A 57671-nucleotide genomic window follows, 5' to 3' on the forward strand; every position below is an offset into this window, starting at 1 on the left:
TCAACTTAATCACAAGTAACTGTTTTTCAACAAGTTTCTATCTGCATCACCGCCGATGGATGTGCATTATAGACCATCTCATTCCCTTTGCAAGAGAAAATTAAAAATTAATGACTCGAGCGTTTACTTTTAAACCACCATACGAATTAAGCTATTGTTTTATATTGATAATTATTTTAATTTTTTATTTTTGGCTTAAATAGGCCAGTATCATGCTCGATAATTCGCGTTTAAGTTGTTGTTCTGAGATAAGAAAATTGTTCTGACTCACATATCGCATCATCGTAAAAAGCGTACTATTAATAATTACAAAGGATTTATGCTTTACCTGTTCGAAGTCCCACTGATGAGGATTTCTACTGAATGTATATAGCCCTACTTCAAAAAAATGCTTTTCTAAAATCTGAGCAGCTTGCGAATGACTATAGTCATGCCAATGTTTTAATACTTCTATAAAAAATCCATGATCGGCTTTTAATGCATTAAATCCTAGCTCTATCGCCAAGGGCATAAGCAGATCTAAAGGAATATTCCCCTGCTGCACAACCAACTCTTTAAGTTGTTGCCCCAACAATTCGCTTTTACGGCGCAATAGTTCTTCTATGATTTGATCTTTATTCTCAAAGTATTGGTAGACCGATCCTACGCTTACTCCAGATTTCTCTGCAATTTTAGGCGTCGTCGTATGTAGTAATCCATACTGAGCGATACACTGCTGCGTCGCCTCTAAAATATGGTCAACAATAATTTTTGAACGCTGTTGCTGTGGGGCTTTTCTCATCGTTTTTTTATTCGTTAAATGCGAATTGAATGCGAATAATTATTCATATTAGCCTATTTATTATTCAGTTCAATAAATAAGTAACGATATGCAAATGATTAGCCCGACTCGACTTGCGTCTTTTAATGATATGCAAGACAGTAATTTCTTTACTCAGTTTTTAAATATCTGTTGTGAAAAACCTGTACAACCAAACTATACGGAATATGTGTCTTTACAACATGCCCTTTATGAAGGGGATATTGAAATGGATAAGGTGATTGATTGGGTTATGCAAAATCCCAAAGATCACCGCATGATTTTTGAGAAGATATTATTTCAAGGCCGCGATAATCTATCTGAGCCTATACCTACCGAGTTAGAAAATTTCTTTAATTACATTGAAAAAAAGCCTGGATGGTTAGATGAGCGTCAAATTGATGAGGCTGTTAAATTTACTCATCGTTTAGGAATAAATAATGGTTTTATTCTTAGAGATCTATCCTTAATGGCGGGATATTTATATCCGGGATTTAATCAGCCGCTAATTTTAACGGGTGCATTAAAGAAACAGGCGGGTACTCGTTTAGCTGAAACCACAAAATGGTGGGTCGATATTACTGAACCTCAAGGACTTGTCCGTTTAAGCGCAGGTTTTACTTCAACGATTTATGTTCGCTTTATTCATGCACTCGTTCGCCGACAATTAAAAAAGTCTGATCGTTGGAATAGTGAGGTTTGGGGAATTCCTCTTAATCAATTTGATTTAGCAATGACTAATTTGGCTTTTAGCAGTGTAGTTTTACTCGGTATTAGAGCTTTGGGTGTATGGCCAACCAAACAAGAAGCCAAGAGTTTTCTACATTTTTGGCGTTATGTTGGCTGGTTGATGGGTATTGATGAAAAATGGCTTATTCAATCTGAATCCGAGGGTTGGAGGTTACTTTACTGGATGCAGTTTGCTCATCCTCGCTCCGATCACAGCAGTGTTGAGTTAGGATCAAGCTTATCCAAAGAGCCTTTTGAGAGAAAATATCTACATTTACGTTCTTTGCAGCAGAAGCTTGCTTATCGACAACATTTAGAACTTACCCAATTTTTTATTGGCAAGAAGAGAATGAAACTACTCGGATTGCCTCAGCAGTCTGCCTCATGGTTTGCTTATTATCTAATTGTGCGTAATTCACTACTTTATAATGGTGCAAAGCTTTCACCAAAAGTTGAAAAGTTTTTATCTAAATCAGGCCGTAATATACAAAAACTTGGCTTAACGCTTTATCAGAATCAAGGTAAGGCAAAAACCTTAGCGAGTATGCATCAATAACTTTTAAAACTTAAAAACAAAAATGGAAGCCCGTTAATTAGACTTCCATTTTCAAATATTAAGGAACTTATTGAGCTGATGAACTGTGCATTTCAGCGTGATTCATTTGCTCGTGTGACTCCATCATCTGCTTCTTTTTCTGACTTGGCATGTAGTCAGGTTCATTGTTGATTGCCAAGTAAAAAATAATCATAAACAATAAACTCAAGATAGAAGCCACAATAAGTAACTTCCATCCCCACCAAGATTGTTCAGGTGATAATTTATCAGTCATTTCATTTCTCTCTTTAAATTAATATTTTCAGTTCATTCACTACGGCTTATTAAAACTTCATGCTCATACGAACCCAGTAATTTCTTCCGATATTGTTAAACTGCTCTTCGCTCGCAAATCCAAAGCCTGCACTACCCGCTTTGTTTAAGTGTTCGGTATAGGTCTTATCTAATACGTTATCGATACCAACAGAGACATCGATATCTTTACGAAGGTTGTAACTTCCGTTTAGAGAAAGAGTCGAGAAACCTTTACTTGGTTTTAAGTCATATCCTACGATATTACCTTGATGTAGACTCACACGATTTTGCTCAGCCACAGCTCGCCACAACAGACCTAAATTATATTTGTCAGCCACATAGCGAATATTTAAACGACCTTCTAAAGGGGAAATTTGAGGTAGCGGTTTGTCATCTGTGGTGTTTTTACCCCATGCATACATGGCACTCAAATCTGCCTGAATATGGTCGGTAAATTGATATCCAATACCAGCTTCCGCGCCTGCGATGGTTGCATCGACATTTTTCGCCCCAGCACTGAAACTTGAGCCATGATCATGCTCGCCTGAAGTCGGATGATTATGATAACTCATTAAAATATAGTCATTAATCAAACCAACATAAGCAGAAGCCCATGTATTTAAAGCACCATGTTGTTGCTGATAACCCATATCTAACTGCAAGGTTTTTTCAGTATCCAAATCATTAAAAGTAGGCTTTAACATGCCTGAATTACCATGTGCAGTACTGAACAACTCCCAATAATCAGGGACACGTTCAACATAACCTAAACCAATATAGCTTTTGGCATCATGTTCCGGATGTTGATTTTCCAGACGAATAAAAGCACTAGGTAAAGTTTCTGAACGGTCAACATTGAGCTTAAGCGCATCAATTTTCACTTGGTCAAGTCGTGCACCTGTCACCAGCTTTGAGTTTTCACTCCATTGATAACCAAGCTCACCAAAAGCACCATATGATTGAAAACGCATATCTTGACTAAACGGCATATTCATTTTTGGTGAAGACATGCTTCCACCATGTTTATTAAATTGAGAATCTATACCTGTAATCAAACTCCATTTATTCCATTCAGTAGTCATGGCTAAACGTGAATTTAGTGTTCTACGCGTTACTTGCATAGCTGATTTATCTAGATACATTTCATGAGTTTCATGATCATGCTTTAGTTCTGGCTGCCGCAAACTAAAGTTATCCATAATATGGTCGTTATAGCTATAGTTCACCTGCCCTTCAATTTTCTTAATGACATCGGTGATATTTTTCTTTTCGAAACGTAGCCCTAAGCTTTCACGCGCAAATTGAGATCCGTCCATTGAACGTCCAGCATAAAGCGATTCACCATCAGATTTTCCACCTGCGAGTTCAATCCACGTGTTTTCATCTGGAGTAAAGCCCAGCGCTACATCAGCATTCCACTTTTTCCATGCTGATGGCACAGTATTTCCATCACCATCTTGATAACTATTCGATTCTGAACGGTTGGCATTTAAACGGATATATTTTTTCTCATCGCCCACTGCCGCTTCAACATTATGGTCAATACGTCCATATGAACCTAGTAAAACACTTGCTTGCCCACGATAAGGTTTTTCAGAGGTAAGTTTCTCAGGCTGACGTTCAAAAAGGACTGTTGCAGCAGAACCTGTATTGGCATATTGAACTGTTTGCGGGCCTTTAATCACAGAAATACGATCATAGCTTTCTGGTGAAATATAAGAGGTTGGAGCATCCATACGGTTCGGGCAGGCACCTAAGTTCTCAGTTCCATCAGTTAGAATTTTGATGCGTGAACCAAACATACCCCGGAATGTCACATCACCATTTGTTCCACCGCTTTGTATGGAGTTAAACCCCATAATACTTTGCAGATAGTCTGCACCATCTGTAGCAGGCACTGGCTGAATTGGCTGTTTCGGGTCTGCATGTACAATCAAGCCATTTGCATCGTTGCCTTGTTGTGCTGTAACAACAATAGGTGCTAATGAGTGAAGCGCTTTAGTATCGGCATCATTTTTTTCTGAATTAGCAAAAACTAGCCCCGAATGAGAGACAGCAAACATCGCAACCCATAAAGGTTGTAGTAAAAATTTAGAATGTGGCATTTTTATACGCTCTAAAACATAAATAAAGTGATATCGAAGCCACTTAAGACCCCAACAAAAAATTGCTTTTATTTATGCAAATAGAGGTGGTGCACGCCCTTGTGGGAGTAGAAAAAGTCGCTGTAGTGCAAAGTAGACATGTCTAAATGCTTGTTGATAAGCGACTAAGCGGACTTGTATGCGGACTAAAACTTCTTTTACGCCAAATTCAGGTGGCAAAACCAGATTGGCATAGACGGTACAATATTGACACTGGTGATTTGCATCATGATGATCATGTTGCCCAGAGGCTTGTGCCTGTTCAATATGATGTTCATGATGTGAATGCATGGCATGTGACATGGTTTCCATCTGTGCTTTAGGTTTAAGCAAAGCGAGGGTAATAGTTTCACAGACCGGAGCAATTTGATATTGCTTCGGTAATAGCGGCTGTAGAAATACCGCGACCTGTAAAAATACTGCTGCACATGCAAGCAGTAAACCACTACGAAAAACCAAAAATCACATCCACACTACATTAATGTTTCAAGAATAGAAATTTTTAACGTTTTACTGCAACTTTTTCACGCTCACGTTGACGAACAACTTTTTCGACTTTTTCTCGAGCACGCTGACGTTTAAGTGGCGACAAATAATCCACAAACAATTTGCCATTTAAGTGATCCATTTCATGTTGGATACAAACAGCGAGAAGTCCATCAGCTTCTAACTCAAATGCTTGACCTTCAAGGTTAATTGCCTCAATTTTCACACGTGACGGGCGCTCAACTTTGTCGTATATTTGTGGCACCGATAGGCAGCCTTCTTCGTACTGCTGCTTATCTTCTGTCAGTGGAGTTATTTTGGGGTTAATGAAAACCATAGGGTCATCTTTAGATTCAGACAAATCTATGACGATAAGCTGAATATGACGATCGACCTGAGAAGCTGCTAAACCAATACCTGGTGCCGCATACATGGTTTCAAGCATATCTGCTGCAAGTTGACGAATTTCATCAGTAACTTCTTCAACAGGCTTAGCAATGGTACGAAGACGGGGATCAGGAAAACTTAAAATAGGTAATAAGGCCATACTGACGTCCTCACTTATGCCATTGATTGAAAAACCAAATGAAGGAAATACTTCATCGAAAAATTGTGTGTTAGCCGCCTATTATAACGCATCTGCACGCATAATTTTTAGGAATTATCATAATGAAAAAGGTTTTTGACGGCATGGTTCAATTTCATGCTTTGGGGATAAAAAAGCATTTACTTGCTTTGGCACTTTTTACAGGGGTTGCATTCAGTACGGTAGCAGAGACTTATGCTGCTAGTCCGAACCATAATCCACCCTCTCTTAGAAGTAATGCACCACATGTCTACGTTGTAAAACGAGGAGATACGCTATGGGATATTTCTGGTCACTTTCTGAGTAAACCTTGGCGCTGGCCTGAAATTTGGGCAAATAATCAGCATGTCAAAAATCCACACTGGATTTATCCTGGTGATCGATTACTGCTGTGTAGTTTAGATGGCCGTCCATTGGTTGGAAAAGATGAAGGAGATGGCTGTGTCGGCATTATTCGCCGTTACACAGGCCAAATGACAAATTTACAACCTCAAGTTCGTGTGGAGTCACTTAACAATAACGTACCTGTTATTCCTCTTGAACATATCAAACAGTGGTTAGAACACAGCACTATTCTACCTATCGATGCAATTCAACATACTCCTTATGTAGTCGGTACTGCCGATCAACGTGTACTGGCGGCAAAAGGTCAGACTATTTATGCGCGCGGACAAGGTTTAATTGATGGTCAACGTTATGCAGTTTATCGTGAAGGTGAACCTTATTATTTCACCGACAGTAAAGGTAAAAAGCACAGTCTAGGTATTGAGCTACAACAAGTTGCCTCAGGGATTGCGATCTCTTCTGAAAAAGACATTACCACGCTTGAGTTAACTGATAGCTACGATTCTGAAGTACGTCGTGGTGATCGGGTGATGCCAGAAGAAGAAGCAACATTACCTACTTTGTTTTATCCAGTGGATGCCACTCAGGTGACAGATGGCGGCAAAATTATTCGTGTAATGGGATCAATTGGTACTGCTGCCAAAAATAGTGTGGTCACTTTAGATCGCGGTACGGCACAAGGTATTCAAGTAGGACAAGTTTTTGATATTAGGCAACAAGGTGAAACCATTCGAGATCCTAAAACCAAAGAACCAATACAGTTACCAGGACAACAAATTGGTAGTCTGATGGTCTTTAGAACTTTTGATCAGTTGAGTTATGCCTACGTATTAGAAAGCGATTTACCAGTTAAAGTTGGTTCAAGCATTCAGCCACCCCGCTTTAATGATTAATGCTGGATGTACCTTTTACAATGCTTACTCAACTTTCTTCACACCATTACCACACGCTTAAAGTGTGGTATTTGGTGCAACACTCTTTAGTTAGCTTTAAAAAAATTGTCGATTATTTTGGTAGCTGTGAAAAGGCGGTCCAACCTGCTGGATTATCTCAATGGCGCAATCTCGGGTTACATGCTAATCATTTAAAACGCGTAGATGAATTTCAAACTGCTCAGGGTCAAGCTCAGTTTGAAAAAATAACTGAGCAAATCCAGCAATATACCGACTTTATTTTAACGGCAGATGACTCAGGCTATCCCACTCAGTTATTACCTTATACAGATCACCCACCTATCATTTTTGGAAAAGGTCAGGCACAAGCCTTATTACAACCACAAATTGCGATTGTAGGTAGCCGAAAACCAAGCCCACATGGTCGTCAGGTTGCTTATGATTTTGCCTATTACTTAAGTGAAAAAGGTTTTTATGTGAGTAGTGGCTTGGCATATGGGATTGATGAAGCTGCTCACCAAGGAGCATCAGCACATCAACGTACAATTGCAGTAACAGGAACTGGTTTAGACAGTACCTACCCTGCTCAAAATAAAAAACTTGCAGAACATATTTTGGCTCAAAATGGCGCGATTATTACTGAATTTTTGCCTGGAACACCTCCACTACAACAGCATTTCCCACGTAGAAACCGAATTGTCAGCGGTTTGAGTTTAGGCGTGTTAGTGGTAGAAGCTACCTTAAAAAGTGGTTCTCTCATCACTGCGAACAAAGCTGCCGAACAAGGTAAGACTGTATTTGCCATTCCTGGTCATATTTACAGTGAGTTTCATCAAGGTTGCCATCAACTTATTCGTGAGGGAGCAATTTTAGTCGATCATCCTGAACAAATTATTGAAGACCTTGCTTTACCTACTCAATGGCAAAGTCAGCAACAAAACTCCACCGAGGAGGCTATAGTTTCTACTACCCCAGAAATTCCTGAGCATTTAATTAACCTTTATCAATCTTTAGACTGGGTCGGACAAAATATTGATCAGCTTGTCTTACATCACTCTCAGCCTGTTGCAGAACTCACCTCTTCACTGATGGAACTAGAACTACTTGGTTTATGTATGCAACAATCAGGATTGTATTTACGTTGTCGTTCTTAGTATTGGAGCGCACAATAGCAATTCTGTCTGATTGAAAGGAAGAGTATTACCATGATTACCACCTCAGTTACCGAAGCAGCCGAATGTTTACAACAAGGTCAAGTTTTGGCATATCCAACTGAGGCAGTTTGGGGGCTAGGTTGCGACCCTTTTAATGAGCAAGCTTTTCAAAAAATTCTTGAACTAAAGCAAAGACCTATTGAAAAGGGTGTAATTTTATTAGCAGGTCATATTAGCCAAGTCGAGCACCTTCTAACTTCTCTACCTCAAACAACCCAACAAGAAATTATTGATTGTTGGACTAATCATCAACCTTCAGAAAGAGCAACAACTTGGCTATTACCTGCTGGTGAACATATTCCTTCATGGATTAAAGGTGAGCATCCTCTTGTCGCTGTTCGAGTCACTACACATCCTTTATGTGTGGCATTATGTAATGCTTTTCATGGCTTTATTGTCTCGACTAGTGCGAACCCAAGTGGGCAAGAACCTGCGCACTCATTACAGGATGCCTGCCAATACTTTGGTTCACAATTAAACTATCTGAATGGTGACTTAGGCCAGAGCCAACAACCAAGCCGAATCATTAACGCTCTTACCAGAGAGATTATTCGCGCCTAATTTCTAACAAAAAAAAGCTCAGTTATATAGGGATAACTGAGCATAAAAAAGGATGGGTATATACCACATCCAGAGGGTTTGGATATCTGTGGAACGAAAGATAATTTACAAAGAAAATAGCACCTTTCGTAGTGGCCGCTATTATGTGGTAAGAGGTTCAATGAGAGAAATATATTATTTCTCTAAAAAAAGCATGAAAAGTGTAGGGAATTTACGGTTTTTTGCCTATAAATTAAAATTATATTAATATTTTTACTCGGCTTTTTTAATATTTATATTACAACCTATTTTTATAAACTATTTATAAATCATATAGAAAAACTTTAACTAAGAAAAAATTGGCATATTTTTATGAGTTTTTTTCAAAATATGCCATAGTTTTTTTTCTGCCTTTAGTTTTGTTCTTGCATTAATTCGCTCTTTTTAGGAATCACCTTCTTCTGAGCCATAATAATACCAATTAAAATAATAATCCCACCTAACGTGTGATAAATAGTCCACTGCTCAGACAACCAGACACTTGCAATAACTGCTGTAAAGACAGGTACCAAGTTCATAAAAATACTTGTTCTATTAGGACCGAGTTGTTGAACAGCTAACATCCACACTAACGGCGCAATGAGTGAAGCAAATACACCTGCATAAATAGCACTTGGTGCATTTTGTACATTTAAAGCATCAAGTCCAAACCAGAGAATTAAAGGAATATGAAATATGACAGAAAATCCAATCTGAACATATAAGCTTGTCATAATTGGTAGAGGCAACTGCCATTTTTTAAGAAAAACACCATAAAATGCATAGAAGAATACGGCAATAATCATCAATGCATCACCAAGGTGTCCGCCACCACTTAAAAGCTTATTAATATTTCCTTGGGACATGACATATAACAAACCTGCAAAAGACAAAATACTGCCAAAAACTGCAAAGCGATTAGGCACATCTTTTAAAATGGCAAGCGAAACAAAGATCGTGAATATAGGAATAAATGCATTCACAATCCCCATATTGGTTGCACTTGTATAATGGGCAGCTGTATAAGCCAAACCTTGATAAAGCACCATCCCAAATGCACTTAACACAGCAAGCTTAGGTAAATATGGTATTACTAGTCGTCTTTGTCTCCACACAGACATAAACATAAATGGAGTCAAAATAATAAAAGCGATTAACCACCGATAAAAGCTAATGCTTACCGGAGAGATATAATCCGAGACATAGCGGGTGACTACAATATTTAAAGACCAAATCAATACTGCCAAAATGGGAAAAATAAACGCCCATTTGTGATATTTCATGACCTGACTCATAGCAATACACCATCTACAAAAGAGATTTTATTTTGAAGAATGTCTTAATAAATTGAAATATCGTATTTCCGACATTGATATCGAACTTAGGACATTATCCTTTTTAGAATAATGTCCAAGCTTTCACGGCATGACCTACCACTTTATGTAATTGCTCGCTACTCGCACCATCTCTTGCTTGAATAGTAAGGCCTTGAATGACAGTGGTATAAAAATCAGTCATTTCCTGTAAAGGTGCATGAGAAGATAAATCCCCTTGCACTACCCCTTGCTGAAGACGTTTTAATAATTTTTCTTTTGTCTTTATGCGCTTATCTAATAGATTTTGCTGTACATCTTGAGTGGCATCAGAGCAATTCATAGCCGCAACGACCACCATACAACCTGCTGGCTTATTGGGCTGAACCAATCTTTTAACAATGTCATAAAGATATAACTCAACAGCAATTTTTGCAGTTTTTGCTTCTACAAATATAGTGTCAATCGGACATCCTTCATGAGCTAAATAATAATCAACACTTTTGTAAAACAACCCTTCTTTGTCGCCAAAGGCACTGTATAGGCTTGGTGGTGTAATTTCCAAAGCATGCGTTAAATCACTAATAGACGTTGCTTCATAGCCATGCTCCCAAAAGAGCAACATTGCTTTTTGCAGAACCTCTTGTTCATCAAAGCATTTAGGACGTCCGCGCTTTTTTTTCAGCGCATCTTCTGCAACAGCTAAATTCGTTTCATGCCTATTTGTCATAAAGATCACATCTATTTTTATAACAATCGTTATTAAATTAATTGACGTTCTATTTTTTATCAACTATTTTATTTTCATAATGATCGTTAGTTAATTAATAAATTGCCTTTCTTTACTCCAAATTTAGCCAAGTAAGGATTTCCTATGGACCAATCGTCTATCTCTAAAGCGCGACCCACGACCTCCACTCAAGGAAGCTGGTTTGCCATTTTGGCCGTTTCTATCGCAGCATTTGCCTTAGTTACAAGTGAATTTTTACCCGTTGGTGTTTTAAATAGTGTCGCAACAGATTTAAATATTTCTGTAGGTACAGCAGGTCTGATTATTACCGTACCCGGCATTATGGCAGCAATTGCCGCCCCTCTATTGCCTGTATCTGTAAAACTACTTGATCGGCGTTATGTACTTATCTTGCTGACAGCTATTATGGTTATTGCCAATACCATTACCGCATTTGCTGAAAACTTTCATATTTTATTGTTAAGCCGCTTAATTTTAGGTATTTCAATTGGTGGTTTCTGGGCGACCGCCATTGCTCTAAGTGGAAAATTAGCTCCCTCACACCTTCCTATTGCTAAAGCAACTGCGGTCGTGATGGCAGGTGTGACTTTTGCTACAGTTCTAGGTGTACCGATTGGAACTTGGTTAAGCGAGTTTTATGGCTGGCGTAGTGCTTTTGGAATTACAGCAGGCATTGGCTTAGTTGTTTTAATCTTACAATTAATCTTTTTACCTAAACTTGTACCAGACTCGGCAATTCATATGAAAGATTTGCCAGCACTATTACGCACTCCTAAAGCACGTAGTGGCATGTTGATTGTTTTATTGATCGGACTCGCTCATTTTTGTGCCTATAGCTATTTAGCACCTTTCTTTAAAAATGTTGCCGGTTTTAACGGGACAACCATTAGTTCATTATTATTGCTCTATGGAATTGCAGGTATTTTCGGGAATGCTTTTGCCGGATATAGTGGCAACCTAAATGTCCGTTATACATTAGCTTTTGTGGGTACATGCTTTGCAATCGTATTTTTTGGATTTCCTCTTTTTGCCGTTCATGAGTTTGGTGCTATTGTCTTAACCGCGTTATGGGGATTTGCATTTGGCGCTTTCCCTACCTCAGCAAATATCTGGATGTTTGTCCACGCACCACATGCTGTTGAAAAAGGTATGCCGCTTTTTGTAGGTATGTTTCAGGTGATGATTGCGACAGGTTCATTATTAGGGGGATATGTGGTTGATCATTTCAATGAAAATACTTTAATTTATGGAGTATTAAGCTTCGTTGCCCTAGCATTACTGAGTACATTTACCTTAGCGAAAGGTTTAAATAATCCTAAAGCTACTTGTGAAAATTAAAATATGAGTCAGAGCATATAGATGAACAATGAGGATCAACAATTTTTATTATTAAACAGTATAGAAGTTCATGAATTTCTATACCAAAAAGAAGATATTGTTCGTCCTCATGCATCTCTTTGGGGAGATTTTAATTTCAGTTTAAATGGCATATTAGAAATGGAGATTGAAGAACAGCTATATCTTTCTCCACCTAGCTATGGTCTTTGGATTCCACCTCAAACTGTTCATCAATCTACTCATATTGACCATGAAATTCACTATATCTGTATTCGACTACACCCTCGCCTCTGTTCTATTTTAGGTGATATCTGTAAATGTTTTAGTATTCAACCTTTCTTTCGAACCTTAGTTTTACAAATTCTAGAGCAGCAAAAACAAACTGGACAATCTGAATACTTAGAACATCTTTTACAAGTTCTATTCGATCAACTTAAACAAGCTCCTGCATATTCGCATTATTTGCCGCAAACACGGCATCCTGTTTTATTGCCTATTTTAGAAAAACTTTCAGATCCATTACTTTTTGATCACTCTTTACAGCAGTTGCTACAAAACTTTTCGGTCAGTAATCGTCACTTATTACGTTTGAGTCAACAAGAGCTTCAGCTTTCGTTATCCGAATGGAGAAATCGGGCCAAAATTGTTTATGCCATTCATCAGATTCGCCAAGGGACGCCTATCAAGCGTTTAGCATACGATTTAGGTTATCAACATAGCTCAAGTTTTATTGAGTTTTTTAAACGTTACACTGGGCAAACACCTATCCAAATCAGAAATAACTAGAATTCAGTTTATCTTTAAAAACTTTTCCTTTTTTGAACACGAATATTATTGCACTGCCCCTCAATAGCAGTTAAAACAAATGCGTTACTTGATATCAATTACAATCTTTAGGAAAGACTCATGACACAATCTGTATATCACATCCCAGTAAAAGCCATTTCAGGCGAAACGGTTGACCTCGAACAATACAAAGGGAAAGTTTTACTTATCGTAAATACTGCTTCTAAATGCGGTTTAACTCCACAATACGAAGGCTTAGAAAAACTGTATCAAGCAAAAAAAGACCAAGGTCTTGAAATTTTAGGTTTCCCAGCAAACAACTTTAAAGAACAAGAACCAGGTTCTGATGAAGAAATTCAACAGTTCTGTTCATTAAATTATGATGTTCATTTCCCTTTATTTTCTAAGGTTTCTGTAGTCGGCGAAGATAAGCATCCACTTTACCAAGCTTTGACAACGGCTCAGCCGGAACGCACTGGTGAAGGTCCCTTCCGTGAGCGTTTAGAAAGCTTAGGTATTCCGACCAACCCTGCTCCAGAAGTTTTATGGAACTTCGAAAAGTTTTTAATTAATAAAAATGGTGAAGTCGTAGCTCGCTTTGCTCCGAACCTAACAGCAGACGATGAACAGATCGTTAAAGCAGTTGAAGCAGAGTTAGCAAAATAATATTTTAAAATGTGAGAAAGGGCGTTTTATACGCTCTTTTTTATCCTCTCCTCGAAATGTTGTTCGTTTGCAACAATACAATTTTTCTTCATATTTTATGCCTATAGTATCTATTTGCTTTATTTGATGTTGTTTTTAGTTATGAAAAAAGTTTTACAAGGTGCATTTCTTCCTTTTGTAATTTTTGCCTCAGGCATGCTTTTACTCGGGTGCGATCAGGCACAAGACCATGCTACCGAACAAGAAAAGACTGAAATAGCTGAACAGGCATCTAACCAAAACATTGAACAACAAGAGTCAGATATTGCCCCCAACAAAACCGAACTTAAAAGTGGCAACATTTTTTATATGGTCCGCGATGCTGCTAATTTACAGCTTAAAGCTGGTGACTACGTTGAACAACTTAAAGATACTCAGCTTGATGTTGAACAAGCCATCCAAGATAAAAATCAGAATGAACTAAAAACTACTGTCACTACTTTAAAACAGCAACTAGAAGGTTTAAATCAAGCACTTCTGACTTTAGATATCAAAAGTCAGGAAATTGAGAATATTCGACAAAGCTTATTACATGCCAATCAACAAGCTCTAAGTATGCCATTACTCAATGGGAAATTGGATCAAATTGACTTTGACCAAATTGAAAAGCAACTTAATACCATTCAAATGGATATGGTGAAGCTTGCTGCCATGATTATGGCAGGAGATGAAAAATCAGATTCCAAAACTGAATCTTAAAAAATAACTCATAAAAAAAGCCACCTTACGGTGGCTTTTCCAATCTCAAACCGGCAATTATAGTGCGCGGTTTTTCATCTTACGGATAGTTTCAAGCTGACCTGAAATCTCTGATAGAGATGCCAATGCAGCTGCTGAGTCCAAATCACTCTTTTGGTTCGCAAGCAATTGTTCAGCATTTTTACGTGCTTCCAAAATTGCAGCTTCATCCAAATTGTCAGCACGGATTGCAGTATCTGCAAGAACCGTTACAACATGAGGTTGAACTTCTAAAACACCGCCAGATACATAGACGATTTCTTCTGTACCATTTTCCAACTGAACACGAATCGGGCCCGGTTGAAGCAAAGTTACAAGTGGAGCATGTCCTGGCAAAATACCAAGCTCACCACCAGCACCTTTCGCGATTAACATCGTTACTGCGCCAGAGTAAATAGACTCTTTAACACTTACGACATCACATTGCATAGTCGCCATGAGATGATCTCCTTAAATTAGAGTTTCTCAGCTTTAGCAATCACTTCGTCAATACCACCAACCATATAGAACGCTTGTTCTGGGATGTGATCGTATTCACCAGCTAATAGACCTTTAAAGCCACGAATAGTTTCTTTAAGCGGTACTAATTTACCAGGAGCACCAGTAAACACTTCAGCTACGTGGAATGGTTGAGAGAAGAAACGTTGGATTTTACGCGCACGGTAAACAACCAATTTGTCTTCTTCAGCTAACTCATCCATACCCAAGATTGCGATGATGTCTTTAAGCTCTTTATAACGTTGCAATACGTTTTGTACTGCACGCGCAATTTCATAGTGCTCTTGACCAACAACTAATGGGTCTAACTGACGTGAAGTTGAGTCAAGTGGATCGATCGCTGGATAGATACCAGAAGATGCGATGTCACGGCTCAATACTACTGTTGCATCTAAGTGAGCAAATGTAGTTGCAGGAGATGGATCTGTTAAGTCATCGGCAGGTACATATACTGCTTGGATCGATGTGATCGAACCAGACTTAGTAGATGTAATACGCTCTTGAAGAACACCCATTTCTTCTGCAAGTGTAGGTTGGTAACCTACTGCAGATGGCATACGACCTAACAATGCTGATACTTCAGTACCTGCAAGTGTATAACGGTAGATGTTGTCGACGAATAATAATACGTCACGACCTTTACCATTTTCGTCTTTTTGATCACGGAAGTATTCAGCCATAGTCAAACCAGTTAACGCTACGCGTAGACGGTTACCTGGTGGCTCGTTCATCTGACCGTAGACCATTGCTACTTTGTCAAGAACGTTAGAATCTTTCATTTCGTGATAGAAGTCGTTACCTTCACGAGTACGCTCACCAACACCAGCAAACACAGATAAACCTGAGTGAGCTTTCGCGATGTTGTTGATCAACTCCATCATGTTAACGGTTTTACCAACACCAGCACCACCGAATAGACCAACTTTACCACCTTTTGCGAACGGGCAAAGTAAGTCAATTACTTTAATACCAGTTTCTAAAAGATCAGTAGAAGCTGCTTGTTCAGCATAAGAAGGTGCTTGACGGTGAATCGGCAAACGCTCTTCAGTCGCTACCGGACCTGCTTCATCAATTGGGCGACCCAAAACGTCCATGATACGACCAAGCGTAGCTGGACCTACTGGAACAGAAATCGGTGCATTTGTGCTAGTTACATTAAGGCCACGTTTAAGACCTTCTGTAGAACCCATTGCGATGGTACGAACAACACCATCGCCAAGCTGTTGCTGAACTTCTAATGTAGTTTCAGTACCGTCAACTTGGAGAGCGTCATAGATCTTAGGAACGCTATTGCGCTCAAACTCGACGTCGATAACCGCGCCGATGATCTGAATGATACGACCGCTACTCATTGCTGTCTCCTCAATTCAAACTTAATAATGTTAAACGGCAGCGGCACCGCCAACGATCTCGGAAATTTCCTGAGTAATCGCGGCTTGACGCAGCTTGTTGTAAATGAGTTGTAGGTCTTTAATCAATTGTCCTGCGTTGTCTGTCGCTGCTTTCATCGCGACCATACGAGCTGACTGCTCACATGCAACGTTTTCAATCACACCTTGATAAACCATAGACTCGATATAGCGAACCAACAAACCATTTAACAATTCTTCTGCTTCTGGTTCGTAGATATAGTCCCAACCATAAGTACGGTTGAGGTCATCGCCTTCTTCTGCTGGTGCTAAAGGAACAAGTTGTTCTACTTTAGGCTGCTGAGTCATTGCATTAACGAAGCCATTTGATACGAGATAGATACGATCTAATTCGCCTTTATCAAATGCATCAAGCATAACTTGGACTGAGCCAGTTAACTGTTCCAAACTCGGCGCATCGCCAAGTTGGGTAGTTGCACCGAGCACTTTACCGCCGTAATTCTTAAAAAACGAAACCGCTTTTTGACCAATTAAAGCAAATTCAACTTCAATTGACTGCTGTTGTTGTGCTTTGACATGCTGCACAACTTTCTTGAACAAATTAATGTTCAAGCCACCTGCCAAACCACGATCTGAAGACACTACGATATAGCCAACACGCTTAACTGGGCGGTCAACCATATAACGGTGTTTGTATTCAGGGTTTGCTTGTACCAAGTGAGCAATTACACGGCGCATATTATCGGCATACGGACGGCCCTGAGCCATGCGCTCTTGCGCACGACGCATTTTAGAAGCAGCTACCATTTGCATCGCGCGAGTAATCTTTTGCGTGCTCTTGATACTAGCTACTTTGGCGCGAATTTCTTTTAAATTTGCCATACGCTTAACCTAGTATTCGAAAGCTCTTTCGAGCTTCCGAAGGTTGATCCGTGAACCAAACTTAACTAAAACTAAACTTAGTAAGTTTGAGTCGCTTTAAAGCTTTCAATACCTGCTTTGATTGCTGCTTCGATGTCTTTGTTGTAATCACCAGTTTCATCGATTTGTTTCATCAACGGAGCATATTCTGAGCGGAAGTAAGAAATTAACGCAGCATCAAAGTCTACGATTTTCTTAACTTCTACGTCAGCCATGTAGCCTTCGTTAGATGCATAAACAGAAACAGCTTGGTCAGCAATTGAGTAAGGAGCATATTGTTTTTGCTTCATTAACTCAGTTACACGTTGACCATGTTCAAGTTGCTTACGAGTTGCTTCGTCAAGGTCAGAAGCGAACTGAGCAAACGCAGCCAATTCACGGTATTGTGCTAAAGCAGTACGGATACCACCAGACAATTTTTTGATGATCTTAGTTTGAGCAGAACCACCAACACGAGATACAGAGATACCCGCGTTCACAGCAGGACGAATACCTGCGTTGAATAATGATGTTTCTAAGAAGATCTGACCGTCAGTAATCGAAATTACGTTCGTTGGTACGAATGCAGATACGTCACCTGCTTGAGTTTCAATAATTGGCAATGCAGTTAAAGAACCAGTTTGACCAGTTACTGCGCCATTAGTGAATTTCTCAACGTAGTCAGCAGATACACGAGAAGCACGTTCAAGAAGACGTGAGTGAAGATAGAATACGTCACCTGGATACGCTTCACGACCTGGTGGACGACGTAAAAGTAATGAAATTTGACGGTAAGCAACAGCTTGCTTAGACAAATCATCATAAATAATAAGAGCGTCTTCACCGCGGTCACGGAAGTATTCACCCATTGTACAGCCAGAGTACGGAGCTAAGTACTGCATTGCAGCAGGATCAGCAGCCGCAGCAGCGACAACAGTTGTATACGCCATAGCGCCAGTTTCTTCTAGCTTACGTACAACGTTTGCAATTGTTGATTGTTTTTGACCAATCGCAACGTATACACATTTAATACCAGAGTTTTTCTGAGCGATAATCGCATCGATCGCCATCGCTGTTTTACCAGTTTGACGGTCACCGATGATCAACTCACGTTGGCCACGGCCAACAGGAATCATTGTATCAACTGATTTATAACCAGTTTGAACAGGCTCATCTACAGATTGACGCCAAATTACGCCTGGTGCTACTTTTTCAACAGCATCAGTTAATTTCGCATCAATTGGGCCTTTACCATCAATTGGGTTACCCAAAGCGTCGACAACACGGCCAAGAAGTTCAGGACCAACTGGAACTTCTAATACACGACCTGTACAACGAGCTTTTTGACCTTCTTGAAGGCTTAGGTAGTTACCTAAAACAACGGCACCCACTGAATCCTGTTCTAGGTTCAGTGCCATACCAAATAAGCCGCCGTCGAATTCGATCATTTCACCGTACATTGCATCAGCAAGACCGTGAATGCGCACGATACCGTCGGATACCATAACAATGGTACCTTCGTTTTTAGCGGTCGCGCTGGTGTCCAGATCTCCGATACGCTGTTTAATGAGCGCACTGATCTCGGATGGATTCAGTTGTTGCATTGCGCTATTCCTCAATCTTTTATTAGTTCAGTCTTCATCATTTGCATTATGCAAGAAGACGAGTACGCATTTTTTCAAGCTTGTTAAGCGCAGAATCATCTATCACTTGATCGCCTGCACGAATTACAACACCTGCAATAAGCTCAGGTTTAACTTCAACTGAAACAGTTACTGTGCTGTTAAAACGCTTTTCTAAAGCAGATTTCAACAGTTGCTCTTGTTCAGCAGTTAACGGGAAAGCCGATTCAATCACGACATCCACATTGTTGTTATTCTGTGATTTAAGCTGTTCATATTCTGCTTCAATTTCAGGTAACAGCATTAAACGATCGTTATCTGCAAGAAGTGTCAAAAAGTTAGACACTGCTTGAGATTGATCTTCACCTAAAACTTTAGCAAAAAGCTTCACTTGCTCCGCAGGAGTAAGTTCAGGGCGATTTAAATAAGCGGAAAATGCTTCGTCTTGCACCGCAGCACTGAGCACTTGTAACGCATTCGACCAATTGTCTGTTGCACCTTGCTCAGAAGCATAAGCAAATGCTGCTTTGGCATACGGACGTGCCAACGTCAAGAGTTCAGCCATAATTCGCCTCGCTTAAAGTTTAGCAGCCAGCTGAGACAGCATGGCGTTATGAGCTTCTGCATCAACTTGCTGGTTCAGGATTTTTTCTGCACCAGTTACTGCCAAAGCAGCTACTTGTTGACGTAATTCTTCGCGAGCAGAATTGATTTCTTGATCAACAGCTTCTTTAGCCTGTTGACGAATACGCTCACCTTCAGCCGCAGCTTGAGTACGAGCTTCTTCGATCAATTGCGCTGCACGACGGTTCGCTTGTTCGATCAATTGAGCCGCTTGTGCTTTAGCTGCATCAAGTTCTTGCTTAACTTGCGCTTGTGCATCGGCAAGGTCAGCTTTCGCTTTTTCTGCTGCATTTAAGCCATCAGCGATTTTACGCTGACGCTCACTAATCGCATTGATTAGTGGTGGCCAAACAAACTTCATGCAGAATGCAACAAAGAATGCAAACGCAATCGCTTGACCAATCAATGTGAGGTTGATATTCATTGCAATTCCTCAAATAGTGGATTTAGGAATTAAGATGATTAACCTACAAATGGATTAGCGAAGATGAAGAACAAGCCAATACCAACACCGATCATAGGCACAGCATCAAGAAGACCCGCGATTAAGAACATACGAGTTTGAAGTTGTGGAGCCAATTCTGGTTGACGAGCAACAGCTTCTAAAAAGCGACCACCCAAAAGACCAAAACCAATCGCAGTACCCAAAGCACCGAAAGCGATCAAGATAGCAGATGCAATTGCAACTAGACCTAAAGTGAGTTCCATGAAAAATTCCTCAGAGGTTAGGTTATTACCAAATTAAATTAAAAAAATTCAGCCCAACCATCATTTGATAGTTAGGCAATACCATTAATGTTTTTCGCTTGCCATGCTCAAGTAAACGATGGTAAGCATCATAAAGATGAATGCCTGCAACGTGATTACAAGAATGTGGAAGATCGCCCAAGGCACAGACAACGCCCATTGAATCCAGAACGGCAATAAAGCAATTAGGATAAAGATCAACTCACCGGCATACATGTTACCGAATAGTCGGAGAGCTAATGAAATCGGACGAGCAAGGAATGTTACCAATTCCAAAATCAAGTTCACTGGAATAAGCAACGCTTTTGCAACTGGATTACTTGGGTTAAATGGGTTAAGTGCCAACTCGCCAACGAAACCACCAACACCCTTTTCGCGGATGCTGTAGAACAAGATAAGTACAAATACAGATAAAGACATACCTAAAGTAATGTTTGGATCTGTAGATGGAACGATCTTGAAGTAAACGTGGTGAGGGTCCATACCAAATACGTTTGCACCTACAAACGCTGCAACTTGAGGAATCCAGTCAACTGGGATCAAGTCCATTAAGTTCATGAGGAAAATCCACACGAAAATAGTGAGTGCAAGCGGAGCGATTAAACGTGATTTGCCATGAAAAGTATCACGGACACTTGAGTCAACAAACTCAATGATCATTTCGATTGCTGACTGGAATTTAGTTGGAACACCTGCATTTGCAGCTTTCGCAACGATCCAGAACATCAAACAGAAAATCACACCAAGGCCAATTGACCAACCCATTGAATCCAAGTGAATTGCAGTGAACCCCATCGAATGAGCTTCTTCAGCAGTCTCAGCCAATTTCCATGTACCGTCTGGCATTTTGCCATAGGTCATATTGGTCAAGTGATGCTTGATATACTCTGTCGAAGTGAGGGCATGTTCTTCAGCAGCCATAAATCACACCTGGTCAATGTCAATTACTAAAAAGAAGGGAAACGAACATCGGCGTACTGTCGATATCTCGCCACCCTCCAAAAAATCTTCAATTCTTCTTGTTTCTACACCCGTTTTTGTAGACGTGACACCCAAAACGGAGCGACCCACGACATTGCCTGAACGAGAATAAAACCAAACAGCAATGCTAACGGTGATAAAGGTTTAACATTGCTCAAAATCAAAATAAATCCAACGATCATGATTGCAAATTTGCCTAACATGCCCCTATACATGTTAGACAGCACTTGTTTTGATGCTCGTGCACCTGCTGTTCTGAAGGATTGCCACGAAAAATAACCCGTAGCAAGCCAGCAGACCAACGCACCAAGTGCCGCACTTAATGCTGCTGTCATGTCTTTTATGCTCCACGCCACAAGTGCGGAAACAGGGATCATACATGCTTGTAAGAAGACCAAAGCTTTTGCTAATCGTCGGTCAATCAAGCGACTAGTTTGGCTCATTATTTATCCACTCACAGCATAAATGCTTGACAAGTTTAGCTGATGATCGCTTTTAATCGCAGGCATTATAGAGTTACACCCCTGAACATGCAATCTTTTCCCGACTTTAGTCGGGGTTTTTCATGACAGGTGGTGCTGACGCTACAGTCAGCCTTTGTTTACTTTTTATCTTACTTTTGCGTACTTAATACACATTTATCTGTTTTTATAGCCAGTTTCTTCCATGCAGTGACGAAATCATCCTCATTATTCATGCTCTCGTCTACTGGTTGAAAAGTAATGTTACCTAATTTTTGATATTGACTCTTAGTGGTAAAACTCTCTGCCAACAAACACATCTGATTTTTTGGTCGACTATCATTAAGATACTTAATTTGAGCTGCTGTTGGTGCAACGTGAGGATCATCTGTTAAAGCACCAGCGAACTTTAAGTTTAGTGAACGTTCTAAATATTGATAGGCATCATGATACGCCCAATACGGTTTGCCATTACTTGAACTATCGTAAGCTTGTGCTGCCTGGAACATTTTACGAGCAAACACATTGGCGTTATTCCAGTACTTTGCTTTATTTTCAGGGTGTTGCTGAGAGCGCAAAGCAGCAATAAAGAAACCAATTCGAACTGCATTGTTGGGCTCTAACCATACATGTGTATCTACTGTATTAGGTAAAGCTGCACCGCGTGTACTTCGCTGGGGTAAAACAGAAACAATGCCACTATCTAATAGTGCAATCGCCTTTTTATTATTACCTAATAATTTATTTAAGGGCGCTTCATGCGCTTTACCCAACCAAATCACCAAAGATGCATCATTAATTGCTTTACGATGCGCTGGGGTTAATTGTACGTCATGCCCCGTTTGTCCCTTTAATAAGAGTTGTGGTTCTTCAACCCCTTGAGTGACTTCTTTTGCAATCAGATAAATCGGGTGTGTAGAAACCACCAAACCCTGACTCCACCCTAACGTACTCAAAAGTGAGAACATACTGAAAACAAAAAAACGGAACATGACAGACCATCAATTTAAATTAGCTCGAAGCATGTTATAATATAACAAAGTTACAAAAATACCTAAGATTAATCGAATGAAGCATCGCTTCATGCTAATATTCCGTTAAAAATTCGAGGTTATCCCTATGAGTTCCTGCTCGCATGAACATCATGATTCTTTGCATGGTGTGCATGATCACCATAATGTCGCAAGCCGTTTAGCTGAAGCAGAAAGTTTATGTTCTGCGACTGGCGCACGCCTTACACCTTTGCGCAAAGAAGTTCTGGAACTCATTTTAAATGCATCGGGTCCAATGGGTGCCTATGACTTATTGGCACGTATAAAAAGTCAAACTGATCGCCCTGCTGCGCCTCCAACTGTATATAGAACTTTAGATTTTTTATTAGAAAAAGGCCTCATTCACCGCCTAACTTCTATTAATGCGTATATTCCTTGCTGCCACCCGCGTGAAGGCCATCAAGCAGCATTCCTGATTTGTACCGAATGCCATATGGTTAAAGAGGCTTCTTCTCAAGGCCTCACACATCAGCTTGACCAGCTTGCAGCTTCAGATGATTTTGTGGCTCAACACAGCATTATTGAAATTTCGGGGAAATGCCAACAGTGCCGCACAACTCCTTAAATCCTGTATTAATTCAGCTTGAGCAGGTTTCTGTTCATCGTGATGATCGGGATATATTAAAAAAAGTTGATTTTGCCCTACATCAAAATGAAATTGTGTCTTTAATTGGACCCAATGGTGCAGGCAAATCAACACTAATTAAAGTTCTACTCGGTATTCTTCAGCCAAGTAGTGGGCGTGTTATCAATCATAAAAAACTTAAAATGGCTTATGTGCCACAAAAGTTTAATCCTTCACACAGTCTTCCTTTACGTGTTCAGGACCTTCTTGATTTAGAAAAATGCAACCCTGCCCTGCGTCAGGAAATTATTCAAGACACAGGTATTTCAAAGTTACAACAATCAAAAGTACAACAACTTTCAGGTGGAGAACGCCAAAGAGTACTATTGGCTCGTGCACTGCTTCGTCAGCCAGATATTTTAGTTCTTGATGAACCCATGCAAGGCCTAGATATTCAGTCAGAAGCGGAACTTTATGATTATGTTCGCAGTCTGCCAGATCGATATGGTTGCGCGATCTTAATTGTTTCTCATGACTTACAATGGGTGATGCAAGGAACACACCGTGTGGTGTGTTTAAATAAACATATTTGCTGTAGCGGGCTGCCCGAAAATATCCAACAACATCCTGAATATCAGGCAATATTTGGAACTCAAAGGGTTTTCTATCAACATCATCATGACCATTGTGCTCACGGTGATGCTGCACACCCCTGCCCTCATAATGACCGTCCTCATATTCACCCAGAACCGGAAGCTTAAGCCATGATGGAATGGTTACAATTATTGTTACCCGCATGGATTATGGGAACTCTGCTGGTATTTTTAACTGCACCTCTGGGTTGTTTAATGCTTTGGAGACGCATGTCTTTTTTTGCTGACACGATGGCGCACGGAACACTACTTGGGGTAGCTATTGCGGGAGCTTTAAGTCTTCCATTATGGCTGGGTGTTGCAGGTACAGCGGTTTTACTGGTAGGCGTTTTATGGGCTTTACATGACAACCGTTTACCCAATGATGCTCTACTAGCCTTATGTTCAGCAACATTACTCTGTAGTGGCCTGTTGTTTATTCAACATGTTCCAAGTTTAAGACCAGAGCTTTTAAGTTATTTGTTTGGTGATTTGCTTAGTATTGATTGGCCAGATCTTCCTGTTTTCACTTTAATTATTGCGATATCACTCGTAATTCTTTACCGTTTTTGGCAGCCACAAATACAATTTGCAATTGATCCGGATATCGCAATTAGTGAAGGGGTGAATGCAAACTGGCAACGCCTTATTTTTATGCTGTTATTGGCTTTATTTACAGTTTTAGCTTTGCGTGCTGTAGGTTCTTTGCTAATGGGTGCATTACTCGTAATACCAGCTTTAAGCGCTCGCCTACTAGCAAACTCACCAAAGCAAATGGTTATTTGGGCATTCGTGTTAGCCCAGCTCGGTGTTAGTGTCGGTTTATGGTCAAGTGCAGCACTTAATATCTCTACAGGTCTTAGTATTGTTTTATGTATGGCATTAAGTTTTGCCGTTATTTTTATAACTCAAAAACTAAAAAATCAGACACAGGCGTCCTAAACTAGGCCGCCTGATGAACTGTGCTCAATAATAAAGCCGCACAGCTAAACATCACAGCAAAGCCCCGATTTAAATATTTTTGCTGTCTAGGGGACCGAAGTAATCTTAAAACCTTGGATGCCAGCCCCGTATATCCAGCCATTACAATCAAATCGATCGTAATCATAGTGGCCGCCATAATTAGATATTGTATCCATTGGGGCTTACTCAAATCTAAGAACTGCGGCAGAACTGCCAATAAAAATACGATCGCCTTAGGATTGCTAATATTAACCACAAAACCATTTAATAGCAGAGCTAAAGCAGACTTATCTCTTTTTTCTTGTTGAATTTCTATATCTTTTACAGGTGCTGTCCACTGTAAATAAGCCAAATACAATAAATAGGCTACACCGAACCACTTAACGGCCTGAAAAGCTAAAGGAGTCGTTGCAAATAAGACCCCAACACCTGCTGCCACCACCATAATTTGAAGCACCAAGGCAACTTGCAAACCGATTGCATTCCAGTAACCATGTCTAAATCCATAGTTTAGACCACCCGACATTGAGGCAATAGCTCCCGCACCTGGAGAGATACTAATGACCCAACAGGCCAACATATAGGCAAACCAAACTTGCAAAGACATAGTAAAAATAGACAATAAAAGTGGAATTATACTGTTTTATAAAACTATATTGATGAGAATTCAAACAATAAAATCAAGAAATAGACTACTAACCGCTCTTCGCATCAGGCACAATAATTAAAGCTCATACTAAATTATAATTGAGGAGATACCTTCCAATGACTGCTCAATCTGTCATTTTGCCGTTGCCATCAGATCATGCCCGATTTATTGTTCTTCGTTTAAAAGACTTATCAATTGATGAATTAAAAGAACAACTCGAAGCGTTGTTTGAAACACGCGACCGTCTCATTACTCAGCATTCAGACGCGCAAATTAAAACAGCAGTCGCTTTTGGTCCAGAACTTTGGAAGCAACTTTACAGTCAATCTCCTGCTGGCTTTAAACAACTTGAACCAGAAAACGGCGCATTCAACATGCCAGTCGTTCCCGCTGATGTCCTCATCCATATTGCTAGTATGCGTTCTGATATTTGTTTTGCATTAAGCCAAGCATTTTTTGAAGGTATTAAAGATAAAGTTGAAGTTCTTGATGAGCGTGTTTGCTTCCGCTATTTTGATGGCCGAGATATTACAGGCTTTATAGACGGTACAGAAAACCCTCAATTTCCAGATGACCGTGCAGAAACAGCTCTATTGCCAGAAAGCGCGGGAGTTTTTGCTGATGGCAGTTTCATTTTCGCGCAGCGTTATGCACATGACTTAGAAAAATGGAAAAAACTAAAAGTTGATGCTCAAGAAAATGTCATGGGTCGTACTAAGCTTGAGTCAATTGAACTAGATGATGACGTTAAACCAGAAAATGCTCATGTCGCACGTACTGTTGTCGAAGATGATGAAGGCGAAGAAATGGAAATCTTGCGTCATAGTCTGCCTTATGGCGACGGCAGAGGTGATCAGGGTTTATTTTTCATTGCGTACACCAAGGACCTAAATATTATTGATGCCATGTTAAAACGTATGTTTGGTACAAGTGGAGATGGTATCCATGATCGCTTATTGCATTTCGTAACACCATTAGACGGTGCATATTACTTCGCACCTAGTGAAGAATTGCTAGAAGAAGTTTTAGAAGACTAAAATAAAAAAGAGGAGCTTAAGCTCCTCTTTTTACGTTCTCAACCTTAGAAAGGAATACGCTTATATTTGCGGTATTCAGGTTTCCAAAATGATTGATCAATTTTTTGCTGTAGCAAATCATCACTAATCGTTACTGCCACGCCATCGGCCATTGCAGCTTTGGCAACTTCAAATGCAATCACTTTAGAGACTTGCTGAATTTCACCTAAAGGTGGCAATAAATCAGCTTGCGGATCTTTCAGTAATGGCGAGCAATTCGCTAAAGCACTACTTGAAGCCATTAACATATTTTCAGTAACGCGTTTAGCACCCGATGCCACCACCCCTAAGCCAATGCCCGGGAAAATGTACGAGTTATTACACTGAGAAATATTATAAAGCTTGCCGTGATGATTCACAGGAGCAAACGGGCTACCTGTTGCAATTAATGCTCTACCTTCAGTCCATTCCACAATATCAGCCGGTACTGCTTCAACACGTGAAGTTGGGTTAGACAATGGCATGACTATTGGGCGTTCACAATTCGCTGCCATGGTCTTAATAATCTCTTCTGTGAAGAGACCTGGTTGACCAGAAACACCAATTAACACTGTAGGCTTAGCATTTTTAACAACATCAAGGAGTGAAATCACTTCTTCAATATTGCCCCATTGATCAACCACTTCAGCTTTTTGCGCCAATTTGCGTTGGAAGTCCAATAAGTTTGGCTGATTTTCGGTAATCAAACCAAAACGATCCACCATATAAACGCGTGCACGGGCCTCAGAATCAGTCAGACCTTCAGCAACCATTTGTGCAACGATTTGCTCTGCAATACCACATCCCGCAGAGCCCGCACCTAAGAAAGCAATTGTTTGATCTTTTAATTGCTTGCCTGCTGCACGACTAGCAGCAATCAAACTACCTACAGATACCGCTGCTGTTCCTTGAATATCATCGTTAAAACAACAAATTTTATCGCGATATTTTTCTAGAAGTGGCATCGCATTTTTTTGTGCGAAATCTTCAAACTGAATTAATGCTTTTGGCCAACGACGCTTTACAGCTTCAATCACCATATCGACAAATGCATAATATTCATCGCCACTAATACGTGGCTGACGCCACCCCATATAGATCGGATCATTTAGTAGTTGTGGATTATTCGTCCCCACATCAATTGTGATTGGTAATGTATAGGCTGGGCTAATTCCACCACAAGCGGTGTAAAGTGAAAGTTTCCCAATAGGAATACCCATACCACCAATGCCTTGGTCGCCAAGACCTAAGATACGTTCACCATCAGTAATCACGATCACTTTTACATTATTTTTATTTACGTTTTGCAAAATATCATCAATCACATCACGATCTGGATATGAAATAAAAACACCACGATGACGACGATAGATATCGGAGAAACGTTGACATGCTTCACCCACTGTTGGGGTATAAATAATCGGCATCATTTCTTCAAGATGATTTTCGATTAAATGATAGAACAAGGTTTCGTTGGTATCTTGGATATTACGCAAATAGATATGTCGATTGATATCATCAGTAAAAGCGCAATATTGCTGATAAGAGCGCTGGCTCTGCTCTTCAATAGTTTCAATAATATGGGGGAGTAAACCGTGTAAGTTAAAGTTACTTCTTTCTTCTTCAGTGAAAGCCGAACCTTTATTTAAAAGTGGTAACTCTAAAAGTGTAAAACCTGCATATGGGATATAAAGGGGATGTTTACTTGGGTGTCCTGATATCATTGCCTATCTCATTTTCCAGCTTAGAGTAGAGAAAAACACGTTTTGTATGGTCTCTAAAACTCTTTGTGCGTATAAGCTTAAGCCTAATTCGATCAAAATAGATATTTTAAACCGTGATGTTAAAATTGAACACTATTTAGTTAAAACATGTTTAAAAATAAATGATAAAAATCAGCGTATTAATGTTTTTATAATTTTAAAAATTTCTTTTATTTTCTCAACTTTAAAAGCAATAATTATATGATTTAGCGGCAACAGGTATTTCCTCAGAAAATAGCATTAAATTAAACACATAATTTACTCACAAAAACTGCCCAAAAGGCTTGTAATTCTTTATTTTCAGAATAATAAGGGGATTCATCAACCAACATTCATTTAAAAAATAATCATCAGTAATTTGCATAAAGAATTATTGGAATATTAAATCCCCTCCCCTAAGTCATCGGAAATTTGCTATATTTGACGTTTTTCTGCGACATCTATTTTCGATTGATATGAATACGGCAATACAAGCAGCTCTCGACCATGCAGTGCAAACTCTTCAACAAGAAGGGGTGCTTCCTTCCGACTGGAAAAACACAAGCAACTTAACACGCACCAAAGACCGAAGCCATGGCGACTTTGCTTCTAATATTGCTATGATCGGCTCGAAAGCTGCTGGTATGAAACCACGCGATTTAGCTGAGAAAGTTCTAGCTGCATTACCCGAAGTGGCAGATATCAGTAAAGCTGAAATCGCAGGACCCGGATTTATTAACTTCTTTTTAAATGCAGACCAGCGTTTTGCTATTCTTGATCAAATTCAAGCACAAAAAGAAATTTTTGGTCGTAGCCAAGCAAATGCAGCGAAAAAGATTCAAGTCGAATTTGTTTCTGCAAACCCAACGTCTAGCCTACACGTAGGTCATGGACGTGGTGCGGCATATGGTATGACTGTTGCTAATTTACTTGAAGCAACGGGTGCTAAAGTTGACCGCGAGTACTACGTGAATGATGCTGGCCGTCAAATGGATATTTTGGCGACTTCTACTTATTTACGTTATTTGGAACTACTTGGACAAAACCTTGTATTCCCTAAAAATGCATATCAAGGCGATTACGTTAAAGAAATCGCACAAGGCATTATTGATAAAGATGGCGACGCTTACATTCGTGAAGTTGCGAATGTTTATAAAGACGTACCAGAAGATGTGCAATATGCTGAAGAGCTAGATAGTGAAGGCAACAAAGTTGTGTTATCTGGTGATAAAGAAAAGCATATTGATGGCCTTATTGCCAACTCACAACAATTATTGGGTGAAGGTTACCGCGTATTCCACCAAGCTGCTCTTCATGCCATTTTAGATGACATTAAAGATGACCTTGCTGACTTTGGTGTAACGTTCAACCAATGGTTTAGTGAAGCATCTCTTAGTGCAAAAATTGATGAAGCTTTAGAAACACTTGATCAACGCGGCTTCCTTTATGAAAAAGATGGCAACATCTGGTTCAAGTCGACTGAATTTGGTGATGAAAAAGACCGTGTTGTTAAGCGTCGTAATGGCCAAACGACTTACTTTGCATCTGACATTGCATACCACTTAAATAAACTACAACGTGGTTATACTGACCTAATCGATATTTGGGGTTCTGACCACCATGGCTATATTTCTCGCGTAAAAGCGGCGATTGATGCAATGGGTTACGACTCTAAGAAATTGACTGTTCTTTTAGTTCAGTTCGTAAGTTTATGGCGTGGCGGCGAGATGGTTCAAATGTCTTCTCGTTCAGGTCAATTCGTGACTTTACGTGACTTACGTAAAGAAGTGGGCAATGACGCAGCTCGTTTCTACTACGTAATGCGTAAGAGTGAACAACACATCGACTTTGACCTTGACCTTGCTGTTTCACAAAGTAAAGACAATGCTGTGTACTATATTCAATATGCACACGCACGTATTTGTCGCATGTTAGAAAAAGCAGTAAGCACAGATTTACAATTCGATGTAAACGCTGCTCGTCCACATGCAGCTCGCTTGTCTCTTGATGCAGAAACTGAGATTCTTGCTAAACTGGCTGCATACCCAGACGCGGTATTACGTGCTGCAAATGCATATGAACCTCATCAGGTTGGTAACTACTTAAAAGAGTTAGCTGCCCTGTTCCACGGTTGGTACAATGAACATAAAGTATTAAGCGATGATGCAGAGCTTACACAAGCCCGTTTATTGCTTTCAATCAATGTACAACAAGTACTTCGTAATGGTTTAGAATTACTTGGTGTATCTGCACCAGAATCTATGTAATAAATATATTGCATGACAGCAAATTAAAGGTCATGCAATATATAGTAAGCGGTGGTTTGTAGAGTTAAAATATCGATACAAACCACTGTTTTTTAGCATCGTAAGACGAGACTCAAACTCGAATTAAAAAACAATCAAAATACAGAGGAATAATCCACGTGTTTGGCAAAACGCAACGCGGTGTATCTGAAAGACCTAATAAGACTAAAAAGCCCCTAATTCCCAAATGGTTAGGGACACTTGTCGCTATTTTGGCGGTCTTATGTATCGCTGTAATGCTTATGCTTTGGAAACCTTGGCAACCTGTTCCTGCGAAAAATCAGATTACTTCTGAACATTATCAAGAAGAAGATACTAATAAAGACTATCGCTTCTACGACCTATTGCCTCAACAACAGGTTACCCCTATTCCTGAACAAGCGATCCCTGAAAGTAAAAATCAAGGCACTGCTATGATCGTTGAGGCACCAAGTACCACTCAACCAGCTGCCTCTGAAAGTGTAGGAATTGACCCGAATCAGTCAGCTACAACTCCTCAGCAACCTACCTATATTTTACAAGTTCGTAGCTATAATGATCCTGATCAGGCTGATGCCCGCCGTGCAGAAATCATTTTAAATGGCTTATCTGCCGATGTAGTCAAAAGTACTGAAAACGGACAAACATGGTATCGCGTTATTTCTGGACCGTATGATACTCAAGACGCTGCCTTGGCTGCTCAGCAGACCTTACAACACAGTGGTATTGACTCAATCGTGATCAAACGCAAATAAAATGAAAATAAAAAAGGAACAAATATTTGTTCCTTTTCTTTTAGATATCAGCACAATTCCTTTCATTAGAACCAATTCCCTTTTGTCTCGCTTTTTGAAACGCAGGTCTTTGCTGAATACGGTGTAAAAACGCTTGAATATGAGGGTATTTACCCTGTAAGCGAGATTGTAAAGCTTCCAAAGGAAAGCTCATTTGAATATCAGCGAATGAAAAATCACCTGCAAAATATTCATGCTCTGCCAAATAGTTTTCTAAAAAACTAATATGATCTTTCATACGTGGTCGAACAAAATTTGCCTTCACCCCTTCCGTGATTTTTTTAGCTACTGGTTGAATTAACCATGGCACATGCTTGTTTACACTATTCATGACCAAAGTCATGACTAATAACGGCATAAGTGAACCTTCTGCATAGTGCATCCAGTAAATATACTGCTGTAAATCTTGTGGCTCTGTAGGTTTAAATTGTTGCTTCTGATCATAACGCTGCTGTAAATATTCTAAAATCACAGCAGATTCTGCGATGACTTGTTCATCATCAGTCAAAATCGGAGCTTTACCTAAAGGATGAATACATTTCAATGTTTCTGGAGCGGAATAGTTAGGTAAGCGTTGATAATAATGAATATCATAATCTAAGCCTAATTCTTCTAAAGCCCATAAAATTCGAAACGATCGCGAACATTCCAGGTGGTGTACACTAATCATGTTATTGCCTGCTTTTATTTTTCTTTTTTACATAAAAAACAGCATGTGAACATGCTGTTTTATTCCATTTGTGGGATGGATATAAAATCATCCACCTCAACAAAATAGCATTTTTACACTGTAACAAGCACAGTATGAATGTCTAAACTACGTAACAAAGTTTTAGTGACTGGGGTTTTACCGCATACCGCTAAGATTTTTTGTTGAAGCTCTTCGTTTGGCAAGTCTTTAAAAACAATACGACGTTCTATATGTTCTTCATGTTCTCTATTGGTATGAAAATCGATTTCAACCGAAAACTCACCAAAATCATAACCCTTATGCTTTGCGTACATTCTTAAAGTAATAAGCGTACACGCGGCTAAACTTCCAGTGAGCAAATCGTATGGAGCTGGACCCTGGTCTTGCCCTTCTAGCTTCTCTGGCTCATCACAAAAATATTGGTGGCGACCACTGGTGATTTCGCCCTTCCATTGTTCAGCAAGGGGCTTTGCTTTACTGCTTGCGATTACTGCTGTCATTTTGATGCTCTCATTTGATCTGGAAGAACAGGGGCTTCTAAACGTGCACCAACATAATTTGGGATTTCACCAAAACGTGCATCATGGTTAATCCATTGCTCACGGGCTTCTTTTAAATCATCCATTGTACGTGCAACAAAGTTCCACCAGAGTAAAATTGGTGTTTCAAACGGTTCACCGCCAATCAAAAGAATACGGTTACCTTTTTTTACTTCAATCTCAATTTCACTAAGACCCGTATCTAATACCACCATGTTGTCAGCAGTTAACTCATGGCCATTTACATGAGCACTACCCTCAAGCGCCATAAAACCATATTCATAATTAGGATTTAATGGAATGCGGGTTTTCGTATCTTCGGTAGCAATGAGGTCAACACCCACTAACGGCGTATGTACCAAGACTGGAGAAGTAGTTGCCAAATATTCACCCACAAGCACGGTAAACTCTAGACCGTCTTTCTCAACAACAGGCAGTTCAGGATAATGTTCAAATTTCGGGTCCATGTTGCGCTTAGCATCTGGTAAGGCAATCCAGAGCTGAGCAGCGTGCATTTGAGTTTCTGTATCAGGTGCAACTTCTGTATGTGAAATTCCGTGCCCTGCCGTCATTAAATTAACTTGTTTAGGTCGAATCAGTTGTTTTGAGCCTAGACTATCGGTATGCATCATGGTGCCTTCAATCATCCACGTGAAGGTTTGCAAACCAATATGAGGATGAGGACCAACATCTAAACCATCACCCGCCGGAAAAGTGACTGGGCCCGCATGATCTAGGAAACACCACGCACCAATCATTCGTTTTTGTCGGCTAGGTAAAGCCCGCTTAATGACTGTCCCCTGTCCAATTTCAGCAGAGCGAATTGGAAATTCCTGAATAAACTGATTGGCAAATTTTTCGCAATCCTTTGAATCAGAAATATCGTAATCATTATTATTGCTCATGATATTACTCTCTTTTACCTATGCTTTTGCAATGAGTCGTTGTAATGATCTTAACAATACACTCATTATTCAATATAGTCTTTTAGTAATACACAGGGTGCTATGAATGAGACAATCATTTGTTAATTACATAACATTAAAGCTGCATTGAGCAGCTTACGATGATTGAGTTTTAACGAGCTGTTTCAGGTTTTTCATAAATTGACCAAATTGTGGGAGAAACTCTTGAAATAGTGGGTGGTCACGGTTTTCAAGCATAACCTCACTAAAAAGTTTTAGCCCAACTCCAAAAGATTTTGTTGTTTCATCATCAAAAAAATCTGCTTTTTTTAAGCGTTCAACAATTTCAAAAATATCGTCATGATTTCCCGCATAGAACTCAAGGCGTTCAGTATAAGTAGAGGCCTCTCCTTTTGCATTTTTTAAGTGTTGTACCGTGACATGATATTGATGTTGTTTCATATATAAATTCTCTCTTAAAAATTAATAACTTTGAAGAATTTCAACTTGTTTAAGGTCGACTTATAGGCGCCCAATCGCAACAGCAGCCTGATCAATTTTTTCGGCAATTTGATAAATCTGCTCTTGCTGTAAACCTGCCGAGTTCAACTTCAAACGTAAGGCTGTTTTTAGGTTTTCCATTGCACGGTGAATTTCGATTAATTCATCATTACTGTGGATTTCTCGTCTTAAACGTAGTTTTTCTAATAACTCTTTCAACTTGTCTTGTTGTTCAGTTAAGTAAGCTTTCCCAAATTCCGTGATTTGATATTGCTTACGCTCTACATCCAGCAAATTAATCAACTTCATTTCTTCAAGACTGGTTAATGTTGGATAAATTGTTCCTGCGCTTGGCGTATAGCCATCGCCTACCAAATCACTTATTTCTTTAATGATTTCATAGCCATGCTTTGGGCTTTGCTGAATAAGGTGGAGTACCAAAAGTTTCATGCGTCCAGCTTCAAAAAGTCTTCCACGGCGTCCCGAACGATGATGTTCAGCATGATGCTGTTCTGATTGTTGTTTCATCTTTTAAGATCCAAAATGATCAATTTATAATTATTAAGATATATCTTAATATATCTTTGATCAAGTAAAAGTAATAAGAGTTGATCTATTGCTTTGATAGTTATCAAAATTAATTTTTAGCTTTAAAATCTAAGTAATAAAAAAGAGTGCTTAAGCACTCTTATATAGCCACATGTTTAGCAAAGTCGGTAAATAAAGCCAGAATCAAAAAATTATTATGTGATCAGATTTCTTTTCTGCTCAAACTGCTCTTCAATTTTTGAACTCAAAAAATTGACAATAGGCTGCAAAGCATAATGCTCCTCTTGCCAATTTTGTTTGCCGATTTCCCCTCTATATTCCTGTATAAGTCGCTGCAATACGAATTTCTGCTCATCAGAAAGCTGAGACATAACCCATCGTGCAGCATTGTCTTTTGAAGCAATATCCTTCATCACTAAACTAAAATAGATCCGGCATAAAGCTAAAATCTGGTTTCTTTCATCTGCATCCTCATCCCAATGCGCTACAATTTCGGGATAAGTGTCAGACATTGCTTGCCATAGTTCTTGATCAGAAATTTCAGGTGCCCATTGGTTTAAAGCTGGCCCAAATAAAACTGTATGATGAGATCTCGCTTTTCTAAGCAATATACTAATATCTGGGTCTTTCTGTGAGCTCAATACTCCACCTTCTTTAAGCTCTTCACGCAGCCATTCACCAAATTGCATTTCATAACTTAAAGGATAAATTCCAGACTGAATCTCATCTTTTAATAAAATAGTAACTTCTAATGGCCTTTGTAATTCCCCAACAGGCTGTGAAATTTTTAGTAATTCTTGTGCAAGCTGCTCACGTAAAGCAGAAGTTAATGGTTGAGTGACCACGACCAGTACATCAAGATCACTTTCTGGCCCTAAACCACCGTCAACAGCTGAACCATAAAGATAAATTGCAAATAATGATTCCGCTAAAAGTTGCTGTAATTTTTCTTGTAGATATTCTAACTGAATTAAATCAGGCATCTCTCACCTCCTTCGGAAGAAACAGATATAAAAAAGGCAGGATTAAATCCTGCCTTTTCATTTAATTATTCCCACTCAATCGTTGCTGGTGGTTTAGATGACACGTCATATACGACACGTGATACATCTTTAATTTCATTCATAATACGCGTTGAGATTTTATCAACCAATTCGTATGGTAAATGTGCAAAACGAGCTGTCATAAAGTCAACCGTTTCAACTGCACGAAGCGCAATTACCCATGCATAACGACGACCATCACCTACTACGCCAACTGACTTAACTGGTTGGAACACAGCAAATGCTTGAGCAGTTTTATCATACCAACCGCTGTCACGAAGCTCTTGCATGAAGATATCATCAGCAAGACGAAGAATATCAGCATATTCCTTCTTCACTTCACCCAAAATACGAACACCTAAACCAGGGCCCGGGAATGGATGACGGTAAATCATGCTATGTGGCAAGCCAAGTGTAGTACCTAATTTACGAACTTCGTCTTTGAACAAGTCGCGTAAAGGTTCTACCAATTCAAATGCTAAATCTTCTGGTAAACCACCTACGTTGTGGTGAGATTTAATTACGTGTGCTTTACCTTGTTTACTTGCAGCAGATTCGATTACGTCTGGGTAAATCGTACCTTGTGCCAAGAATTTCACGCCATCAAGTTTACGTGCTTCTTCAGCAAATACTTCAATAAACTCGCGACCAATGATTTTACGTTTTTTCTCTGGATCAACTTCACCAGCCAATGCAGTTAAAAAGCGTTGTTCAGCATCTGCACGAATAACACGGATACCCATGTTTTCAGCAAACATTTGCATCACTTGGTCACCTTCGTTTAAACGAAGTAAACCGTTATCAACGAATACGCATGTTAACTGGTCGCCAATTGCTTTGTGTAAAAGCGCAGCAACGACAGATGAGTCAACACCACCTGAAAGGCCTAAAAGAACTTTTTCATTACCAATTTGTTCACGTAATTGTTCTACACGTAAATCAATGATGTGTTCAGGCGTCCAAAGACCACCACATCCACAAATTTTATGAACGAAGTTTGCAAGTAACTCTTCACCTTTTGCCGTGTGTGTTACTTCTGGGTGGAATTGCACGCCATAAAAACGACGCGTTTCATCACTTACAGCAGCAACTGGACAGCTTGGTGTGCTTGCAGTAATGGTAAAGCCTTCTGGAATCTGGCTAACTTTGTCACCGTGACTCATCCAAACATGAAGTTGGTTTTCGCGGTCTTGTAAGTTACCAATCAGTTGGTCGCGTTTAACGATATCAACTTCGGCATAACCAAACTCATGTACAGTACCCGGCTCAACTTTACCGCCTAACTGTTCAGACATGGTTTGCAAGCCATAGCAAATACCCAATACTGGAACGCCCAACTCAAACACTACTTGTGGTGCGCGAGGGCTGCCTTCTTCATGCACACTCTCAGGTCCACCTGACAAAATAATGCCATTTGGCTTAAAAGCGCGAATGTCTTCTTCAGACATATCAAAAGCATACATTTCAGAGTAAACACCAGCTTCACGTACACGACGTGCAATGAGCTGACTATATTGAGAGCCGAAATCCAGAATCAGGATACGATCTTCAGTAATTTGAGTATTGGTAGTCATGACAAACCACTAAATGGCAAAAGAATTAAGCGCGCCATTTTAACATTTTTCGCGCTTCGGCGCACCGCAAATCATCATATATCTTATTTTTTTCATATCAGAATCATTTCTATAATTGGATTGTTTGATATAAATCAAAATTTACTTATATTTATCAAATGTATGGGTTACGCTTAAAAACTCCATGGGTATTGATAAATTCATCACATTCTATGCAACATCGCCTTGAATTTGATGTTAAGATGAGCCGATAAAACAGGCATTACCATGGAAAGGTAAATACCATAAGCGATATTTGTCTGTGCTTAAACAATTATCCATTTTTATGGCTTGTTGCCCCCTATCAAAATCAATAGAAATCTAAGGAACAACAATGCTTCAAACTATGATTGCAGATTTCCAGCAACATTTTTGGTTGTATGTCTCTATTCCTTTTATGAGTGGTTTAATTGGCTATATCACCAAGGTGGTTGCCATCCAGATGATGTTTTCACCACTTGAATTTAAAGGTATTAAACCATTTTTGGGTTGGCAAGGCATTGTGCCTCGCAAAGCCGAGAAAATGGCAACCATTGCTGTTGAGCTTATGACAGCAAAGCTCATTAAGCCTGAAGAAATTTTTGCACGCCTAGATCCTAAACGTATTGCCAAAGAAATAGAAAAACCTCTACTTGCAGCGGCTGAAGATATTACCCGTGACGTTGCTCAAGAGTATCAGCCCGGTTTATGGGAAGGCATGCCAGAATTTGCTCGCCAAAGACTCATCCGTCGTGTGCAATCCAAAGCACCCGAAATCGTTGAACACATCATGAGCGAAGTACAGCGTGATGTGAATCGATACTTTGATATTAAACATCTTGTTATCAGCAACTTGCTTAAAGATAAACGTTTACTCAACAATATTTTTAAACGTGTAGGGAAACAAGAATTTAAATTTTTCAGTAATGTAGGTTTTGTATTTGGCTTCGGTATCGGTGTGATTCAGATGCTGTGCTGGATTGTCACTCAAGGAAAATATCCTTGGATGCTACCTTTGTTTGGTGGTTTTGTGGGTTTCTTCAGTGACTGGATTGCACTGCAAATGATGTTTAGACCACTTTATCCCAAAAAGATATTGGGTTACACATGGCAAGGTCTGTTTATTAAACGTCAAAATGAAGTTGCAGCTGACTATGCAGCTTTAATTTCTAAACAGCTTTTAACTTCACGTCACATGATGGAAGAGTTATTTTCGGGTACACATTCTGCGCGTGTTATTGATCTGGTTAACCGCCATGTCAAACAAGAAATTGATATGCAAGCTGGGGTTATTCGTCCTTTAGTTGTATATGCAATTGGCGGAGAAAAATATCAGAATATGAAATCACAAGTTGCTGAACGTATTATGCAACAGCTTCCAGAGACGATGAAATATGTAGAGTCTTATGCAGAAGATGCAATGAATATTCGTAGCACACTCATTGAGCGTATGCAAAAATTAACACCTTCTGAATTTGAAGGGATGTTACGTCCTGCATTTAAAGAAGATGAGTGGGCCTTGATTGCAGTCGGCGCAGTTCTTGGTTTCGTGGTTGGTGAATTGCAAATCCAATTTATGCTTTAATTTTTAAAATAAAGAAATAAAAAAACCGGATGAATTGCTCATCCGGTTTTTATTTTGTCTTGAATATTATTTCTCGATTGCATGATCCAGACTAATACGGCCAGCACCATGAAGCATTAGAAAGAATAAACCACCTGCCATTGCTAAGTTTTTCATAAAGTGGATGCCATTATTGTATTGTGCCGCTGCATCAGCCCCACCTTGGTGGAACAAGAATGCAGTTAAAATACTGAAGATACCAAGACCGAAAGCTGCAAAGCGTGCTTGGAAACCAAATAACAAGGCTAAACCACCACCAAACTCAACCAAGATAACTAAAGGAAGAATTCCACCTGGTACACCCATTGCTTCCATATATCCTGCAGTTGCTGCATAACCGGTAATTTTCCCCCAACCAGCAACAAGGAAGATATAAGCCATAAGAAGACGAGCAATAAGGCTAATAAAACTGTCCGCGCCTGATTGCGTTACGATATTTTTGACCACTACATTTGGATTAAACATTTTGCCACCTTTATTTAAATGCTTATTTATTGATGAGCTCATTCTAGGTTTGGGACATTGATAATTAAATACTCAAAATCCATATATATCGTTGCACAAACAGGATGATCAATTTGTATATTTTTGATGTTTTATACTGACTTTCTATAGGGTCACTGCTAGGATTTGAGCACGGTTTACCACTTAATCATCTCATGGAACTTCTTGATTTTATTCTACACGTTGATCAACATCTCGCCGAGTTTATTACAAATTACGGGACGTGGATTTATGGCATTTTATTTTTAATTATCTTTGTCGAAACCGGTTTAGTGGTTATGCCGTTTTTACCGGGAGATAGTTTACTATTTGCAGCTGGTGCTTTAGCAGCATCTACAGGTGCGATGGATCCATGGTTATTGGGTGCTCTACTCTTCATTGCTGCCGTTTTAGGCGATACAGTGAACTACCATATTGGTCGTTTTATCGGTCCACGTGTATTTGAAATGAATTCACGATTCATTAATAAGCAGCATTTAATTAAAACTCAAGAATTCTTTGCTCGTCATGGTGGCAAAACAATTATTTTTGCTCGCTTTGTTCCATTTGCCCGTACTTTTGCCCCTTTTGTTGCGGGTGCTGGCAGCATGAACTATAAGTTTTTCCTAACTTATAATGTGATTGGCGCATTTTGTTGGGTCGCTTCTTTTGTGGCTTTGGGCTATCTATTTGGAAATATGCCAATCGTTAAAGACAACTTCACTCATCTTATTTTTGGCATCATTATTATTAGTGTTTTACCGGGTATCATCGGCTTTATACGTGAAAAACTAAAAAGCCGGAAAACCAATGCTTAAGGCTTAATTTAGAAGAAACGGAATACCACTGGAAGCATACATAAAATAAGCAACATAGCCGATCCTTTATATAAATGATCGGCTTTTATTTTTTGTACTGGGCCCGTTAATAGTGCACGTCCAAAAATCATCCAGAAACTCGCAGCTGGAATGAGCGTCAATGTAAAAACACCAAATACCATTAGACAATTTTCAGGCGAATTCCATGTTTCGGCAGGGAAAATACCTGCAGCAAAAAGTAAAGATTTCGGATTTTTTAAGGTTGAGAAGAATAATTGACGTGGGCGAATGTTACGGTGAGTTTGACTAAATTGTTGTAAATGGGTGGTTTTCCATAATCGGAATGCCATCCAGAACACATACGCCACACTTATAATATGTAAAATGAGCAATAACGCCGGCCAAACTGGTGCTGCCAAATGAATAAACACAGCCCAAAAGCTAATACCGTAGGCATAGCCTAACCATTCCATAGGAATAAGCCAAAATGCTTTAGATAAACCTTGAGAATGAGCAGCGGTTGCAAGTAAAGCATTTGTTGGCCCAGGAATGAGCAAAACAGCCAACATTGCCAATACAAAAAACCAACTCTCAATCATAAAGTTTCCATAATATCCAAGATGGGGCCACCTTAAACGAAACAGGCAAAATATAGCAAGTTTATGAGGCTTTTTGATTACAGAAAATACAGAATTTTAGAAGCTTTAAAATTTATAAACTATTCATTTATATTAATTTTATTATGAAACATTTTGCTAAACTTTATTCATCACAACATGCCTTAGTTAGCATATTGTGATGCAAAGTTGACTATTAATTGGTCTTTTTACGGACAACAATTGGACAATTCTTGAACTGAGCAGCCTGAACAATCGCTTCTTGTTGGCCTAAAACACGTGAAAGTTCGGTATTTTTCGTTGAAGAAGACTGTCCCATATTCACAGAAATAGATGGGCCGAATCCCCAACCACCTCGTCCCCAGCCACCACCGAGTCCAAGACCAACACCCATACCTGTACTTTTTGGAGTTTGCACGCCATTGTCGATATATTGCTGAATACGGTTATATTCACTTTGTAGCTGTTGGCAGCTCAAAGATTGATATTGTGTTGGAGACACATAAGTCGGTTTTACCGTTGTAGCACAAGCGCCAAGGAGTAAAGTGGCTGCCACTAAAGGCGCAATATATAAGCCTTTCATCATTTTTCTCTTATCGTTTTGGCTCAATCTCACCAAACAATGTCTCATAAGCTTGAGTCAATTTATGTTCGGGTGCTAAATGGGCCAAAGGTAAATTTTTCTGATGCGATTCTTTCATCAAAATCGAAGGCGGTAACATGCTATTGAGTACAGGCAACCCTTCATCTTTTAACTGCTGAACCACTTCCCGAGGTAATTTTGCTTGGGATTGGAATTGATTCACCACAATTCCTTCAATTTCCAAGCGATCATTATGATCATCTTGCGTTTCGAGAACATTTTCAATCAATGTTTGTAACGCACGCTTTGAAAAAACATCACAGTCGAAAGGAATGAGTACTTTATCTGCCGCAATCAGAGCAGAGAGAGTAAAAAAGTTAAACGCTGGTGGTGTGTCTATATAGATACGGTCATATCGCCCAACTAAGTTTTGAATAGAGTCACGCAATTTATAAATTTTATGTTTACTTTCAAGCGCATGTTCAAGCGCGCCAAGTGTAGGACTTGCTGGAAGCACATCTAATTTTGCAAAAGGAGTTGAATGAACAAAACTGTCGAGATCTTTATTTCTTGGAGCTTTTAAAATTGAACCTAATGCGTTACCGATTAAACCCTTTTGTTGATTGTTGCCCAACACATCATCAAAGAAATTTTCGATATTTGGCTCTAAAATTGATTTTTCAGCAGAATAGGTTGCTTCGTCACCTAAAAGATACTGACTAGAATTGGCTTGAGGATCAAGATCGATCACCAATGTTCTTAAGCCATGTTTGGCACTAATTGCAGCCAAATTTACAGTAATACTTGATTTCCCTACACCGCCTTTTTGGTTAAACACCACACGAGTTAACATGTTTCCCTCTGCATATTATTTTACTGTACGCAGTTTAACCTAGAGCTTAATCAAAAAGGCAAAGAATGTAGAACAATTAAGCAAAAACAGGTTTCACAATCACTAAGATAATAATAGCAATAAATGCAATCGCACTAATGACCAAACCTGCACGACGCTGTGCCAACAAAAGAGTGTCATCTTTTTTAAAGGCTTTCATCAGGGAAGATAACAACACTAAAAATAGAATAATTTTAGCGTAAAACCACGGTTGTACTTGAAAGTCTTTCATGACTAACAAAATTGCACCCGTAATGAAAACCACGGTAAATGACAAATGTTGTAAGGCAACTAATACTTTACGCCCTGCTGGATTGGGTTGTTCACCTTGAACACCTATAAACAGAGTTGAAGCGCGTAAAACAAAGACCATAAGTGCAGCAGCTACCGCAGTCATATGAATAATTTTAGTGAGTAAATGTGCATCCATGAAATTAACCCTTAGCTTTTAGGTGCATGTGCACATTCTGGGCTAGCAGGAGCTTGACCTTGCCACTCACTTGGCAAATAAGCATGAATCGCTAAAGCATGAATTTGGCCTGGATTCATCAAATCAGAAGCTAACGCGTATACTTTTTGATGACGTTGAACTAAACGCAATCCATTAAATTCGTCGCTCACTATAATCACTTTAAAATGAGATTCCTTACCTGGAAAATAACCACCGTGCCCGGCAGACTCATTGAGCACTTCCAAATGGCTAGGTGCAAGTGTTTGTAACCGTTCAATCAACTGTTGTTCAAGGCTCATAGCTTTTCCTTTTACGATTATTCGTATATTTGAAACTAGTATACCCTGTCTACACACAAACAAAAGTTGCTCTTGTATGCTTTGACTTCAAACAAAATGTCTATTTATTCGGCAACTTAACAATAAAAATACCGCTAAATACTCATTTCTGTTTTTATTTTATGCAATCAGCATAATTATTTGCATAAAGTTGTTGACCCTTGTTTTGCTTAATGTATTATAAGCGGCACGCGGGAATAGCTCAGTTGGTAGAGCATAACCTTGCCAAGGTTGGGGTCGCGAGTTCGAGTCTCGTTTCCCGCTCCAAATTGGTTTTTTTTGAGAAAGTTTTAGTAAAAACTGCTTATATATGCGGGAATAGCTCAGTTGGTAGAGCATAACCTTGCCAAGGTTGGGGTCGCGAGTTCGAGTCTCGTTTCCCGCTCCAAATTTAAAAGGCCCTAGTCGAAAGACTGGGGCTTTTTTCTTTTTATCGATCCATGATTTTACGTTCTATCGATTCACAACATATTTTGAGAATAGCTCGACTCAAGCCCGAGTGTTTCATTAATAGACTCAGATTTTTAAACCACTAATTGTATCGAGTTAATCTAGTTATATTTGCACGGTACTGGCGTTATGCGATGCGTAGATATACATGGTACTAATTGAAAACAATCCAAGTTAAAGCGCTCTAGACTACATCTTTGTTGTAAACAGATCGAAAAGATAAAGTTATGATCATAGACATAGCTTTGGAAATAATATTCTTCTGCCTTTTGAATATCACGAGTTGAATCGAGAAAATCTATATGTTCAGCTAACACATGAAAGTTGAGCTTCTTTAAATGACGACTCATTCCTTCGCCAGTACATTTAATATAGGATTCTTTTAAGGTCCATATTTGAAAAAACCGTTGATATACAGTGGATGGATCAATCCTTTCATTTTCCTGAATCCATTCAATTTCACTTGGCGCTAACACGCTATCGACACGCATCCAATCGAACTCACGGTCCACCCGTTCAACATCGACTCCTATTTCCCCTTCTTCAGTCACCGCAAGAACAATAACGTCTGCTGAATGACTAAGATTGAAATAAACAGCTTTATTGCCTTGTATAAAAGGTTTGCCGTTAGGTTGTAATTGAATGTTGACCTCATGGGGTGAAATACCTAACTTATCTGCTAAAACAGACTTCGTTAAGACACGAGAAATTAAGAAAAGACGTGCAGCATGAGGATGATATTGATCATATCTCAACTTTTCTGCCGCATTGAGAAAGCTGAGATAATGACTCAATATGAGATGGTTTTGTGGCACCCGTGAAACTGGGCAGACATAAACCTGTACTTTGGAAATATCAGACATCACTGAGCTGTACTGTGGTGCTGATGTATTTAGTTAGAACTGGTGTGAGATAATCATAAACCGCTTCTACATGAGTAACGTGCGGATTATGGCCTGCGCCAGCAATGATATGTACAGGGATATTAGGACTTATTGTAGTAACAATTGGGTCCTTCTCTCCAACAATGATTTCAACTTTAGAGCCAAGTTCGTTTAACAAAGCTGTTTGAGATACTCTCTGCTGAGGCAAACTAATACGATGCATATACTCACTAATATGCTTGGCTACCGACACTCGGCGTAATGAATCCATCGCATAACCAACAGATAGATTTTTTTGCCCATCTGGATGCAGATTTTTAGCAATCTTATCTTTCGATACAAAACGGAAAATTAGATTAGAGATCGTTTGTATTTGAAGTATTTTTGCGGCCTGTGCCTGCACGAAATAAGGAGATATAAGGATAAGACGTGCAACTTTATTTGGATATTTCTGTGCAAGACTCAATGCAAATAAACATCCTAACGAGTGAGCAATAACAACACTATTTGGTGCTAAAAGCTTTGCAGCATTATCAATAAACTGATGATTGTTATCTTCCATCACCCCATAACTACCTGAACGCCCAAGTCCAGGTAGGTCCATCATAGCAACCTGATCATAGGTGATTTTATTAATTATTGGGAACCAACATGTGCTATCGAATGGAATGCCGTGTAAAAACAATGCAGAAGATTTTTCTGAACCAACTGGTTGTTTAGTGTAGATTTCTGTCCAATATCGATTCTGATAGCTGAAACAGCTAGGTGTTGGTGCTTGCATACGACCAAAACGTGTAAGCACCAGACGATCAATCCAACGAGAAAAATAAGGACTGGTATTGATTAGGTCTGCGATACCCATCTTAACAGCCATCTTTTCTGTCTCAGCGACATGATAGTTTTCATTAGAAATGAAAGCGAGCTGCTCTTTTGAGCCACCCAGCAATACCTCAGGTAATTTCTCGAGCAGAACTTTAGGTATTTGCAAATGTGGTGCGATAACCCCTAAGTGCTCAGCAGCTAGGTTAACTAGATGATGACATTTAGGTGTCGCAGGATCAAGTAATACATACTCCTGAGCAATGGTCTCAGGAAAAGATATCGTTCGGATGAGAAAGCTCACGATATATTGCATATTGCAGAGTGGTAGGAATGTATCACTCCCACCAGGCAGCGCCAGCAGACGTCCTTGATATAACTTATCAATCATTTCGGCAATACCAATATATTGCATATCGCCATAAGTATAAAAACCATCAATGACTGTCGCCGGATTTATTGCGGTCCATGGCACATTTAAACGCTTACATGTCTCAATAAAAGCTTGATGCCCTAAAATTTTCGAAGCTTCGTAACCACCATATTTATAATACAAATCATCAGCAGACTCTTGCGGCGGAGTAGCGACACGATATCCACCAATCCAGATAAATCGCTCAAGCTGCTTCAATGTCGCAGCCCATTCAATTAGAGCAAGTCCTGATTTAACATTCGTACGCTGAGCTTCAGCTTTGCTAATGCCCCAATTAAATGATGCTGCAAGATGATAAACAACATGGATCTTTTTTTGAGCATCCGTTAGTAGAGAGTCCAACTTAAAGTCATGACTTAAATCATACTCAACAAAAGAAATAGATGGATCTGTCAGCCCTTGTGTTGCAATGAAACCTAATAGCTTGTCTTTCTTAGTTGCCGCATTGCGTAGTGCAGCAATCACCTGATGACCTTCTCGTAGAAGTTCAACGATCAATCTGCTGCCAATAAAACCTGCTGCACCTGTTACTAATATGGTCTTCCGTGAAAAATTATCTTTTTTTGCATTATTTAAATTATTCATAAATCACCTTAATTAGGGACTGCAAACTCCAGCATTGTTTTTGGAGCGAATTATCTTAAAAGTTATATCGAACCTGGGCATACACCAGACTGTTATCTCTAAATTGTCCTAACACCGTATCATTTCTGCCCCAGAACCGATCACCACCTGCATTCAATTGCCAGTGATCATTAAGGTTGTAATTAATACGAACTCTCAGCATCTCATTGGGCTCTGGTGCAAAATAGAAACCTGTTACTTCTAACTTTAGATTGTCATTCAGGAGGTTAAGTGCATAGCGCAGCATAGCTCCATATTGATCACGCTCATATTGGTTACTGATGGTTTGCTGATAACGGTAAACTTCTCTCAATAATGGATTTGTTAGACTATCGGCAGATCTTAAGTCCTCCGTATGTTTATAGACACCTACTAAACTCACGGTGGAATTCTTCAATGCTAATTCTGGACCCATGACCACGGTCAGATTATTTTTTTTGTGCGTAAGATCTTCACTACCATTCGAGTCAGTTTTTGTATAGGCAGCTTCACCGCGCCATACGATATCGTTATGGTTATAACTGAAATCAAATCCATAGACGGACATAGAATTATTTTTCAGCTGCAATGTTGCCTCCCCTGTTGGAGATGCAGAAATAATTGACAGATCGGGCATGTGGTCCAAACCTGAGAAATACGATGCACCCACATCTAGACCATCTACAGAATAATCCCAGCGCATTGCAAATGCAGGACGGCTCTTCTTATCTATTTCATACTGGACACCAGAAATCTGACGCAATGGAATCACATCTGAACGACTACGCGGATACCACAATGCTGTCCATTTATTGGTTCCTGATTCAGGAATATATGTCAATTTAATTGTATCATTTCCAAGACGTTGATCTGTCTCATCGGGCACTAGGCGCGTATAGTCACGGGGTGATAGATTATCTGTTGGATTAATCCCATCAGCTCTCCCCCAGACGACAATCTGGCGGCCAACATCAAGATAGAACGTCTGATCCCAGTTGTAAGAGGCGTACAACTCACGTAAGTTGCGATTCACCTTACTCACCTGATCTGGGTTTACAGTATGGTCCGTTTCGTCTCCAATATTTATGTCGTAATGGATCTTAAACTCAGGGTTAAACTTGAGCGTACCATTGGACCAGAAACTTGCTTGCCCAATGTTTTTTAACGAACTTAAATCACGATCTGATGACCAGACATCGAGTCTGGCTGAGTTCTGGCTCACAAAACTCATTTCGCTGTCATCTGCATAAGCATGCTGCAGTAGCATAAAGCTACTGCAGCATGCAAATACCCAATAGGCACCTTGCGTCATTTTTCAAGACTCTGAGGTGAGAAAAGCTTATCCGATAAGGTTTTTTCTGCGACAAAATCATTGACGATCACTTGTGTCATATGCTGAGTTTGCAGATTCTTCGCCATAGATTTCATGGCTTGCCATCTTGGTTTCACTTTGCCGTAAGGACGAATATCCGTGAACTCAATATGCTTTAACGGCTTGCCTGCTGTATCCCAAATGTCTATGGTTGCTGTAACAAAGTTGTCTTTGAGAATGCACATGCGACGTTTGCTATAACCAAAGTCACTCTTCACCGTATTATTGATTGGCGTTGCTTCGATCATATAGCAATCTTTGCCATTAAATTTGCCATCTGCAAGTTTGGTGTACTTCCAGTCACTTAACTTATAGCCAAGTACATCACCATAACTAAAGTCCGTACCAATAAAAGCATCCCCCTTATTCGCTGATGCAAGACGACGTACTTTTTTCAATGCAGGCAAATAGACAAACATGCTATCACTGCCTTTTGAGTTCTCAATCAATAGCGTCGTGGTTCCCTGTACATCTGCAGGCGAGATGAACTCGGTCAAACGCATATTGTTCTGAGTATTTCCAGCAAGCTTGGTCATATTTTTAGTCAAGCGCACACGTTGCTCGCCATTTTTAGAAGTCAAAATAAATTTGGCACTAGCACTTGAAGTCAGGAATTTAGAGGCATCATCACTACGATTAACAATGTCTTGAACTTCATCTGCATGAGATGTTTTAGGTAATGAAAAGGTGAGCGCAGTACCTAACAAAAGGCTTGTCACAATAGTTTGTGCAACGGGGATGCTTTTCTTATTTGAGGAAAAGATGAAACGAGGTTTTAATATTAGAATCATTGTAGGTACCATAATTAAGGTTGCAAACACACTGAATAGCATCGCAATCACAATAAACATCGCCAGCCATTGATGTACGTGGAAGCCTTGCGACAACGACAATACGCCATACCCGCCAGCGACCGCAGTCGCGACAAAAAGAGAAGCTTTACCAGCAGTACTTAATGTTTTACGAATAGCATCTTTGATATCTCCACCTTCTTCGCGCAAGATTTCACGCAAACGATAGAGGAAATAAATTGCGTAATCCGCACCAATACCTACAGCCATGGCCGAGATAAGGGAATTTGGAATATTGAGCGGAATGTCGAGCCAGCCCATCACACCAAAGATGGCAAGAATTGAGAACAAAAGTGGTGTCAGAACAATCAGTCCAGCTGAAATCGAACGGAAGACCAGTGCTGAAATAAAGAATACGGCAAATGAAATTTGTAGAATGTTCATAAGCTTGCCGTGAACCATTGTTTCAGTCAAAGCAATGGTTTGCGTCACGTCACCACCAAAACTCACTACAGCCTTGTCACCCAATTGAGCCGCCATATACGTTTTTAGCGACTCAAGGATTTCTTTGATACGGTGGTTGCTGCCCGTTTTCATAAGAATCGTGATCTTGGCATAGCGCTGAGTAGTATCAATGTAGGATTCAAAATCAGTCGGCTCACCAGACATTGAATACAACAGCAGATATTGAGCAACAACATCTTTGGTTGCAGGAACCTGAAATGCCTGTGGCTGATCGGCATTCATTGCCTGATTCATTCGTTTGATATAGTCCACGATAGAGATTGTTTTACCAACCTCTGGAATTGAATTCGCGAACTTCTCTGTATTATCAATCGCTTTTAGGATCTCTGGGTTTTCAATACCGTCACGAACCTTCGTATCGACCATAATATAAAGGCTGTTTGTGCCACCAAGTGACTGATTCAAGAACCTGTCATCCTGCTGCATCGGTAGGTCACGAGAGAAGAAATTCCGACTATCGTTATCTACCACAATACGGCTCGTGCCGATCGCAAGAAAGACACCAATTCCCGCAATCGCAGTCATTAATATCATTCGTGGACGAACTGACAAAATGGCATCGCCAATACGATTTGGAATCCAATCCCAGATCGGTAGCCCTTTGCGTTTGACCTTCGTAACCGAAGGCGGTGGCAACATTGAGCGTAGTGCTGGAATAAAAGTCATCTCAATGATCAGCGTACTGATGATCCCGATTCCAGTAAAAATACCGAATGAACGAATAGTCGGAATATTGAAGGTCAACAGAGAGAAGAATCCAGCCGCCGCAATTCCGCCAGCCAGCACCATAACTGGACCAACACGAACTAAAGACTGCACCACAGCTTCGCTATTGGCAGCTTTAGGTTGCATCCCTTGAGCAATCAGACGATCAAAATCTTCATAGTAGCGTTTGAGCAACTGCACGGCGTGCCCTGCTGCAATAGCTAAAATCAGAATTGGCGTAGGTGAGTTAAAGATATCCATAGGCTGTTTGAACAGCCCCATCATGCCCATACCCCATGCCACAGCAAGCAAAGCTGTAACGAGTGGCAGAATCAAACCCTGCTTACTGCGGAATGCTTCAAAGTGCAACAATCCAATCACCAGTACGGCAATCGGGAACAAGATATTGATACGCTTAGAGTAATCTTCAGCTTTATCTAGATAGACAGGATTACCGCCGACACTGAGCGTCATATCTCTAGATTGTTCGCTTTCTACAATTTTGTTGATCGGAGCCATCATCTTCTGGAAGCCCTCTGGACTTTCCTCAAGCTCAAGCAAAATTGCAGCAGTTCTTTGATCTTTAGACACCACTGAATTCATATAAGTTGGATTCATTGCCAACACTTTTTTCAGTTGATCGATATCATCCTGAGTTACAGAACTGGTCGGCAATAATTTTTTGGCATCAAACCCTTCCGAATTAGCCATGATCCCTTTCGCTTGACGTGCAGCCAAACTCATCATAGTTGATCGAACAACGCCGGGGGCGTTGTCCACTTCTTCGGTAATACGTTTGACTTTTTCCAACACTTGCGGCTGATAAATATCACCTTGCTTCGGTGTAATACCGATCACGACCATATACTTGGAGCCGAATTTTTTTTCGATCAGCTTGGTCGAGGTGATATAAGGATGCCCATTCGGTGCAAGTGCGCCTGGATCAATAATAATTTTTACACCAGATGCAAGATATGCCAAAGCAATCGTCAAAAGCATGACCACCGTCAGTACAATACGGCGATGTCTGAGAATCCATCGCGCATATTGCTCCATCACTAGATGAGTCTTTTGAAGTGGTTTTTCGATCTCTTGCGATGATTCTTTGATCTCCTGCAATGGTTTTTTGATCTCTGGCGATGGTTCTTCTATCTCCTGCAATGGTTTTTTGACTTCTACCGATGGCTCTTCAATCTCTTGCGTTTGTGTACTCACTGCCTCATAGGTTCCGCCCTTCTGAGCCAGCGCCTGAAGATTAGCAAGATCTTTTTTGAACTGGGCAAGAACCATTTTTTTTAGCAGTGCATTAGGAAATACACCAAAAAAGCCGCCCGGCTCTGCCTCAAACAACCATTCAATCCATGTACCTTCTGGATGAGGTTTGAAGCGATAAGTACCTTTGTAATAAAACGGTCCTTCTAACACTTGGAAGGCATACAATTCATTCGGTACCAGATGTGTAATTTCACCTTTAAAGGCCAACTCACGACTAGCAAAGCTCAAATTGAGTTCATACTTGCTGCCCACACGCGGAGTAGTGTCTAGTAGCTCTGAATGCTTACATGACAATTGCCAGCTTGCATCATTGCCCGGGTTTGCAAGATATTTAAAAACTTTATCAATCTCGGCCGGTATAAGGAAAGCATGTTCTATGGTCACCATAGTGGTTCTACCTTCTTGTATTTCTTATGCAGGAATTGGGTACATCTGATCAATTGCCTTGGCCACAGCCGCAACGTTCTCAGCGAACATAATCGATGAATGGTCACCAGGTAGATCCACTTGTGTAAGCGTATCTTTGATCAAATGATCCCAGCCGAGACTTTCCCCAAAATCTTCAGACTCATCTTTGGCTTTAACCAAGAGGATCGGAAAATCTTCAGGCTCTGGGAAATAGGTTTGAAGTGCGACGCCATTAGCCAAATAGGTATCAAAGTAAAGTCGGAAATCTGATGGGTTAGCATCCAGAGGTATGACATTGATGGCCTTAGCTTCTCTAAGCACATGATCAAACATGTGATCTGGACTCAATTCACGCAAGTATTGCGCTGATATCGTCAGCTTTTTGCCATAAGGCACAGCCAAATCACGAGCAAACCAAGACAAAAGCATGGCATCATCAGCATCTTCAGGCACATTCTCTGGAATTGGAGCACGTGTATCTATCATGACAATTCCTGTGACCTGCTGCCCCATTTGACGCAACTGACGACTGATCTCGTATGCAATCGCACCACCGAAACACCAGCCACCGAGGAAATAAGGCCCTTGAGGCTGCATTTTTTGCATTTCAGCAATATAGAGTGTCGCCATTTCTTCAATCGCCACTTCAGCAGCGTCTGCTTCAATCAGACCCGGAGACTGAATAGCACGTAAAGTACGGTTCGGGTTGAGATGACGCGAGAGTTCCATATAACAGAAGGTACTGCCACCAATCGGATGGAAGAGCCACAGCGGTTGTTCATAAGTTCCGCGGCGCAGTTCGATTACGATTGAAGGTTTGATTTCTTTATTTTCACGGATGATCTCTCCCAAACTCTCAACAGTTGAGTACTGTGCAAGTAAAGCAACTGATAATTCGGTACCAAATACCTTCTTGAGATGATTGACAAGTTTCACAGCCAATAATGAATGTCCACCTAACTCAAAAAAATCGTCATGTATACCAACTCGCTTGACTGACAAAATCTGCTCAAAGGTAGTACATAACTCGATTTCGATCGAATCGCGTGGAGCAACATAATCGTTGCTCTGCTCAAACACTGGCTCAGGGAATGCCTTACGATCTAACTTATTGTTAGCCGTCATTGGAAACTCATCCAATCGGATAAACGTACTTGGCACCATATAAGCCGGAAGATGTATTTGCAGAGTCTTTTTTAAACCAGCCATTTCAATGTCATGTCCGGTCACATAAGCCACCAGCTTCTGATCGTTGTCGGCTGTGGTCTTAACCAAGACTACTGCATCTGTAATACCATCGATCTGTTTGAGGACATTCTCGATTTCGCCTAGCTCAATACGGAATCCACGGATTTTGACCTGAAAATCCAGACGTCCATGATGAGTCAAACGCCCATCCATTCGCAGACAGACTTTATCTCCGGTGCGATAGAGTCGACCAGCATTTGGTAGGGATGGTAAAGTTCTAAATTGTGCATCTGTCAACTCAGGTCGATGCCAGTAATCGACTGCAAGACCATCGCCTCCAATCCAGAGCTCTCCCATAACACCTCGTGGAACCAATCGCTGCTGTTCATCAAGAACATAAAGCTGGGTGTTCGCCATTGGTTCGCCTAAATCAATATATTTGGCATCGGTGATGTGGGCTGCACTGGACCATACAGTCGTCTCGGTCGGGCCATAGACATTCCAAAGGCAGCTGACTTTGCTCAGTAGTTTTTCTGCGAGTACAGGATCTAGCGCTTCGCCTCCGCTAAGGGCAGTTAGATGTGGGATACCTTTCCACTCACTGTCCAATAGCATTTTCCAAGAGGACGGCGTTGCCTGCATAACATTGATCGACTTCGCCTGCATATACTCAACCAGCAGGTTCCCATCTAGAGATATCTCACGTGGGCACACATGTACCACACCGCCGTACATTAGTGGAATCAATAGTTCAACAACCGAAATATCAAATGCATAAGTCGTGATCGCTAATAACTGCATATCAGCAGTTGCTTGCAGCCTATCGTTTACAGACAACAAGAAATTAGCTATTGAAGGATGCCCAATACGCACGCCTTTAGGTTTACCTGTCGAGCCGGAGGTGTACATCACATAAGCGGTATCACCAAAGGCAAGCGTCTCACGTACTTGCTCAAGGGGCACAACACCAGCTTGATTGATATCTAGACGTGGTACAGAGACTGTAAGAGCATCCATCAAGTCAGTTTGGGTCAAGATGACTTTAGGTTCAGCATCTTCTACGATGTTATGCAAACGTTCTCTTGGGAAACTAGGATCCAACGGTACATATGCTGCTCCTGTCGCCCAGATTCCGAGGACTGCCGCGGGCAATAGCACAGTGCGGTCTACCATCAGACCTACACGATCCCCATTGGTAATACCATGTGCACGTAAATATTCAGCAATCCCAGCAATATGCTGACCTAACTCATGATAGCTGACAGCATGATCTCTAGAGGTCATAGCATGATTGTGACCACGCTCATCGATCTGCTTTAGAATCATTCCCAGTAGATCATGTCGAGGATAATCAGTCACCTGACCACGTAGATAGCCTAGCTGAATGCCATTCGCATAATCAGGTGCGATATCTAACTCAACGATCTTACGTTCAGGATGAGCCACCATTTCCGATAATACAACTTGCAGTAGTTGCACCATATTCTCGGCAGACTCCGCAGAAAATATTTCAGAGTTGTATTTCAGTACGCCAATCAGTTCACCCTGATATTCACCACCCATTTCTAGCATAATATCTAGTTGGCCTTCTTGTTGGCGAACCGGAAAGCTTCCTAGCGTAAGGTCTTGACCAGCTAAAGTAGCTGGATTCTGGATTGGTAAGAGTAATTCTTTAAATTCATCCAAACCACCTAGACGTTCCCAGAACATTCCAACCTGAGCCAATGGGTTGATACTGCCATCACGCTTTGGTGAAACAGCTTCAACCACTCTGGAAAAAGCAACTTTTTGATGTTTAAGACTCTGTTTTAATTGTTCCTGCACCTGCTGTGTAAATTGACGTAAAGTCTGATCAGCATCGATGTCTATGTTAAGAGCAATTGTATTAACAAACTGTCCTAGTGCATTGCGCAAAGAGCGTTCAAGTCGACCTGCTACTGCTGTGGCAACGACTAGATTATTTTCATTTGATAGTTTGTTCAGCAGGATATAGAAGCCCGATAGTACAAGACCGAACAAGGTAATTTCATAATCTTTCGCCAAGTTTACAAGACCAGACGATACTGACTCAGGTACACGGAAAATTACCGAGCTACCTTTATGTTGTTGCACAGCTGGACGTGGATAATCAAGTGGAATGCTATGCACATGTGGAGCATGCTTTAACGCATTTTTCCAAAACAGTAAGCTTTCATCAGCATCACCAATCACGTTGCTCTTCTGCTTATCTGCATATTGAGCGAACTCGATTCCGTTCACTAGATTTGACTCTGTCACTAGCCCAAAACGCTTGCAGACATCACGCAGCAACAAGCCAATTGACCAGAAATCCATTAAGGCATGATGAATCACAACTGCAATCACATAGTGATTCTGACCACGCTCATAACAATGGATACGCCACAAAGGTGGCTGAGTTAGGTCAAATGGTTGCTTGGTATCCTGTTCGACTAATTTCGTCAAATCAGAAGCTTCAACATGACGAGCATCAGAGAGAATGATATTAGGATATACACGATCCCAGATGATTTGCTCGATACCCTGATCATTGGCAGGCATGCTTACACGTAGTAACGGATAATCATGTAACACTGCTTCCAAAATCTCCATCGGCTTATTGCCTAATGGCTGGTTGACCTTCACATCAAAAGCCACCACCATATTGTAGGCACTGCAAGTTGGCTCAAGACGCTGGATATACCAAATACCAAGCTGTTCTGCAGAAATCGCATGACGCGACAGAATTTTTGGTTCTAAGCTCGCAATGTTATTCATGAAGCAACTCCCTGTTGCAACTCAGAAACCAGATATTCAGCCAATGCATTGATTGTTGGGTAATCCCATAGCAGTGTCGGCTCAAGTTCCAGTTTTGTCAGATCTTCTAGGTCCCCAGACACAGACAAAGCAACGATCGAATCAAGACCATAACTGGTAAATTTTTGCTCTGGATCAATCGTCTCAGGCTCTACACGCATCTCTTTAGCTACTAGCGTACGAATGATCGCGCTCCAGTAAACTTTATCCTTATTCATGGGGTAATCTCCTCTTTAACTGGTTTGGCATCACGCGGTGCCAATGCGAAATCGATAACAGATAACATGTGGTTGGTTGAAATTTGGTCTAGCAAATCTGCTAATGTGCTTTCACGTAATGACGTAATAGGGGGAGATGTCTGCCCTTCCGCAGCATTTAGGAAAATGATCAACCATGCTCCATCCTTTAAAGCAGTCCTTAAGCCATGACGGTTGAAGACCCAGAAACCCAGCACAGCAATGCGGGCAAACAGTTCTGCGTAGCCTCGAGCGAGACTAAAACGCAAAGTTTCAAACTCTTTGCTTTCCTCAGAGTTTGAAAAGTAATTCTGAATTTTTTGATCCAATGAACGCTGTTCAACCAGAAGCCGGTCTGCATGCTCACGTAGCGTAGATAGCATTTCAGTAGACAACCCTACTGTGGCTTCGGCATCGTTGAGCATTTCAATGATTGTCCCCAGCGACTCCATCACCAAATCACCATCTCGGTTGAAAATCTCAAGCCCACGGAAATCAATAGCGTCTGTCTCCACTTGTAAGTCATACAACTGGCGATAACGTGCTTTGGCTTCGGCTTGGTTGAGATGGTCGGCTTTTTTGCTACGACCTTTATTGGCTGATTTGAGCTGAAAACTCAGACTGTCTAGACAAACGGTGCTACTTCCGTCAAACACACTAACAATCAGATGGTCTCTGAATGCTTTCTGGTACATTCCATCTGCATATGCATTTCTTAAGAAGAAACGTGACCCAAGCACTGAAGAAGTGATCTTGGCAAGTGACTCTACATACTCAGGCACCAGTACCTTGACGATTGGCGACCATGTACTGAACTGATTAATACAAACGTGTAATCCGCGCGCGCCAACGAGTGATAACACCTCCGCCGCTAATAGATAGGCATAGGCTGTAGCGAGCTGCTCACGCACCAGTGGAATGCTTATTACTTTTTTGTTATATAACTCGCGTTCGATAGCAAACTCGGTCGCGATTCGTAGCATCGTATCGCCAGCCCCCAGCGAGAAACTACTGCAATATGCACGCGTTACCTGTAGGGTTTTGAGTCCAAGTTCCAACCCTTGGCCCTCTTCACCGATCAAAGCATCTTTGTGAATTTCAGCGTTGTTAAAGCCAATACCACTAATATCTAAACCACGCATGCCCACTGTTGGTAGGCGGTTCAGACTATAGGTTCCTTTAGAAGCCATATGACGCTTATCAAGCCAGAATGCGCTCAAACTACGTGGTCCACGATCGTTCGATGTTTTAGCGATCAGGCTTAAAGAGTCTCCTAAAGTGGCGCGGTTAATTGACCATTTTTCGCCATTTAAGATGTATTTACTCTCGGCAGGCTGTGCTATCACTTCACTAGATAATAGGTCAGCACCATGCGCTTTCTCGCTATAAGCCAATGCTGGAGCAGCACCACTTAAAATTCGGCTAGCAATATTTTGGCATTGATTCGGATTACCACCGATCCACACAATCACAGACCAAGCGTTCGTGCTATAGGTCGAATTGATAGTTAGATCTCGTCGTGCCAACACACGATGCAGATATAGCAACTCTTCACCAATTTCCATACGACCTCCGAGCTCTGAAGGTACATAGAAACGGTTCATACCCACCGCATTCAGAAAATCAACAGCACGCTGAGGATATTGCTCCTTCTCATCACGCTCGATGGCAGCGGACCAAGAAAAATCGTTGTTGTTATCATGTACGGAGCCTAAAATTTGCTCCAGACGAGCAGCAGACTGAAACTGCCGCAAATTAGATGTAAGTGACATGGATTTTCACTCAAATGATTAAAGGGTAAGGGTTAAAACAAAGCACTTTTCAGACGATTAAAAATCAGCGCGCGTACTTCACGTTCCTTGATCATTGAGTTGAGAAGATTGGAGCTATAACGAATCAGCTGCCCCCGCTGCTCACGATCACGGATGACTTCTAAGCCGTTTTTGACATAGTTTCGAGCAATCACTGTTCTACGGTTTGGATGGGTTAAACAAACCAATTGACCGCGTTCGATTTGCTCTTTAATTTTTCTTCTTCTAATTTTGCCGCTAGTAGTTTTGTTAATTCGGCCTTGATGCAGTAAATAGACGCCTTCTACAGGTAAGCCAATATCAGCTGTCACTTGTTCCTTGACCTGAGTTCTAATGGCTTCAAAATTGAGAGTCTTGTCTAGTGATTTCTTCTTGATCTCAAGTACAACCGTAACACCCTCAGAATCAGCAACATTCACTGCCGCAACACAGCCTTTACGAACAGCAGGATGTGCCATTTCAACAGAGCACTCGATATCTTGCGGGTAATAGTTCTTGCCACGGATGATAATCACATCCTTAAGGCGGCCAGTTA

Annotated in this window: 55 protein-coding genes, 2 tRNA genes and 1 pseudogene (1 of these 58 running past the window's edge); 18 read left to right on the forward strand and 40 right to left on the reverse strand. The window is 40.4% G+C overall.

Annotated elements, in window-relative coordinates; translation table 11 throughout:
• Window positions 1–210: 210 nt before the first annotated feature.
• Window positions 211–781 (reverse strand): annotated as a pseudogene (locus tag RMA94_RS05920) (TetR/AcrR family transcriptional regulator).
• An 88-nt stretch (window positions 782–869) separates the two neighbouring features.
• Between RMA94_RS05920 and RMA94_RS05925 the strand changes: the two are divergent.
• A complete protein-coding gene (locus RMA94_RS05925) occupies window positions 870–2084 on the forward strand; it encodes an oxygenase MpaB family protein (RefSeq protein ID WP_311082211.1) in 1215 nt (404 codons plus the stop codon).
• Between the two features lie 67 nt (window positions 2085–2151).
• Here RMA94_RS05925 and RMA94_RS05930 read toward each other — a convergent pair whose 3' ends face one another.
• From RMA94_RS05930 to def, 4 genes are all read right to left on the reverse strand, one after another.
• Window positions 2152–2358, reverse strand: a complete 207-nt coding sequence (locus RMA94_RS05930; protein WP_068531148.1) for a DUF4199 domain-containing protein — start codon at window positions 2356–2358, stop codon at window positions 2152–2154.
• Window positions 2359–2407: 49 nt separating this feature from the next.
• Window positions 2408–4483 carry a TonB-dependent copper receptor gene (locus RMA94_RS05935; protein ID WP_130174217.1) on the reverse strand — a complete coding sequence of 692 codons (2076 nt, stop codon included), beginning with the start codon at window positions 4481–4483 and terminating at the stop codon, window positions 2408–2410.
• Between the two features lie 72 nt (window positions 4484–4555).
• Window positions 4556–4981, reverse strand: coding sequence for a DUF2946 family protein (locus RMA94_RS05940; RefSeq protein ID WP_002114087.1), 426 nt, complete (start codon window positions 4979–4981; stop codon window positions 4556–4558).
• Window positions 4982–5024: 43 nt separating this feature from the next.
• The gene (gene def / locus RMA94_RS05945; RefSeq protein WP_002114101.1) at window positions 5025–5555 is read right to left on the reverse strand and encodes a peptide deformylase; all 531 of its coding nucleotides are present in this window, start codon (window positions 5553–5555) and stop codon (window positions 5025–5027) included.
• A 122-nt stretch (window positions 5556–5677) separates the two neighbouring features.
• Between def and RMA94_RS05950 the strand changes: the two genes are divergently transcribed.
• From RMA94_RS05950 to RMA94_RS05960, 3 genes are read left to right on the forward strand one after another with little or no spacing between them, the layout of a single operon-like run.
• On the forward strand, window positions 5678–6832 hold the full coding sequence (locus RMA94_RS05950; protein WP_130174216.1) for a LysM peptidoglycan-binding domain-containing protein: 1155 nt from the start codon (window positions 5678–5680) through the stop codon (window positions 6830–6832).
• Between the two features lie 20 nt (window positions 6833–6852).
• Window positions 6853–7986, forward strand: a complete 1134-nt coding sequence (gene dprA, locus RMA94_RS05955) for a DNA-processing protein DprA (RefSeq protein ID WP_130174215.1) — start codon at window positions 6853–6855, stop codon at window positions 7984–7986.
• 51 nt (window positions 7987–8037) lie between these two features.
• The gene (locus RMA94_RS05960) at window positions 8038–8607 is read left to right on the forward strand and encodes an L-threonylcarbamoyladenylate synthase (protein WP_005072030.1); all 570 of its coding nucleotides are present in this window, start codon (window positions 8038–8040) and stop codon (window positions 8605–8607) included.
• A gap of 392 nt (window positions 8608–8999) precedes the next feature.
• On the opposite strand, the gene RMA94_RS05965 is transcribed toward RMA94_RS05960, so the two are convergent.
• Window positions 9000–9920 carry a DMT family transporter gene (locus RMA94_RS05965; RefSeq protein ID WP_130174214.1) on the reverse strand — a complete coding sequence of 307 codons (921 nt, stop codon included), beginning with the start codon at window positions 9918–9920 and terminating at the stop codon, window positions 9000–9002.
• A gap of 103 nt (window positions 9921–10023) precedes the next feature.
• Window positions 10024–10677: a TetR/AcrR family transcriptional regulator gene (locus RMA94_RS05970; protein ID WP_130174213.1), complete on the reverse strand. Its 654-nt coding sequence runs from the start codon at window positions 10675–10677 to the stop codon at window positions 10024–10026.
• 135 nt (window positions 10678–10812) lie between these two features.
• Here RMA94_RS05970 and RMA94_RS05975 point away from each other — a divergent pair, with 135 nt between their 5' ends.
• From RMA94_RS05975 to RMA94_RS05990, 4 genes are all read left to right on the forward strand, one after another.
• The gene (locus RMA94_RS05975) at window positions 10813–12027 is read left to right on the forward strand and encodes an MFS transporter (protein WP_130121422.1); all 1215 of its coding nucleotides are present in this window, start codon (window positions 10813–10815) and stop codon (window positions 12025–12027) included.
• A 21-nt stretch (window positions 12028–12048) separates the two neighbouring features.
• Entirely contained in the window at window positions 12049–12813 is a 765-nt protein-coding gene (locus tag RMA94_RS05980) for a helix-turn-helix transcriptional regulator (RefSeq protein ID WP_130174212.1), read from the forward strand.
• Window positions 12814–12933: 120 nt separating this feature from the next.
• The gene (locus tag RMA94_RS05985) at window positions 12934–13479 is read left to right on the forward strand and encodes a glutathione peroxidase (protein WP_130174211.1); all 546 of its coding nucleotides are present in this window, start codon (window positions 12934–12936) and stop codon (window positions 13477–13479) included.
• 141 nt (window positions 13480–13620) lie between these two features.
• Entirely contained in the window at window positions 13621–14217 is a 597-nt protein-coding gene (locus RMA94_RS05990; RefSeq protein WP_130174210.1) for a hypothetical protein, read from the forward strand.
• Window positions 14218–14274: 57 nt separating this feature from the next.
• On the opposite strand, the gene RMA94_RS05995 is transcribed toward RMA94_RS05990, so the two are convergent.
• The 10 genes from RMA94_RS05995 to RMA94_RS06040 form a co-directional block, all read right to left on the reverse strand.
• The gene (locus tag RMA94_RS05995) at window positions 14275–14694 is read right to left on the reverse strand and encodes a F0F1 ATP synthase subunit epsilon (RefSeq protein ID WP_003655525.1); all 420 of its coding nucleotides are present in this window, start codon (window positions 14692–14694) and stop codon (window positions 14275–14277) included.
• Window positions 14695–14711: 17 nt separating this feature from the next.
• Entirely contained in the window at window positions 14712–16106 is a 1395-nt protein-coding gene (gene atpD, locus RMA94_RS06000; protein ID WP_002114045.1) for a F0F1 ATP synthase subunit beta, read from the reverse strand.
• A gap of 30 nt (window positions 16107–16136) precedes the next feature.
• Complete coding sequence (gene atpG, locus RMA94_RS06005) at window positions 16137–17006, reverse strand: F0F1 ATP synthase subunit gamma (RefSeq protein WP_002114131.1); 870 nt, start codon at window positions 17004–17006, stop codon at window positions 16137–16139.
• Between the two features lie 77 nt (window positions 17007–17083).
• Window positions 17084–18628, reverse strand: a complete 1545-nt coding sequence (gene atpA, locus RMA94_RS06010) for a F0F1 ATP synthase subunit alpha (protein ID WP_002114049.1) — start codon at window positions 18626–18628, stop codon at window positions 17084–17086.
• Between the two features lie 46 nt (window positions 18629–18674).
• Window positions 18675–19211 carry a F0F1 ATP synthase subunit delta gene (locus RMA94_RS06015; protein WP_002114070.1) on the reverse strand — a complete coding sequence of 179 codons (537 nt, stop codon included), beginning with the start codon at window positions 19209–19211 and terminating at the stop codon, window positions 18675–18677.
• Between the two features lie 12 nt (window positions 19212–19223).
• Window positions 19224–19694 (reverse strand): F0F1 ATP synthase subunit B, encoded by a 471-nt coding sequence (locus RMA94_RS06020; protein ID WP_001024691.1) that lies wholly within the window; start codon window positions 19692–19694, stop codon window positions 19224–19226.
• Between the two features lie 38 nt (window positions 19695–19732).
• Entirely contained in the window at window positions 19733–19978 is a 246-nt protein-coding gene (atpE, locus tag RMA94_RS06025) for a F0F1 ATP synthase subunit C (RefSeq protein WP_000424060.1), read from the reverse strand.
• Between the two features lie 84 nt (window positions 19979–20062).
• The gene (atpB, locus tag RMA94_RS06030) at window positions 20063–20938 is read right to left on the reverse strand and encodes a F0F1 ATP synthase subunit A (RefSeq protein ID WP_002114072.1); all 876 of its coding nucleotides are present in this window, start codon (window positions 20936–20938) and stop codon (window positions 20063–20065) included.
• 104 nt (window positions 20939–21042) lie between these two features.
• Window positions 21043–21441: an ATP synthase subunit I gene (locus RMA94_RS06035; protein WP_005072004.1), complete on the reverse strand. Its 399-nt coding sequence runs from the start codon at window positions 21439–21441 to the stop codon at window positions 21043–21045.
• A gap of 170 nt (window positions 21442–21611) precedes the next feature.
• Window positions 21612–22451, reverse strand: coding sequence for a metal ABC transporter solute-binding protein, Zn/Mn family (locus RMA94_RS06040; RefSeq protein WP_002114115.1), 840 nt, complete (start codon window positions 22449–22451; stop codon window positions 21612–21614).
• A 127-nt stretch (window positions 22452–22578) separates the two neighbouring features.
• On the opposite strand from RMA94_RS06040, the gene RMA94_RS06045 reads away from it, so the two are divergent.
• Genes RMA94_RS06045 through znuB form a run of 3 tightly spaced genes read left to right on the forward strand, consistent with a single transcriptional unit; the run spans window position 22579 to window position 24650 of the window.
• Window positions 22579–23076, forward strand: a complete 498-nt coding sequence (locus RMA94_RS06045) for a transcriptional repressor (protein WP_002114130.1) — start codon at window positions 22579–22581, stop codon at window positions 23074–23076.
• Window positions 23049–23837 (forward strand): zinc ABC transporter ATP-binding protein ZnuC, encoded by a 789-nt coding sequence (gene znuC, locus RMA94_RS06050; RefSeq protein WP_311082221.1) that lies wholly within the window; start codon window positions 23049–23051, stop codon window positions 23835–23837. The genes RMA94_RS06045 and znuC overlap by 28 nt, the downstream gene beginning before the upstream one ends.
• A 3-nt stretch (window positions 23838–23840) precedes the next feature.
• Entirely contained in the window at window positions 23841–24650 is an 810-nt protein-coding gene (znuB, locus tag RMA94_RS06055) for a zinc ABC transporter permease subunit ZnuB (protein WP_005079538.1), read from the forward strand.
• A gap of 1 nt (window position 24651) precedes the next feature.
• Here the strand turns inward: znuB and RMA94_RS06060 are convergent, their stop codons facing one another.
• Window positions 24652–25278, reverse strand: a complete 627-nt coding sequence (locus tag RMA94_RS06060) for a LysE family transporter (RefSeq protein WP_311082223.1) — start codon at window positions 25276–25278, stop codon at window positions 24652–24654.
• Between the two features lie 158 nt (window positions 25279–25436).
• Between RMA94_RS06060 and RMA94_RS06065 the strand changes: the two genes are divergently transcribed.
• The gene (locus RMA94_RS06065; protein WP_057086146.1) at window positions 25437–26357 is read left to right on the forward strand and encodes a Dyp-type peroxidase; all 921 of its coding nucleotides are present in this window, start codon (window positions 25437–25439) and stop codon (window positions 26355–26357) included.
• A gap of 44 nt (window positions 26358–26401) precedes the next feature.
• On the opposite strand, the gene RMA94_RS06070 is transcribed toward RMA94_RS06065, so the two are convergent.
• Window positions 26402–28099, reverse strand: a complete 1698-nt coding sequence (locus RMA94_RS06070) for an NAD-dependent malic enzyme (protein ID WP_002114135.1) — start codon at window positions 28097–28099, stop codon at window positions 26402–26404.
• 494 nt (window positions 28100–28593) lie between these two features.
• Here RMA94_RS06070 and argS point away from each other — a divergent pair, with 494 nt between their 5' ends.
• Together argS and RMA94_RS06080 are read left to right on the forward strand one after the other, a co-directional pair.
• Window positions 28594–30384: an arginine--tRNA ligase gene (gene argS / locus RMA94_RS06075; RefSeq protein ID WP_311082227.1), complete on the forward strand. Its 1791-nt coding sequence runs from the start codon at window positions 28594–28596 to the stop codon at window positions 30382–30384.
• A 158-nt stretch (window positions 30385–30542) separates the two neighbouring features.
• The gene (locus tag RMA94_RS06080) at window positions 30543–31157 is read left to right on the forward strand and encodes an SPOR domain-containing protein (protein ID WP_199978255.1); all 615 of its coding nucleotides are present in this window, start codon (window positions 30543–30545) and stop codon (window positions 31155–31157) included.
• A gap of 40 nt (window positions 31158–31197) precedes the next feature.
• Here RMA94_RS06080 and RMA94_RS06085 read toward each other — a convergent pair whose 3' ends face one another.
• The 7 genes from RMA94_RS06085 to guaA all read right to left on the reverse strand — a co-directional run bounded on the left by RMA94_RS06085 (window position 31198) and on the right by guaA (window position 36998).
• On the reverse strand, window positions 31198–31866 hold the full coding sequence (locus tag RMA94_RS06085; protein WP_033851013.1) for a glutathione S-transferase family protein: 669 nt from the start codon (window positions 31864–31866) through the stop codon (window positions 31198–31200).
• Window positions 31867–31979: 113 nt separating this feature from the next.
• A complete protein-coding gene (locus tag RMA94_RS06090) occupies window positions 31980–32387 on the reverse strand; it encodes an OsmC family protein (protein ID WP_014208118.1) in 408 nt (135 codons plus the stop codon).
• Window positions 32384–33331 carry a pirin family protein gene (locus RMA94_RS06095; protein ID WP_130174206.1) on the reverse strand — a complete coding sequence of 316 codons (948 nt, stop codon included), beginning with the start codon at window positions 33329–33331 and terminating at the stop codon, window positions 32384–32386. The genes RMA94_RS06090 and RMA94_RS06095 overlap by 4 nt, the downstream gene beginning before the upstream one ends.
• Before the next feature lie 156 nt (window positions 33332–33487).
• Complete coding sequence (locus RMA94_RS06100; RefSeq protein WP_002114086.1) at window positions 33488–33793, reverse strand: DUF3861 domain-containing protein; 306 nt, start codon at window positions 33791–33793, stop codon at window positions 33488–33490.
• Window positions 33794–33853: 60 nt separating this feature from the next.
• A complete protein-coding gene (locus RMA94_RS06105; protein WP_005071980.1) occupies window positions 33854–34360 on the reverse strand; it encodes a PadR family transcriptional regulator in 507 nt (168 codons plus the stop codon).
• A 215-nt stretch (window positions 34361–34575) separates the two neighbouring features.
• A complete protein-coding gene (locus tag RMA94_RS06110) occupies window positions 34576–35364 on the reverse strand; it encodes an ANT(3'')-II family aminoglycoside nucleotidyltransferase (RefSeq protein ID WP_130174205.1) in 789 nt (262 codons plus the stop codon).
• Between the two features lie 65 nt (window positions 35365–35429).
• Window positions 35430–36998 (reverse strand): glutamine-hydrolyzing GMP synthase, encoded by a 1569-nt coding sequence (gene guaA / locus RMA94_RS06115; RefSeq protein ID WP_130119823.1) that lies wholly within the window; start codon window positions 36996–36998, stop codon window positions 35430–35432.
• Window positions 36999–37383: 385 nt separating this feature from the next.
• Here guaA and RMA94_RS06120 point away from each other — a divergent pair, with 385 nt between their 5' ends.
• Complete coding sequence (locus RMA94_RS06120) at window positions 37384–38601, forward strand: DUF445 domain-containing protein (RefSeq protein ID WP_014208114.1); 1218 nt, start codon at window positions 37384–37386, stop codon at window positions 38599–38601.
• Window positions 38602–38667: 66 nt separating this feature from the next.
• On the opposite strand, the gene RMA94_RS06125 is transcribed toward RMA94_RS06120, so the two are convergent.
• On the reverse strand, window positions 38668–39105 hold the full coding sequence (locus RMA94_RS06125; protein ID WP_002114126.1) for a DoxX family protein: 438 nt from the start codon (window positions 39103–39105) through the stop codon (window positions 38668–38670).
• A gap of 194 nt (window positions 39106–39299) precedes the next feature.
• On the opposite strand from RMA94_RS06125, the gene RMA94_RS06130 reads away from it, so the two are divergent.
• The gene (locus tag RMA94_RS06130; protein ID WP_005071971.1) at window positions 39300–39941 is read left to right on the forward strand and encodes a DedA family protein; all 642 of its coding nucleotides are present in this window, start codon (window positions 39300–39302) and stop codon (window positions 39939–39941) included.
• An 8-nt stretch (window positions 39942–39949) separates the two neighbouring features.
• Here the strand turns inward: RMA94_RS06130 and RMA94_RS06135 are convergent, their stop codons facing one another.
• From RMA94_RS06135 to RMA94_RS06155, 5 genes are all read right to left on the reverse strand, one after another.
• Window positions 39950–40540, reverse strand: coding sequence for a LysE family translocator (locus tag RMA94_RS06135; RefSeq protein WP_002114078.1), 591 nt, complete (start codon window positions 40538–40540; stop codon window positions 39950–39952).
• A gap of 214 nt (window positions 40541–40754) precedes the next feature.
• Window positions 40755–41141: a hypothetical protein gene (locus RMA94_RS06140; RefSeq protein WP_086394867.1), complete on the reverse strand. Its 387-nt coding sequence runs from the start codon at window positions 41139–41141 to the stop codon at window positions 40755–40757.
• 10 nt (window positions 41142–41151) lie between these two features.
• Window positions 41152–41994 carry a ParA family protein gene (locus RMA94_RS06145; RefSeq protein WP_005071966.1) on the reverse strand — a complete coding sequence of 281 codons (843 nt, stop codon included), beginning with the start codon at window positions 41992–41994 and terminating at the stop codon, window positions 41152–41154.
• A 76-nt stretch (window positions 41995–42070) separates the two neighbouring features.
• On the reverse strand, window positions 42071–42463 hold the full coding sequence (locus RMA94_RS06150) for a SirB2 family protein (RefSeq protein WP_005071964.1): 393 nt from the start codon (window positions 42461–42463) through the stop codon (window positions 42071–42073).
• Window positions 42464–42474: 11 nt separating this feature from the next.
• Entirely contained in the window at window positions 42475–42783 is a 309-nt protein-coding gene (locus RMA94_RS06155) for a BolA family transcriptional regulator (protein ID WP_032038538.1), read from the reverse strand.
• 230 nt (window positions 42784–43013) lie between these two features.
• Here RMA94_RS06155 and RMA94_RS06160 point away from each other — a divergent pair.
• Together RMA94_RS06160 and RMA94_RS06165 are read left to right on the forward strand one after the other, a co-directional pair.
• Window positions 43014–43089, forward strand: a tRNA-Gly gene (locus RMA94_RS06160).
• Between the two features lie 45 nt (window positions 43090–43134).
• A tRNA-Gly gene (locus tag RMA94_RS06165) sits at window positions 43135–43210 on the forward strand.
• Between the two features lie 163 nt (window positions 43211–43373).
• Here the strand turns inward: RMA94_RS06165 and RMA94_RS06170 are convergent.
• The 8 genes in view from RMA94_RS06170 to RMA94_RS06205 are tightly spaced (at most 55 nt apart) and all read right to left on the reverse strand, a layout consistent with a single transcriptional unit that may run on beyond the window.
• Complete coding sequence (locus RMA94_RS06170) at window positions 43374–44135, reverse strand: 4'-phosphopantetheinyl transferase superfamily protein (RefSeq protein ID WP_311082236.1); 762 nt, start codon at window positions 44133–44135, stop codon at window positions 43374–43376.
• Entirely contained in the window at window positions 44128–45993 is a 1866-nt protein-coding gene (locus RMA94_RS06175) for an alpha/beta fold hydrolase (protein ID WP_130625803.1), read from the reverse strand. Before RMA94_RS06175 ends, RMA94_RS06170 begins: the two co-directional genes overlap by 8 nt.
• 55 nt (window positions 45994–46048) lie before the next feature.
• Window positions 46049–47323: a porin gene (locus RMA94_RS06180; RefSeq protein WP_311082237.1), complete on the reverse strand. Its 1275-nt coding sequence runs from the start codon at window positions 47321–47323 to the stop codon at window positions 46049–46051.
• On the reverse strand, window positions 47320–51066 hold the full coding sequence (locus RMA94_RS06185) for an outer membrane lipoprotein-sorting protein (RefSeq protein ID WP_311082238.1): 3747 nt from the start codon (window positions 51064–51066) through the stop codon (window positions 47320–47322). Before RMA94_RS06185 ends, RMA94_RS06180 begins: the two co-directional genes overlap by 4 nt.
• 24 nt (window positions 51067–51090) lie before the next feature.
• On the reverse strand, window positions 51091–55050 hold the full coding sequence (locus RMA94_RS06190) for an amino acid adenylation domain-containing protein (RefSeq protein WP_311082239.1): 3960 nt from the start codon (window positions 55048–55050) through the stop codon (window positions 51091–51093).
• The gene (locus RMA94_RS06195; RefSeq protein WP_002118032.1) at window positions 55047–55307 is read right to left on the reverse strand and encodes an acyl carrier protein; all 261 of its coding nucleotides are present in this window, start codon (window positions 55305–55307) and stop codon (window positions 55047–55049) included. Before RMA94_RS06195 ends, RMA94_RS06190 begins: the two co-directional genes overlap by 4 nt.
• The gene (locus RMA94_RS06200; RefSeq protein ID WP_311082318.1) at window positions 55304–57079 is read right to left on the reverse strand and encodes an acyl-CoA dehydrogenase; all 1776 of its coding nucleotides are present in this window, start codon (window positions 57077–57079) and stop codon (window positions 55304–55306) included. The genes RMA94_RS06195 and RMA94_RS06200 overlap by 4 nt, the downstream gene beginning before the upstream one ends.
• Before the next feature lie 50 nt (window positions 57080–57129).
• Window positions 57130–57671, reverse strand: partial view of a fatty acyl-AMP ligase gene (locus RMA94_RS06205; RefSeq protein WP_075383952.1) — the 3' end only. 1348 nt of this gene lie beyond the right edge of the window; only the last 542 of its 1890 coding nucleotides appear in the window; its start codon lies off the right edge, out of view; its stop codon occupies window positions 57130–57132.

Source organism: Acinetobacter sp. V115_6 (assembly GCF_031799025.1).
Classification (GTDB): Bacteria; Pseudomonadota; Gammaproteobacteria; order Pseudomonadales; family Moraxellaceae; genus Acinetobacter; species Acinetobacter pittii.

Bases quoted from the DNA above. Each gene is read 5' to 3' on its own strand.
- RMA94_RS06190 (WP_311082239.1), bottom strand. From the start codon at position 55,050: ATGAATAACATTGCGAGCTTAGAACCAAAAATTCTGTCGCGTCATGCG.
- def (WP_002114101.1), bottom strand. From the start codon at position 5,555: ATGGCCTTATTACCTATTTTAAGTTTTCCTGATCCCCGTCTTCGTACC.
- argS (WP_311082227.1), top strand. From the start codon at position 28,594: ATGAATACGGCAATACAAGCAGCTCTCGACCATGCAGTGCAAACTCTT.
- RMA94_RS05965 (WP_130174214.1), bottom strand. From the start codon at position 9,920: ATGAGTCAGGTCATGAAATATCACAAATGGGCGTTTATTTTTCCCATT.
- RMA94_RS06085 (WP_033851013.1), bottom strand. From the start codon at position 31,866: ATGATTAGTGTACACCACCTGGAATGTTCGCGATCGTTTCGAATTTTA.
- atpB (WP_002114072.1), bottom strand. From the start codon at position 20,938: ATGGCTGCTGAAGAACATGCCCTCACTTCGACAGAGTATATCAAGCAT.
- RMA94_RS06015 (WP_002114070.1), bottom strand. From the start codon at position 19,211: ATGGCTGAACTCTTGACGTTGGCACGTCCGTATGCCAAAGCAGCATTT.
- RMA94_RS06185 (WP_311082238.1), bottom strand. From the start codon at position 51,066: ATGGTGACCATAGAACATGCTTTCCTTATACCGGCCGAGATTGATAAA.
- RMA94_RS06130 (WP_005071971.1), top strand. From the start codon at position 39,300: ATGGAACTTCTTGATTTTATTCTACACGTTGATCAACATCTCGCCGAG.
- znuB (WP_005079538.1), top strand. From the start codon at position 23,841: ATGATGGAATGGTTACAATTATTGTTACCCGCATGGATTATGGGAACT.
- RMA94_RS05980 (WP_130174212.1), top strand. From the start codon at position 12,049: ATGAACAATGAGGATCAACAATTTTTATTATTAAACAGTATAGAAGTT.
- guaA (WP_130119823.1), bottom strand. From the start codon at position 36,998: ATGACTACCAATACTCAAATTACTGAAGATCGTATCCTGATTCTGGAT.
- RMA94_RS05950 (WP_130174216.1), top strand. From the start codon at position 5,678: ATGAAAAAGGTTTTTGACGGCATGGTTCAATTTCATGCTTTGGGGATA.
- RMA94_RS06020 (WP_001024691.1), bottom strand. From the start codon at position 19,694: ATGAATATCAACCTCACATTGATTGGTCAAGCGATTGCGTTTGCATTC.
- RMA94_RS05975 (WP_130121422.1), top strand. From the start codon at position 10,813: ATGGACCAATCGTCTATCTCTAAAGCGCGACCCACGACCTCCACTCAA.
- RMA94_RS06150 (WP_005071964.1), bottom strand. From the start codon at position 42,463: ATGGATGCACATTTACTCACTAAAATTATTCATATGACTGCGGTAGCT.
- RMA94_RS05990 (WP_130174210.1), top strand. From the start codon at position 13,621: ATGAAAAAAGTTTTACAAGGTGCATTTCTTCCTTTTGTAATTTTTGCC.
- RMA94_RS05935 (WP_130174217.1), bottom strand. From the start codon at position 4,483: ATGCCACATTCTAAATTTTTACTACAACCTTTATGGGTTGCGATGTTT.
- RMA94_RS06120 (WP_014208114.1), top strand. From the start codon at position 37,384: ATGATTGCAGATTTCCAGCAACATTTTTGGTTGTATGTCTCTATTCCT.
- RMA94_RS06065 (WP_057086146.1), top strand. From the start codon at position 25,437: ATGACTGCTCAATCTGTCATTTTGCCGTTGCCATCAGATCATGCCCGA.
- RMA94_RS06145 (WP_005071966.1), bottom strand. From the start codon at position 41,994: ATGTTAACTCGTGTGGTGTTTAACCAAAAAGGCGGTGTAGGGAAATCA.
- atpA (WP_002114049.1), bottom strand. From the start codon at position 18,628: ATGCAACAACTGAATCCATCCGAGATCAGTGCGCTCATTAAACAGCGT.
- atpG (WP_002114131.1), bottom strand. From the start codon at position 17,006: ATGGCAAATTTAAAAGAAATTCGCGCCAAAGTAGCTAGTATCAAGAGC.
- RMA94_RS05925 (WP_311082211.1), top strand. From the start codon at position 870: ATGCAAATGATTAGCCCGACTCGACTTGCGTCTTTTAATGATATGCAA.
- RMA94_RS06140 (WP_086394867.1), bottom strand. From the start codon at position 41,141: ATGAAAGGCTTATATATTGCGCCTTTAGTGGCAGCCACTTTACTCCTT.
- RMA94_RS06045 (WP_002114130.1), top strand. From the start codon at position 22,579: ATGAGTTCCTGCTCGCATGAACATCATGATTCTTTGCATGGTGTGCAT.
- RMA94_RS05985 (WP_130174211.1), top strand. From the start codon at position 12,934: ATGACACAATCTGTATATCACATCCCAGTAAAAGCCATTTCAGGCGAA.
- RMA94_RS06155 (WP_032038538.1), bottom strand. From the start codon at position 42,783: ATGAGCCTTGAACAACAGTTGATTGAACGGTTACAAACACTTGCACCT.
- RMA94_RS06105 (WP_005071980.1), bottom strand. From the start codon at position 34,360: ATGAAACAACAATCAGAACAGCATCATGCTGAACATCATCGTTCGGGA.
- dprA (WP_130174215.1), top strand. From the start codon at position 6,853: ATGCTTACTCAACTTTCTTCACACCATTACCACACGCTTAAAGTGTGG.
- atpE (WP_000424060.1), bottom strand. From the start codon at position 19,978: ATGGAACTCACTTTAGGTCTAGTTGCAATTGCATCTGCTATCTTGATC.
- RMA94_RS06125 (WP_002114126.1), bottom strand. From the start codon at position 39,105: ATGTTTAATCCAAATGTAGTGGTCAAAAATATCGTAACGCAATCAGGC.
- RMA94_RS06110 (WP_130174205.1), bottom strand. From the start codon at position 35,364: ATGCCTGATTTAATTCAGTTAGAATATCTACAAGAAAAATTACAGCAA.
- znuC (WP_311082221.1), top strand. From the start codon at position 23,049: ATGCCAACAGTGCCGCACAACTCCTTAAATCCTGTATTAATTCAGCTT.
- RMA94_RS05995 (WP_003655525.1), bottom strand. From the start codon at position 14,694: ATGGCGACTATGCAATGTGATGTCGTAAGTGTTAAAGAGTCTATTTAC.
- RMA94_RS06090 (WP_014208118.1), bottom strand. From the start codon at position 32,387: ATGACAGCAGTAATCGCAAGCAGTAAAGCAAAGCCCCTTGCTGAACAA.
- RMA94_RS05960 (WP_005072030.1), top strand. From the start codon at position 8,038: ATGATTACCACCTCAGTTACCGAAGCAGCCGAATGTTTACAACAAGGT.
- RMA94_RS06180 (WP_311082237.1), bottom strand. From the start codon at position 47,323: ATGACGCAAGGTGCCTATTGGGTATTTGCATGCTGCAGTAGCTTTATG.
- RMA94_RS06060 (WP_311082223.1), bottom strand. From the start codon at position 25,278: ATGTCTTTGCAAGTTTGGTTTGCCTATATGTTGGCCTGTTGGGTCATT.
- RMA94_RS06095 (WP_130174206.1), bottom strand. From the start codon at position 33,331: ATGAGCAATAATAATGATTACGATATTTCTGATTCAAAGGATTGCGAA.
- RMA94_RS06175 (WP_130625803.1), bottom strand. From the start codon at position 45,993: ATGAATAATTTAAATAATGCAAAAAAAGATAATTTTTCACGGAAGACC.
- RMA94_RS06170 (WP_311082236.1), bottom strand. From the start codon at position 44,135: ATGTCTGATATTTCCAAAGTACAGGTTTATGTCTGCCCAGTTTCACGG.
- atpD (WP_002114045.1), bottom strand. From the start codon at position 16,106: ATGAGTAGCGGTCGTATCATTCAGATCATCGGCGCGGTTATCGACGTC.
- RMA94_RS06070 (WP_002114135.1), bottom strand. From the start codon at position 28,099: ATGATATCAGGACACCCAAGTAAACATCCCCTTTATATCCCATATGCA.
- RMA94_RS06135 (WP_002114078.1), bottom strand. From the start codon at position 40,540: ATGATTGAGAGTTGGTTTTTTGTATTGGCAATGTTGGCTGTTTTGCTC.
- RMA94_RS06035 (WP_005072004.1), bottom strand. From the start codon at position 21,441: ATGAGCCAAACTAGTCGCTTGATTGACCGACGATTAGCAAAAGCTTTG.
- RMA94_RS06100 (WP_002114086.1), bottom strand. From the start codon at position 33,793: ATGAAACAACATCAATATCATGTCACGGTACAACACTTAAAAAATGCA.
- RMA94_RS06195 (WP_002118032.1), bottom strand. From the start codon at position 55,307: ATGAATAAGGATAAAGTTTACTGGAGCGCGATCATTCGTACGCTAGTA.
- RMA94_RS05930 (WP_068531148.1), bottom strand. From the start codon at position 2,358: ATGACTGATAAATTATCACCTGAACAATCTTGGTGGGGATGGAAGTTA.
- RMA94_RS06040 (WP_002114115.1), bottom strand. From the start codon at position 22,451: ATGTTCCGTTTTTTTGTTTTCAGTATGTTCTCACTTTTGAGTACGTTA.